Below are 55,348 nucleotides of genomic sequence, written 5' to 3'. Positions count from 1 at the left end.
CGCATCCGGCGGCACGAGGAGATCCCCGAGAGCGAGATGGCCGAGCTGGTGGCGAAGGCCGACCACTGGCGGGACGGCGCGACCGAGCGCGGCTTCTCGATGGCGCTGGGCCGGCTCGGCGACCCGGGCGACGGGCGCTGCGTGATGCTGGAGTGCTTCGACGGGGAGGGCGAGCTGCGGGCGCTGCTGAGCTTCGTCCCGTGGGGCGCGCACGGCCTGTCGCTGGACCTGATGCGGCGCGACCGGGACAGCGAGAACGGCCTGATGGAGTTCATGGTGATCGAACTCCTGCAGCGGGCGAAGGAGGTCGAACTGGAACGGGTGTCGCTGAACTTCGCGATGTTCCGGTCGGTTTTCGAGCGCGGTTCCAAGCTGGGCGCCGGTCCGGTGCTGCGGTTGTGGCGCTCGGTGCTGGGTTTCTTCTCGCGCTGGTGGCAGATCGAGTCCCTCTACCGGGCGAATGCGAAATACCGGCCGATCTGGGAGCCGCGTTATCTGCTCTTCGAGAAGAGCAGCGAGATTCCGCGGATCGGCCTCGCCTCGGCCCGCGCCGAGGGGTTCATCACGGTGCCGAGCATGCCGGCGCTGTTCCGCCGCCGGCACGGCAGCGGCGGCTAGTCACGGCCGAGGAACGGAATCACGACTTCCCCGGGGCCCGATGGGACCTGGGGAGGGGGGTGGTCCCTCCGCCGGGGGGCGGAGCGGGCCCGGACATCAGACTCCGGTATGACTCGTCCGGACTTCTAAGTTGATGCTGTTGATTAATCCGATGCGTAGGGTCGGAGACGAGGCGTAGAAGAACGCGTGAAGGATGTCCGCCCGGATTCGGGCGGATTCGGGACGGGAGAGCGGGTCGTGAAGCAGATCACCCACGCGGGGGGCGTGCGGTCGGGGCTGTGGGCGGTATTCCGCCGGGCCGCGGTCGCCGAGTGGGGGGCGCTGTTCGGCACGGTGAAGGACCGGCTGGTGCGGCGGAAGTTCGCCGCGGTGCCGCTGGCGACCGGGGCGACCGCGCTGGTCCTGCTGTTCTCGATCGTCCAGCACCTGCCGGGCGGGGACCGGCTGGTCTCCGACATCGGGGTGGTCAAGGCGGCCCTGCCGTTGGACGTGTCGCTGCTGCGGACGCCGCTGTCGCTGTACGTGCCGGCCCTGGACCTGCCGGTGTGGGGTGCGCTGGCGCAGGTGTTCCTGGTGTTCGGGATCGCCGAGATCGTGCTGGGGCGGCGGCTGACCCTGGTGGTCGCCTACGCCTGCACCCTGGCGGGCACGCTGTTCGCCCGGGTCGCGGTGGCGCTGGGCCCGCACCACTTCCTGGGCTTCCCGCGCTGGGTGGCGCACGTGCGCGACACCGGTCCCTCGGCGGCGGTGGTGGCGCTGGCCGTGGTGGTGGCGTTCCGCTGCCGGGCCTGGTGGACGGGCGGGGCGGTGGCGCTGGCGATGGTGGCGGAGGCCGTGGTGCTGCCGAACCTGGCGGGTCTCGAGCACCTGGTGGCGCTGAGCACGGCGGTGCTGATCGCGGTCTGGGTCGAGGTGTTCGGGGACTACTGGCCGCGGGTGCTGACGGGCGTCGGCGCGGCGACCTCGGTGGCCGCGCAGGGCCGGGCCAGGGCCGTCACGCCCTGACCCGGCGAATCGTTCAGCCGCGCGGCAGCGGCATCTCGAAGTAGACGACCTTGCCGACCGCCTTCCGGGCGGTGCCCCACTTCTCGGACAGCTTGCTGACCAGGTTCAGGCCCCGGCCGTGCTCGGACAGCGACTCGGCGGGCTCCAGCGACGGCAGGTTGTGGTTGTCGTCGCTGACCTCGACCAGCAGCTTGTCGACCCGGATCAGCTGGAGCTGGACCTCGGCCCTGGCCACCCGGACCGCGTTGGTGACCAGTTCGGAGACCAGCAGCTCGACCGTCTCGGTGAGCGCGGTCAGCCGCCAGGCGGCCAGCTGGTCGCGGACCAGGCGGCGGGCCCGGCCGACCTCCAGCTCGGTGACGCCGAGCTGCCAGGTGGCGACCTCGGTCGGCGGGACGCCGTCGAAGCGGGCCACCAGCAGCGCGATGTCGTCCTGCCGGTCGTCGGAGTGCAGGGTGTTCAGCACCCGGTCGCAGGCCTCGTCGGGGGTCTGCTTGGGGTCGATCAGGTTGCCGCAGAGCGCCGCCAGGCCCTCTCCTATGTCGCCGCCGCGGACCTCGACCAGGCCGTCGGTGCAGAGCACCAGCATCGAGCCGTCCGAGACGTCGATCTTCTTGGTGAGGAAGGGCACCCCGCCGACGCCGATCGGGGCGCCGGAGGGCAGTTCCAGCAGCTCGCCGCGGCCGTCGGGGTGGACCAGGACGGGCGGGACGTGGCCGGCGGAGGCGAGTTCGCAGGTGCGGTTGATCGGGTCGTAGACGGCGTACAGGCAGGTCGCCAGGTGGTCGTCGCCGAGTTTCTGGGCCAGGTTGTCGAGGTGGCGGAGCAGCTGGCCGGGCGGCAGGTCGAGGGCGGCCAGGGTCTGCATGGCGGTGCGGAAGCGGCCCATCGCGGCGGCCGAGTGCAGGCCGTGGCCCATCACGTCGCCGACCACCAGGGCGACCCGGCTGCCGGGCAGCTGGATGGCGTCGAACCAGTCGCCGCCGACCTCGGCCTTGCGGTCGCCGGGCATGTAGCGGTGGGCGATCTGCACGCCGGGGATCTTCGGCGGGCGGGTCGGGATCATCGAGCGCTGCAGGGTGGTGGCGACCTTGGACTCGGCCCGGTGCAGCCGGGCGTTGTCCAGCGAGAGCGCGGCGCGGGCGGCGATCTCCTTCAGGGTGTCGGCGTCGGAGCGGGTGAACGGCGCCCGGTCGGAGAGCCGCAGCAGCTTGAGGATGCCGAGGACGGCGCCGCGGGCGGACAGCGGCAGCACCAGCATCGAGCGGCCCACCACGGCGGGCTCCAGCTCGGGGCCGCCCAGCGAGGCCGCGTAGTCGACCGCGACGTCGGCGGAGATCAGCGGCACCAGCACCGGCCGGTTCTCCTGCAGGGCCAGGCCGGGCGGGGTGGTGCGGGGCATCGCGAGCAGCGAGCCCTCGTCCAGGACGTGGTTCCAGCGCTGCTGGGCGGCGTTGAAGGTGCGGGCGACCCGGCGCAGCATGGTGGCGTCGTCGGGCGCGCCGACCGGGAGCTCGGCGTCCGAGATCAGGCTGTCGAGCAGGTCGACGCAGGCGAAGTCGGCGACCCGGGGGACCAGCACCTCGCACAGTTCGCGGGCGGTGGTGTCCAGGTCGAGGGTGGTGCCGACCTGGTTGCCGACCGAGGCGAGCAGTGCCAGGTCGCCGTCGTCGGGCAGCCCGTGGATCACCTCGACGCCGCCCAGGCCGCCCAGGCCGCCCGGGCGGCTCGCGGGCACGGGGACGGGGGCGGAGGTCGGTTCGGGGGCGGCAGCGGCTGCGGGGTCGATGGCGGGGCCTCCCGGGGTCGGGCCGTGGCCGGCGGCTTCGCGTGGGCCTGGGACGGTGCTGCCGGGCTCCGGCGCACCCTCCGGGGCGGCCGCGGGACCGGCAGCCTGTATCCGTACCCCGAGCGGGCCCCGGGCACCCGTGCCGGGCGGCGGCTCCACCGGGCGGTGGGCGGCCCGCTCGCGCTGCTGGGCGGCGCGCTGCTGCGGGGTCGGGTAGCGGCGGCCGAGGCCGGCGGCGACCCGGGCGGTGCCGGCCGGGCCGGCCGGCGAGGACTGGTAGGGCACCACCGGCAGCCGGGTGGCCGCGTCCACCCCGAGCGCGGGCGCCCCGGCCTCGGCGATCGCGGCCAGCAGCCGGGCCCGGCGCTCCGGCGAGCCGGGCGGGAGCAGCCCGCCGAGCGCCTCGCAGGGCGTGCCGTCGGGCGGCGCCAGGACGGCGGACACCTGCTGCGGGCGGGCCGCGGCGGGGGCGGCGGCGTACGGGACGAGGCGCTCGCCGAGGGCGATCCGCGGGCCGGCGGTGCGCAGCGGGCGGGCGTCGGCGGCGAGCGCGAGCAGCGAGCGGCCGGCCGGTTCGACCAGCGGGTAGGCCCACCAGAGGACGTCCCGCAGCCGCTCCTCGCGGTCGTGCACGGGCATCGCGCCGGCCCACGGGCCGCGCAGGGCGAGGTCGTCGAGGGTGTCGAAGGCGTCGCAGCGGTGGGCGGGGGCGGCGCTGTCCTGGCGGGGTTCGACGGCGGGCAGCAGGCCGTGCGCGGTGCGGCCGAGGGCGACCTCGGCGCGGTGCCCGAACAGCTCCTCGGCGGTGCGGTTCCACAGGGCGATCCGGCCGTCCGGGTCCACCAGCACGGCGGCGACCCGCAGCAGTGCCACCACCCCGGCGGGGTGGCCGCCCGGGCCGTCGGCCCGGTCCGGTGTGGAGTTGGGCTGGTGCGCCATGGATATCGGTCTGCCCCTTTGGCTGCTCGCTGCTCCTCCTGGCCGGTGCGCGCGTCCTTGCGCGCATCCTCAAATGAAGCACGGACATGCCGACCTCAGGTAGGTAATCGGGCAGATTCCTCCGTATCAGTTGCGTGTCGCTCCGGGCACGCCCCGGGCGCGCTCCGCCGTCACCCGGTCGGCCGTGCGCCGGGCCCCGGTAGGGTGGCCCGGGTGAGCGTACCGAGCGTCGAGGTGTGGGCGGACCCGGAGCGGCAGGACCTGGAGGAGCGGGTCGCGGCGGCCGAGTTGGCCTGGCTGACGCTGGACGTCGACGTGGCCACCCTGCGGGTGGAGATCGACAACTTCGCGCTCGCCCACCACCAGCTGCTCGGCCCGCTGTACGCCGAACTCGACGAGCTGGACGCGCTGATCGCCGAGTCGGTGGCGGCGCTCAGCGGCGACCCGGAGGACCTGCGGCGGGCCCGGGAGGCCCGGGAGCGGGTCGAGCCGGCCGCCGAGCGCGGCCCGCGCGAGGGCGAGCCGCAGGCCCGGAGGGTGCGCCCGGACAAGGACGCCCAGCGGATCTACCGGGAGCTGGCCCGCCGGGCCCACCCCGACCTGACCACCGACCCGGCCGAGCAGGGGCGCCGCTCGGCGTTCATCGCCCGGGTCAACGAGGCGTACGCGCTGGCCGACGCCGAGCAGCTGTCCGAGCTGGCCGAGGAGTGGTCGACCTCCCCGGACTCGGCGCCCGCCGCCGACTCCCCCGACCGGCTGGCCTGGCTGCGCCAGCGGCTGGAGTGGCTGACCGGCCGGATCACCGCGCTCGCCGTGGAGCGGGTCCGGCTGGAGCGCACCCCGATGGGCGAGATCCTGCTGCTGCGTCCGGACGAGCCGGAGCGGCTGCTGGAGGACCTCGCCGAGCAGTTGCTGGCCACCGCCGCCGAGCGGCAGGCGAGACTGGCCGCGCTGCTGCCCGACAATGGCCGGAACGAACCGTCCGAAACCCCTCAGGAGACGCCCCAGATGTTCGCTCAGCTGCCCACCGCCGACGCCGCCTCGGTGCCCGCCGACGCCGCCCTGCTCGACGTCCGCGAGCAGGACGAGTGGGACGCCGGGCACGTGGACGGCGCGCTGCACATCCCGATCGGCCAGGTGGTGGCCCGGCTCGACGAGCTGCCCGAGGGCCGGCTGTACGTGATGTGCCGGGTCGGCGGCCGGTCCGCCCAGGTGGTGCAGTACCTGGTGGCCAACGGCCGGGACGCGGTGAACGTGGACGGCGGCATGTTCGCCTGGGAGGCCGCGGGCCGTCCGATGGTCGGTGGCGGCGGGCAGCAGCCGTTCGTCCTGTAGCGGTCAGCTCCGACCCCTGTTCGAACGCGTGGGCGGTGCGGCAGGATGGCCGCCGTGCGCGTCTGGTCGAAATCCGCCCGGGTGGTGCTGGTGACCGCCGGGGTGGGACTCGCGGCCGGTGCCCTGGTGTTCCTCGGCGCGCTCTTCCTGAACGTGGCCCCGGAGAACGCGGTGTCCCGGGAGTACCGGGCCGGGATCGACGCGGTGGTGTACCCCGAGTTCGAGCAGAACTGGAAGCTGTTCGCGCCGGACCCGCTGCAGCGCAACGTCACGGTCGACGCCCGGGTGCAGACCATCGCCGAGGACGGCCGGATCACCACCGGGGACTGGCAGAGCCTGACGGCCCGGGACCTGGCGGCGGTCCGGCACCACCCCGCGCCCAGCCACGTCGACCAGAACCTGCTGCGGCGGGCCTGGGACTTCTACGACTCCACCCACGGGGACGGCGACGCCCCGTCCCCGGCGGGCTCCCGCGGGCGGCTCGCCGAGCAGTACCTGAAGCGGATCGCGCTGCAGCGGATCGGCCCGGGCGGCGAGCGGGTGCTGCAGGTGCAGCTGCGGGTCGGCACCGCGACGGTGGCCCCGCCGCCCTGGAGCACCGAGCAGGTCGACACCGCCGTGCACCTGCGCGAACTGCCCTGGTGGCCGGTGGCCGCCGAGGACCGGCGGAACCTGTGACGATCCGCGCCGCGCTGCCCCGCCTGCTGACCACGCTGGCCCCGTACCAGGCCGCCGTGGTGCGGATCGGCACGGCCGGGACCTGGGGCGCGTTCCTGCTCCGCGAGTGGCCGAACCGGCGGGTGCTGTACGGGGACCGCTCGCCGTGGTCGGCGGAGCTGAACGCCCGGCTGATCGGCGACACCCACGCCTTCACCGCGCTGGCCTGGAGCGACGGCCGCTGGTGGTTCGAGGCGGTGTACCTGCTGGCGCTGCTCGCCGCGGCCGCGACGGCGCTCGGCTGGCGGACCCGGGCCTCCTCGGTGCTGTTCGCGCTGACGGTGCTGTCGCTGCAGAACCGCAACGTGTTCGTCGGCGACGGCGGCGACAACCTGGTCCACCTGATGGCGATCTACCTGGTGTTCACCCGGTGCGGCACGGTCTGGTCGCTGGACGCCCGGCGCCGGGCCCGGCGCCCCGGCAAGGACCCGGCCGAGTGGGGCGAGCCGCGGGCGGTGGCGGACGCGCTGGCCGCGATGCTGCACAACTGCGCGATGCTGGTGATCGCCGGCCAGGTGGTGCTGGTCTACGGCACGGCCGGCTGGTACAAGGTGCAGGGCGCCCGCTGGCAGGACGGCACCGCCGTGCACTACCCGCTGCACCTGGACTACTTCACGCCCTGGCCGGAGCTGTCCGGGCTGCTCGCCGGGAGCCTGCTGCTGACCTTCCTGTTCACCTACGGCACGGTGGTCCTCCAGGTCGGCTTCCCGTTCTCGCTGGCCGCCCGGCGGCTGAAGAACGCGCTGCTGGTGGTGATGGCGGCCGAGCACCTGGGGATCGCGGTGCTGCTCGGGCTGCCGTTCTTCTCGCTGGCGATGCTCTCCGCGGACGCGGTGTTCGTGCCGACGGCCGCGCTGCTCGCGGTGCAGCGCGCCGTGACGGCGGCGGCGGGCCGGGTCCGGCGGGCCGGACCGGCCGAGCGGGCCGAACCGACCGGACCGGCCGGACCGGCCGGACCGGCCGAACAGGTCTGACGGGGCGTCGGGCCCGGCGAGCCGGGCGGCGAAAAGTCGGTACGCTCCCGTTATGTCCTGGTTCACGTCCCTGCGCGACACCGCGAAGGCCGGGCTGACCGTGGACCGCTCGCTCACCAACCCGCGGCGCGCCCTGCGCGGCGCGGTCGCCGCCGCGCTGGTGGTGTTCCCGGCGCTCGGGCTGTTCGGGCCCGCGCAGGCCACCTCGGCCGCGATGGGCGCGTTCATCGCCGGGACGGCGACCTTCCAGCGCTCGTTCCGCCCGCGCGCCTCGCTCGCCCTGGTGGCCGCGGCCGGGCTGGGCCTGTCGACCTTCTTCGGCTACGTCGCGGTCGGCATCCCCGGCGCGTTCCCGGTGCTGCTCGCGCTGTGGGCCTTCGGCGCGGGCCTGGCCTGGGCGATCGGGCCGACCGCCGGGGTGGTCGCCGCCAACACCCTGGCGGTGATGCTGGTGGTGGTGCAGCTGCCGGTGTCGGTGCCCACCGCCGTGGAGCACGGGCTGCTCTGCTCGGTCGGCGGCGCGGTCCAGGCCCTGGTGATCACGGTCTGGCCGATCGACAGCTGGCGGGCCCAGCGCGACGCGCTGGCCGACATCTACGCCGGACTCGGCGACTACGCCCGGCGGCTGCGCCACGACCCGGTGGCGCAGGTCGACCCGGAGCCGTTCATCGTCGGCCGGCAGGCCGCCCGGCTGACCGCCCGGCAGGCCCGCCGCCGCCCGCCCGAGCTGCGCGGCCTGCGCACCATCGCGGAGCGGATCAGGCCCGCGCTGGCCGCGCTCGCCGACCCCCGGGTCGGGGCCGCCGAGGAGGGCCCGGAACGGGACCGGGCCCGCGAGGTGCTGGCCGCCGCCGCCGAGGTGCTGGACGCGCTGGCCCGGGCGATCCGCACCGGCGACCCGGTCCGGCTGCCCAAGGACACCCCCGCGCTGGCACTGGCCCGCCCCGGCGAGGGCGAGGACCTGCTGCGCGGCGGCGCCCGCCGCTCCGCCCGCCGGCTGTCCGGCCTGCTCGGCCGGGCCGCCGACCGCCTCGACCGGCAGGACCGCACCACCGTCCCGACCCGCGGCACCCCGGACGGCGGCGGGCTGCGCCGCCCGCCGCTGGTCAAGGTGGTGCCCGCCGCGCTGGCCACCGTCGGACGCCAGCTGCACCGGCACTCGGCGATCCTGCACCACGCGGTCCGGATGTCCGCGGTGGTGACCTCCGCCTACCTGGCGGCCCGGCTGGTCGGCTTCGAGCACGGCTACTGGGCGCCGATGACCTCGGCGATGGTGATGCGCCCGGACTTCGCGCAGACCTTCAGCCGGGGCGTCGCCCGGGTGGCCGGCACCGCCACCGGCGTGCTGCTGGCCACCGCCGTGGTGCAGCTCTTCGACCCGGGGGACTGGGTGCTGGCCGGGCTCGCCGTCACCTGCATGGGCTTCGCCTACCTGACGCTGCGCACCGGGTACGCGGTGATGACGGTGGCGATCTCCTCGTACGTGGTGTTCCTGCTCGGCCTGCAGCCCGGCGACCCGCTCCGGCTGGCCGTCGACCGGGTGGTGATGACGCTGCTCGGCGGTTTCGTCGCGCTCGCCGCGTACGCGCTGTTCCCGACCTGGCAGACCGCCCGGCTGCCGGAGCGGCTGGCCGAGTGGCTGGCCGCCGCGGGGCGGTACGCGGCGGCGGTGTTCACCGCGTACGGCGACCCGGCGGGCGGGCACGCGGAGAAGGACGTGCGGCCGGCGCTGCTGGACGTCCGGGAGGCGCGCAGCGAGATGCTGGCCGCGCTGGACCGGGCCGAGGTGGAGCCGGTCCGGCACGCCGAGCAGGTGCCGGAGCTGAGCCGCAAGCAGTTCGACCGGGCCCGGTCCGCGGTCGGCATGCTGGACCGCTGCACCGTCCTGCTGGAGGCGCACGTCCCTGGTGGGGACGCCCCGCCGGTGCCGGGGGCGGCGGCGTTCGGCGAGGAGCTGCGGGACGCCACCGCGATCGCCGCCGCCGCGGTCCTGCTCGGCCAGGACGTCGACTTCTCCGCCCTGCGGGACGCCCACCGGCGCTGGGACCGGCAGCTGGCCGCGCTGCCCCGGGACGACGGGATCGACGTGCTCCGGGCCGGGGCCAGGCTCGCCGTGCAGGCCCTGGCCGAGTTGGAGCGGGCCGTCCGGACGCGCCCGCCGGCCGCCGTCGAGGAGCACGTACCGTTGGGTGCGTGAGCGACACCTCGGTGCCCCAGCTGGGCGAGCAGTACGACGACGGACACCTCCCCGACGACCGGGAGATCGGCGTCGGCCCGCACCCCGAGCCCTGGCCCGACGACCCCCGGCTGGACCCGGAGCTGCTGGCCGGCGGGGACCGGCGCAACGTGGTCGACGGGTACCGGTACTGGCGGCACGAGGCGATCGTGGCGGACCTGGACACCCGGCGGCACGGCTTCCACGTCGCGGTGGAGAACTGGCAGCACGACTTCAACATCGGCTCGGTGGTGCGCACCGCCAACGCCTTCCTGGCGGGGGAGGTGCACATCGTCGGCCGGCGCCGCTGGAACCGGCGCGGCGCGATGGTCACCGACCGGTACCAGCACGTCCGGCACCACGGCTCGGTGGCCTCGCTGGCCGGGTACGCGGCCGAGCGGGGGCTGCCGATCATCGGGATCGACAACCTGCCGGGGGCCGTCCCGCTGGAGACCTACCCGCTGCCGGAGCGCTGCGTGCTGCTGTTCGGGCAGGAGGGGCCGGGGCTGACCGAGGAGGCGTGGGCGCACTCGGCGGCGGTCTGCTCGATCGCCCAGTTCGGCTCCACCCGCTCGATCAACGCGGGCGCGGCCGCCGCGATCGCCATGCACGCGTGGGTGCGGGAGCACGCCTCGGGCGCGCTCCCGCAGGGGTGACGGGCCGTCAGGGGTTCCGTCAGGAGAACAGCAGCTTCCAGGTGTCCGGGCCCGGGTAGCCGTCCGCCTCGGCGCCGGACCAGCCCCGGGCGCGCTGGAAGGCGGCGACGTTCAGCCGGTCCGCCTCGCCCCAGTCCCGGCTCGGGCCCTCCCGGTAGGCGGCGCCGAAGCCCTTCGCGACCAGTTGCTGTCCCAGGCGCAGGACCCAGTCGTTGACCCGGCCGGGGCCGAACGCGTCCGCGCCCGGGAAGACCGGGGCCCCGGCGGGCGGGGGCGGGGGCGGCGAGGGGGTGCCGGCGGCGGTCGGGATGTCCTTGCCGAGGCGGCGCACCAGCAGGTCCCAGGTGTCCTTGCCGGGGTAGCCGTCCGCCTCGGCGCCGCGCCAGCCCTGGGCCAGCTGGAACGCCTCGGTGGCGCGCCGGTCGGCCTCGCCCCAGTCGGGGCTCGGGCCCTCCCCGTAGAACCGGGTGCCGCCCCGGTCCACCAGCATCTTCCCCAGCCGGGTCACGTACGGGTTGACCTGGCCGGGGCCGAACTTGTCCGCGCCGGGGAAGGCGTCGGCGTTCTCCGGCGCGGGCATCGGCTGGCTCAACCCCTTGTAGCGGTACGGCAGGTAGCTGCCCGCGTGGCTCCAGTACGCGTACGGGGTGGTGCGCTTCAGGGTGTTCGGGCGGGTCTGCTCCAGCGCCGTGTACTTGGTGCGGGCGGCGTCCGCCCAGCCGCCGAACAGCACCACGTGCGAGCCGCCCTGCGGGTCGGACGCGTTGTTGTAGATCAGCGCGTCGCCGGGCTGCAGGTCGTCCTTGGAGATCCGCTCCGCGAAGTCCGGCAGCGTCCAGGTGGTCTGGCTGCTGCCCAGGCCCCAGGCCATCGAGACGAAGCCCGAGCAGTCCTGGCGGTAGCCGTCCGACCAGTACCGGCCCATGCTGTACGGGACCTTCTGGTCCACCCAGGTCTGGGCCCGGCGCATGATCTCCGCCCGGGTGGTGGCGGGCTGCGCGGCCAGGCCGCGGCGGGCCCCCGATCCGCCGTACAGTCCCGAGACCTCGCCCTGCGGGGAGCCGGGTATCTGCGTTCCGGCGTCGGTGCCCGGCGCGGCCACGGCTATGGACGCCGCCCCGCCGCCGCCCAGCACGCTGCCGACCGCGGCGAGCAGCACCGCCGCCCGCCTGGTCCGGCGGGGCACGACCCGGCCGGAGCGGACGGCCAGCAGCCTGGCCCGGCGGCGGCCGTCGCAGCCGCCGCACGCGCACGTGTCGTCCGGTTCGACCTCGTTGAACTCCATCAGCACGGACGGACCCGCCTCTCCTGTGAACCCCGGTGAACCCGGTTGAGTGGGACTCACGTTCCTAGGAGGAGAGGGCCGGGACCACCTGATCGGGGGTCGGACAGGGCGGTTCGGGTGAACGCGCGCACCGCGGGGTCGGGCGCGTCGCAATCGGCTTCGGGGGGAGGAGGGGTGACGGTGCGTCGGACGGTGCGGTCACTCCCACTGCCAGCGGATGCCGACCTGGCCGGGCTGCTGGTCGGAGGCGAGGACGTGGGCGCTGGCGGAGGCGCCGATCCACAGCGGTTCGCGGTGCCGGTCGACCTCGGTGCCCGGGGTGCGGTCGAAGCGTTCGCACTGGACCGGGACGGCGCCGGGGTCGAAGTGCACCTGCAGGACGTACTCCCGCACGGGGCTGGGGAAGAACCGGCCGTAGTCGGTGGTGGGGCCGGAGTCGGGGATCCGCACCTCGTACTCGAGGACGGTGGAGTCGCCGAGCGCGAGCGGGCGGTCCAGCAGCAGTTCGGCGACCAGCAGCCCGCCGGCGGGGCGGCGGCGGACCCGGCCGAGCCGGGCGTGCCGGACCGAGGTGATCTCGGGGCAGATCTCCACGCCCTCGTCGGCCTTGTGCACCACGACGTGCCGGGTGACGCCGTCCACGGTGGCGCGGACGACCTGGCGCATCCGCAGCAGGTGGCCGCGGCGGTCGGCGTCGACGTAGTAGGAGTCGTGGATCGACTGGCGTTCCAGCTGGCCGGCCGGCGGGGCGTCGAGTTCGGCGAAGACCTCGGCGATGTCGGCCTGGCCGGGCCAGACCTGTTCGACCCGCAGGCCGTCGGGGGCGGGGCCCTGGGAGACCCAGCGGCCGCGCGGGCGGGGCGGGCCGAGCAGGGCGGTGAGGGCGGTGTGGCGCAGGCCGAGCAACTCCTCCAGCAGGTGCACCGCGCGCAGTGAGGTGGCGCGTTCGGGCTGGCTGCGGCCGCGCCGCCAGTAGCTGAGGGTGGTGACGCTGACCCGGACGCCCTGCTTGGCGAGGGCGGCGCGGATCCGGTCCAGGCTGAGGCCGCTGTTCTCGATCGCGGAGTTGAGGGCCTCGGCGAAGCCGCTCGGCGCGGGAGCGGCGACGGGGGCGGCGGTGACGGGGACGGCGGGGACGGCGGTGACGGTGACGGCGGTGACGGTGGTGACGGGGACAGCGGCCGGGGCCGGGACGGGCGCGGGGGTCGGCGCCGTGGCGGGCACCCCGCTCGGCGGCCGTTGCTCGCTGCCGGGGTCGCGCTGTCCGACCAGTCGGAGCCGGCCGGCGTGCTGCGGTTGCTGTGAGCCCATGCGAGACCTTCCCCCACCCGGCGGGTTCGGCGGGTCCACCCCGGCGCCACGGCCCCGGCCTTACGTCGGTGGTCCGCCGCCGAGCGTGTGGGAACCCTATTGAGGGTTGAGAGGCTACGTCATCAATCCGGACATATGACAGTGGTCACGACAAGCATTTCGCAGACGGATCGAACAGGAAACACTCCTGACACACCGGTGCCGGAAGGGCCCGGGCGGGGCCCTTCCGGCGGGGTCCGGTGACGGCTCGTCAGGACACGGAGAGCGCGGTGTCGTCGATCACGAAGCTGGTCTGCAGCGAGGAGTCCTCCACGCCGCTGAACTTCACCGTGACGGTCTGTCCGGCGTACGAGGACAGGTCGACGGTCTTCTGCGCGAAGCCGGTGTTCTTGTCGAGGTTGGAGTACACCGCGACCGAGGTGCCGTTGACCGTGACGGTCAGCTTGTCGTAGGCGGTGCTGCCGGTCTCGGCGGTGTCGACGTGCAGCCAGTAGCTCAGCGTCGCCTTGCAGCCGGCCGGGATCGCCACCGACTGGGACACGGTGTCGGTGTGGCTGGAGCCGTAGCCGTCCATCCACGCCTTCCAGGAACCGCTGTGGGCGGCCTCGGAGGACGAGTTGTCGACGACGCCGGAGGAGGCGGTCCAGGGGCTGGCGGAGCCGGTCTCGAAGCCGGGGTTGCCGAGCAGCTGGGCGGCGGTGCAGCCGCCGGTGGGCGGCGGGGTGGTGCCGCCGCCGCCGAGCAGGGCGGTGGCCAGGCCGTCGGCGATCGGAGTGCCCCAGCCGGTGACCTGGTCGTAGCCGGCCTTGGTGGAGAAGTCCTGGTTGGCGCCGCTGGTGACGTCGTGGAAGGCGCTGCCGTACGAGGACGAGTTGGTGACGGCGTAGATCTTCGGGTTGGCCTCGCCGAGCACCGGCTTGGTGGCGGCCAGCGCCTTCTGGTTGTAGAGGGCGGCGAAGCCGGACCAGAGCGGGGCGGCCGCGGAGGTGCCGCCGTAGACCTGCCAGCCGGGGCTGCTGGTGCCCTGGGTGTAGATCGCGAAGCCGCTGTTCGGGTCGGCGTTGGAGGACACGTCGGGGACGGTGCGCATGGTGCCCGAGACGCCGGTGCCGGTCTGCCAGGTCGGCTTGGCGTACTGGGTGGAGACGCCGCCGCCCGCGGTGGACCAGGCGCTCTCCGAGCTGTACGTGCTGCCGGAGACCTTGAGGTTGGTGCCGCCGACGCCGGTGTTGTACGGGCTGGAGGCGGGGAAGTCCACGGCCTTCACGGTGGAGCCCGAGGTGGAGCGGGTGCAGTCCCGGGAGCCGTCGTCGCCGGAGGCCGAGAAGATCGAGATGCCCTGGGCGGCGGCCTGCTTGAAGGAGTTGTTCACCGCGGTCATCGAGGCGGCGGTGGTGTCCGGCTCGCAGGAGCCCCACGAGATGGAGATGACCGAGACCCGGTTGTCCGCCACGATCTTGGCGGCCATGTCGATCTCGCCCTGGTCGCTGTTCGGGGCCTCGTAGACCAGCTGGGTCGCCTTGGGGGCGACGCCGCGGACGATCTCCGAGTCCAGCTCGACCTCGCCCTGGCCGTCGCCGGGCTTGGAGTCGTAGTTCGCGCCGTCCACCGAGACGGTGCTGACCGTCGGGCCGGACAGGCCGAACTGGCTGTCGTAGGTGGTCAGGTTGGAGGACTTGTAGCCGTCGAACTCCCAGAGCGCGACGGTCGAGCCGGTGCCGTCGGCGCCCAGCTGGTTCAGCCGGTAGGCGCCGTCGTAGGTGGCCGGGCCGAAGCCGGACGGGGTGGCGTGCGGGGTCGAGGCGTTCGGCTTGGCGATCCGGGTGGTGCGCACGGTGTGGTCGTTCAGGCCGCTGACGCCCTCGACCACGCCGGCCAGCGCGGCCGGCACCGAGGCGGCGGCGTCGTTGGCGAAGAACGCCCGGCCGCCCTGCTGCGGGTCGGTGTAGGTCGACTCGTGGGTGCCGAACGCGGCGGCCAGCTGCGCGTTGGTGCCGGTGGCGTTGACCACCTGGCGGTTGGCGCTGACCGAGTCGACCTTCAGGCCCTGGGCGGTGAGGAAGGCCCGGACCTGGTCGACGTCGGCGGAGGTCGGGCCGAAACGCTCGGTGAATTGGGCGGGCGTCAGGTAGTGCCCGTATTCGGCGGTTCCCGGAGTGGCGACCGCCGTGAGGAAACGGTCGAGTTCGGCGGTGTTGCGCAGCTTCAGCGAGACCGCGACGGATATCCGGCGGTCGGCGGGGACGTCGCCCTGCTTCTGCGAGCGCGCCACGGCGGGGGTGACGGTCTGCGGCAGCGCCACCCGGGCGGTGGCGTTCGGGGTCGGCGCCGCCTGAGCGGTGCCGACGCCCAGCGAGACGGCGGTGAGGGGAAGGACAGCGAGAGCTGCGGCAAGGGCGAGCGAGCGGGGTCGCACGGGCTCCTCCGGAAATCTGGGGGCGTTCCGGGTCTTCGGAAAGCGCTCGCCAGAATCTCTCAGAGGACACTCAGGAATAGGCCCATGCCCGAGCAATTGCTTACTAAAAAACAGTCAACTGTGGAATGGGAAACGAATTCAGTGAATGAACTGAATGCCGGTCGTGGCTGAACTGAATGTCAGGGGCGGCCCAGCCACTGGCTGAGCGCGGCCCGCAGCTCGCCCCGGGTCGGGTCGGCGCAGGCCCAGGCCGCGTGGCCGTCCGGGCGGACCAGCAGCACGGTGTCGCGCAGCTTGCCGTGCGGGTCGGCGGGCGCGGCGGTGACCACCCGGTCCGCCCAGGAGTCGGCCACCGACACCTCGTCGTTGCTGATCAGCACCGCCTTGCCGGCCCGCAGCGCCTCGTGCAGCCGGGACGGGCCGCCGGGCACGTCGACGGCCAGCCGCAGGTCGGGGACCCGGCGGCCGGTCAGCGGGTGCGCGCCCTTCTCGGCGGGGTAGGCGTAGCCGATGCCGGAGACCTGCTTGGCGCCCAACTCGGCCAGCGGGCCCAGGTGTCCGGCGGCCGCGCCGAGCGCCGAGCGCAGCGCCCGGACCGGGGCGTGCCGGCCCTGGGCGAGCCGGACCAGCGCGCCGGAGCTGCGCAGCACGGCCCGGCCGACCGGGTGCCGCTCGGTCTGGTAGGTGTCCAGCAGGGCGTCGGGGGCCCAGCCGCGGACCGCCGCGACCAGCTTCCAGCTGAGGTTGGCGGCGTCCTGGATGCCGGTGTTCAAGCCCAGGCCGCCGGCCGGGGAGTGGCAGTGCGCGGCGTCGCCGGCCAGGAAGACCCGGCCGGAGCGGTAGCTCGCCGCCTGCCGTTCGTCGCTGTGGAACCGGGAGGTCCAGCGGACCTCGGCGAACTCCAGGTCACGGCCCGTCACCTCGCGCAGCAACTTCTCCAGATCGGCCGTCACCACCGGCTCGGTGTCCGGGAGCTGGTCCTCGCGGTCCCAGCCGATCACCCGGAACCAGCCGTCGCCGAACGGGGCGAGGAAGGCGAACCCGGCGTCGCCGACGGCCGCGGTGAACGACTCGTCCGGGTCGCCGGTGAGCCGGACGTCGGCGAGCATCACCGAGCGCAGCACCGCCTCGCCGGGGAACGGGACGCCCAGCAGGTCGCGGACGGCGGAGTGCACGCCGTCCGCGCCGACCGCGTAGCGGGCCCGGTGCCGCTGCTCGCCGTCGGCGGTGCGGGCGGTCAGCGTGACGCCGGTGGCGTCCTGCCGCAGGCCCGTCAGCTCGGCGCCGCGGCGCAGGTCCGCACCGGACTTGACGGCCCGTTCGCGCAGTACCCGCTCGGTGTTGGACTGCGGGGTGATCAGCACGAACGGGAACCGGCTGGGCAGGCCGGCCAGGTCGACCCGGAGCCGGCCGAACACCTGGAGCGAGGGCGTGGGGCGGCCGGTGGCGATCAGTTCGTCGGCCAGCCCGCGGGCGTCCAGCAGTTCGAGGGTGCGGGCGTGCACGCCGAACGCCCTGGTCAGGTTGGACTCCTCGGCGCGCTTCTCCAGCACCGTCACCCGCAGGCCGGCCGCGGCCAGGTCGCCCGCCAGCAGCAGGCCGGTCGGCCCGGCACCGACCACCACCACGTCGGCGGTGAACTCCGTCTCGGACATCGGTCTCTCCCGTTCGTCTTGCAACTGTCGGCCGCGGGGCCGCGGAGTCCTCGGCGCACGGGTTCTCAGCGCGCTCTCAGACTGCCATCATCGCTGGCCCATCAGGGGCTGTGAACCTCCTTCCCATGACACAGCCAGCGATGCACCCGACGCTCCGGGCCGTTCCGGCGGTGGGCGGCCGGGACACGGCCGACACCGCGGTCCGCACCCGGCTCGTGGAGATCGTCGTACCCGTGTACAACGAGCAGCACTCGCTGGAGCGCTGCGTCCGCGAGCTGCACGCCCACCTGTCCGCGACCTTCCCGTACGACTACCTGATCACGGTGGCCGACAACGCCTCGGTCGACGGCACCTGGGAGGTCGCCACCGCGCTGGCCGCCGAACTCGGGCCGGTGCGCGCCGTGCACCTGGACCTGAAGGGCCGCGGCCGGGCGCTGCGCGAGGTCTGGGGCAGCAGCGAGGCCGACGTGGTGGCGTACATGGACGTCGACCTGTCGACCGGCCTGGAGGCCTTCCTGCCCCTGGTCGCGCCGCTGTTGTCCGGGCACAGCGACCTGGCCATCGGCAGCCGCCTGCACCGGGGTTCGGCCGTGGTCCGGGGGCCCAAGCGGGAGTTCGTCTCGCGGACCTACAACCTCCTGCTGCGGGCCACCATGGCCGCCGGGTTCTCGGACGCCCAGTGCGGGTTCAAGGCCGGGCGGACCGAGGTGGTGCGGCGGCTGCTGGCGGAGGTCGAGGACAACGCCTGGTTCTTCGACACCGAACTGCTGCTGCTGGCCGAGGCGTCCGGGCTGCGCATCCACGAGGTGCCGGTGGACTGGGTGGACGACCCGGACAGCCGGGTCGACATCGTCCGCACCGCGGTCGACGACCTGAAGGGCATGGCCCGGATCGCCCGGCGGACCCTGGCGGGCCGGGGGACGGTCGAACTCCCGGACCGGCGGCCGGTCCCGCCGCCGCCCGGGCTCGGCCGGCAGGTGGCCGGCTTCGCGGCGGTCGGCGCGCTGTCCACGCTGGCCTACCTGCTGCTGTACCTGGCGCTGCGTCAGGCGGTGCCCGTGCTGGCCGCGAACGCGCTGGCGCTGGCCGTCACGGCGGTCGGCAACACGGCCGCGAACCGGCGCTTCACCTTCGGGGTGACGGGCCGTCGGCACGCGCTGCGGCACCAGCTGGAGGGCGGGCTGGCCTTCCTGACCGGCCTGCTGCTGACCACCGGCGCGGTGGCGGTGCTGCACGCGGCCTCCCCCGGGGCCGGGCGCGGCGTCGAACTGGCCGTGCTGGTGGCGGCGAACGCGGCCGCGACGCTGGTGCGCTTCGTGCTGCTGCGGGTGTGGGTGTTCCACCCGCGGCGCTCCTGAGACCCCCTGTCCTCTCCCCCCCCGGGACAGGGGAGCGGGCCCGGACGCCGTTGTGGGAACGGTGTCCGGGCCCGCTCGTGCGCGCCCGCGGGGGCGGCGGGCTACTTGCGGATCTCGACGGTGCGGAACCGGTTGGCGACGAACGCGGCGTCGCAGTACGCCGAGTTGGCGGCCGGGTTGGCGCCGGTGCCGTGCAGGTCGGAGTAGGCGGCGGTCTGGTTGACGTACACCCCGCCGGTCAGGTTGAGCGAGAGCGAGACACCGGCCTCCAGGCAGGCCCCGACCAGGGCGTCCTCGACCGCCTGGTCGGTGGTGTACGCGCCGGCCGTCATCGCGCCGTGCTCGACCGTGGTGCGGCGCAGCAGCTCGACGGCGGCGGCGGTGGACTCCACGGCGACCGCGAAGGCGACCGGGCCGAAGCACTCGGTGAGGAAGCGGGCCCGGTCGTCCGGCTTGTCGGCGTCGGCCTTCAGCAGGGCGGGCGTGCGGATCGTCGCGCCGGGGAACTCGGCGGAGACCACCACCCGCGGGGCCAGGGCGGGTTCGCCCAGTTCGCCGCCGGCCGCGGCGGCCGAGCGCTGCAGCACGCCCGGGTTGACCACGGCGCCGAGGATCGCGGCGGCCCGGGCGTCGTCGCCGAGCAGGCCCTCGATCGCGGCGGCGAGGTCGGCCACCACCTGGTCGTAGGAGCGCTCGCCGTCCTCGGTGCGGATGCCGGTGCGCGGGATCAGCAGGTTCTGCGGGGTGGTGCACATCTGGCCGCTGTACAGGCTGAGCGCGAACGCCAGGTTGTTCAGCATGCCGCGGTAGTCGTCGGTGGAGTCCAGCACGACGGTGTTGACGCCGGCCTTCTCGGTGTACACCTGCGCCTGCCGGGCGTTGTCCTCCAGCCAGTCGCCGAACGCGGTCGAGCCGGTGTAGTCGATCAGCTTCACCTCGGGGCGGACGGCCAGCACCTTGGCGACCGCGGCGCCCTCGTGCTCGGCGGCCAGGCAGACCAGGTTCGGGTCGAAGCCGGCCTCGGCGAGCACCTCGCGGGCGATCCGCACGGTCAGCGCCAGCGGCAGCACGGCCCGCGGGTGCGGCTTGACCAGCACGCCGTTGCCGGTCGCCAGCGAGGCGAACAGGCCCGGGTAGCCGTTCCAGGTCGGGAAGGTGTTGCAGCCGACCAGCAGCGCGCTGCCGCGCGGCACCACGACGAACTCCTTGGTCATGGTGAGCGGGTCGCGCTTGCCCTGCGGCTTGGTCCACTGCGCGGAGCGCGGCAGCCGGGTCTGCTCGGCGTACGCGTACGCCACCGCCTCCAGGCCGCGGTCCTGCGCGTGCGGGCCGCCGGCCTGGAACGCCATGCCGTACGCCTGGCCGGTGGTGTGCGTCACCGCCTGCGCGAACTCGTGCGAGCGGGCGTTGATCCGGGCCAGGATCTCCAGGCAGACCGCGGCGCGCTCGGCCGGGGCGGCCTTCGCCCAGCCGGGCCGGGCGGCCTCCAGCGCGGCCAGCAGCGCCGCGGGCTCGGCGTGCGGGTAGGACACGCCCAGCTCGATGCCCCACGGGGAGGTCTCGCCGGTCACCGGCTCGCCGCCGGCCGGGTGCCCCGGCAGCTCGAACTCGCGGCCCAGCAGCGCCTCGAAGGCGGCCTTCCCGTCGGCGGCGGCGTTCTCCCCGTACGCCTTGGCGAACTCGGGGTACGGGGACCAGTAGTCCCGCTCGGCGATCGCGGTCAGCGCGCGATCGAGGGTGTCCTGGTGGCGGGCGATCAGTTCGGCGACGGTCGTCGCGGCGGCCATGGTGCGCTCCTCACGGGGGCAGAGGCGGGACACGCCTCAGGGTAACCGAACGATCGGTCGGTGCAAGGCCCTCCGCTGTTCCCGTTCCGGCCCCCGGGCCCATACTGGGCGGCTGTCGGGGTCCGCTCGCGCGGACCGCACGGGGAACGACAAGGGGGAGTGATCGGCATGTCCATCGAACTGCCCGACGAACTCGTCTGGGTGATGAACCTGATCGGCCTGAACTGGCCGGACGTGGACGAGGACGAGCTGCGCGAGTGGGCCTCGCACGTGCGGGAGTTCGCCGTCGGGCTGCAGGACGCCCACGACGGCACCCACGGCATGGTGCAGAGCCTCGCGGAGGGCTACCAGGGCGCCTCCTACGAGGCGCTGGTGTCCCGCTGGGGCCAGATGTCCCAGCAGCACACGACGGTCCTGCTGGACTGCTGCGAGGTGCTGGCCGTCGGCCTGGAGGTGGCGGCCGCGGGCATCGTGGTCGCCAAGGGCGCGGTGATCGCCGAACTGGTCGCCATGGTCGCCGAGTTCGCCGCCGAACAGGCCGCCGCGGTGGCCACCCTCGGCCTGGCCGAGGCCGCCAACGTGCTGATCGTCGAGGCCGGCAAGCGGGTGGTCAACGCGATCCTCGACCAGATCGAGCAGGAGATCGTCGGCCAGCTCGTCTCGATGGCCGTCGAGCCGTTCCAGGCCGCCATCGAGGAGGCCGTCTCCGGCCTGGTGTTCCAGGGCGTCGAAGCGGCCCTCGGAGGTGCCGCGTGAGCGGGGGTTTCAACGCCGAGCCGGAGCGGCTCGCGGCGGCCGCCGAGAAGGCGCACCGGCACGCGGAGCAGATCGAGTCGCACACCCGCAACCTGGACGGCCGCACCCGCGGGCGCAGTCTCGGCAAGGGCAAGTTCGGCGCCCTGGTGGAGCGCTCGGTCCGCCCGGTGATCGACTCGATGATCAAGGACATGGGCAAGGCGATGGCCAAGGGCCACCGCTCGCTCGGCCAGGGCCTGGAGATCACCCGCAAGAACATCATGGACGCCGACCAGGGCGTCCGGGACGCGATGCGGAGCAAGAGCGACTCGCTCAACAAGCACAACGTCCACCTGAAGCCCGGGCAGTCCGTGCCCGACCGCAAGGGTCTGCGGCAGCTCTACCACCGCCGGATCGACGAGCGGGTCGGCGAGCTCCAGTTGCAGGGCCACGGCGTCGGCCGCCACCTGAAGGTGACGGACCAGCAGCTGAAGGACCGGCTGGGGACGCCCTTCCAGGAGTCCTACAAGGAGGTCCTGCCGCGGGAGCTCGACGCGAACGGCTACCCGAAGAAGCGGGTCAGGGTCACCAGGACCCGCTGGTCGCGTGACCGGTACGGCTACCCCAACGGACAGGACAAGATCGACCCGTTGCGCGGACCGGATGCCCGCACCAAGTACCAGCCGCCTGACCTCTTCCACGACGTGGAGAAGAAGGACGAGCACGGCAATCCGGCGAACCACACCTGTGATCGTTTCTCGACGGCCTTCACTGATCCGGAGTCCTTTGTGTACGCGGAGCAGCACGCCCGCGGCAGGCTCGATCCGAACAAGCGGGAACGTCAGGTCATCGAGTTCCACCCGCACGAGGCGTGGGGGCCGGGAGGGCACACCGGGCGTTTCAAGGGATACTTTGTCGACCCCGACAATCCGATGTCGAACGGGCAGGTCAACTACCACGACGTGGATTTCAGAGGGGCGCGGATCAAAGCCGTCTACGATTACGACAGCAGCAAGGGCGGATTCGTTCTGCACACGATGTTTCCGGAGCCGAACATGGGTCGTAACCTCCACGGCCACTCTCCCAGGGGGCGGCATTGAACAAGTGGACGTTCTGGGACCTCCCGGGCTGGCACGAGGACGAGCGGCTGCGGTCGTTCTACAAGCACGCGTTCAGTCCGTTCGCGTACTACGAGATGGACCGCTACAAGGGCGGGGCGACCGAGGGCAGCGCGTACTCGGAGCGGTTGCGGGTGAGCCTGGAGCACCTGCTGGAGCACCGGCCGGCCACGATCGACAACTGGTTGGCGTTGTCGGGGACCCAGTACTACTCGGAGGACGAGCTGTACGGGTACCTCGCCGAGGTGTACGCATACTTCTTCGAGGGTGTGGAGCACCAGCCGATGCCGCCCGACCCGAACCGGAAGCCGCCGTCCGACGACCCGAGGTTCTGGACGGACTGGGTCGTGACCGAGGTGGAGTACCTCGACGACGACGAGGAGGACGAGAAGTGATCCGTCCGGCCTCGTCGACCGTCCTTTCCCTTCGCACCCTGGAGCCGAGCGACCGTGCCACTGCGTGATGAACTCCCGCCCCGTACCGGGCCGTGGGCGACCCGGTTCGATTCCGAGGAGGCGCTGGTGCGCGCCGACGACGTGCTGCGGGCGGCGGCGCTGCGCGACCACGACCTGGTGCCGATCGCCGGGTTCGAGGAGCTGTACGGGCCGGACATGCTGGTGCGGGCCGCGCAGGCGACCGCGATCGGGATCGATCCGGTGCGGCCGTACCTGCCGGACGGCGAGATCAACTACGTGTACGGGGACTTCTACACCGACGCGCTGGCGTACGGGGTGTACCGGCCGGCCGACGGGGTGGGCGCGCGGGGGCCGGCCGCTCCCGAGGAGTTGTGGAACACCACGCTGTACCCGTACCCGGGCGGCGAGTTGGACCCGACCACGGTGCCGCTGGCCGAGCTGGGGCTGGACGTGCCGGGGGTGGACCGCAGGTTCGTGCACTTCTGCGCGGGCGCGCTCGGCGTGGAGGCGGTGGACGACCTGGCGGAGCTGCGCGAGGCGTTCGACGGGGCGTGGCCGGACTACCGGGAGGTGCTCCGGGCGGGCCTGCGGCACCTGGTGGCGGAGCGGCCGCTCCAGGTCGAGCAGTGGTACGACCTGACGTACGTGCGCTTCCCGGACCAGCGGGAGCTGACCGCGTACCTGGCCCAGGTGTACGCCTACCTGTTCGACGGCTTCCCGGCGATGCCGCTGGCCCCGAACTGATCCCGGGCCCGAACGGCGAAGGCCCGGCCCCCCGCGCGGGGGGGCCGGGCCTTCGTGCTGCGGGCGGTCTACGGCACGCCGAGTTCGAAGAGGGCGTACCCGGCGTACCAGCCGGAGGTGACGGCGAAGGTGCCGAGGACGACCGCCAGCGAGGAGCGGGAGAGCCGCTGCAGGCCGGCCGCGATCGGGAGGAAGAGCGGGAAGCAGGGCAGCAGGTAGCGCGAGGTGTTGCCGAAGATCTGCTGGCTGCCGAGCACCATCACCAGCGTGATGCCGGTGTAGACCAGCAGGAACACCGGCGGCCGCAGCCGGATCAGCAGGAAGATCAGAACGGGGAGGCAGCACACCAGGAAGAGCGCGATCAGGTCCTCGGTGAGGAAGGCGAAGACGTAGTCGTTGTGCCCGAACAGGAGGCCGGTGACGACCTTCCGGGTGTGCGCGCCCCAGTCGAAGAAGTGCAGCCAGGCGCCGCGCTGCAGGTCGAAGTAGGCGGTGGGGCTGCCCATCCGCCAGTTCGCCCAGGCCAGGTACCCGATGAAGCCGAGCGGCGCCAGCACCATCGCGCTCAGCGGCCGCAGGATGCCGTCCTGGCGCTTCCACAGCGCGATCAGCGCGGCCACGCCGACCGCGGCGGCCAGCGCGGCGGCGGTCGGCCGGTTCAGGCCGGCGACGAAGGTGGTGGCGCCGGCGGCCGGCCAGTTGCGGGTCAGGACGAAGTAGCAGGCCCAGGAGGCGAGGGCGACGAACAGCGAGTCGGAGTACACCGCCCACTCGATGCCGGAGCCGGGGAACACGGCCCACACCGCGGCGGCGACGATGCCGGCCCGGCGGCCGAGCAGCAGCTTGGTCACCGCGTAGATGCCCGCGGCGGCGACGAAGGAGGTCACCACCGAGACGAGTATCCCGGCGCCGAAGGTGCCCAGGCCGGTGACGGTGGACACCATCTTGATCAGGCCCGGGTACAGCGGGAAGAACGCGACCGAGTTCTGCTCGATCGCCCACGGGCCGCCGTTGGTCCGCACGAGCTGCGGGTGGTAGCCGTTCTGCGCGACCTGCTGGTACCACCAGCCGTCCCAGCTGCCCAGCACGTCCCAGACGTGCTTGCCGCCGCCGAACCGCGGGTGCTTGGTGGCGTAGTCGCCCGAGGCGGAGAGCAGCCACATGAACGAGGCGAACGCGATCAGCCGGGCAGCGCCGAAGGCCGCCAGCGCGGGCCCGTACTCGCGGAGCACCGCACGGAACCACGCCCGCGCGTCCCGCGCCGGGCCCGCCTCGGCGGGGGACTCCGGGCGCTCGGCCACGTCGGGCTCGGAGCGTGCTGCCATGGCCATCAGGTCCTGTCTGCGTCTCGGCCCCGCCGGGCCGCCCGGATGCTCCGGGCGAGCCTACGGTACGCGGCAGTGGTCCGGACCAGACAGCGGGCAGGGTGTTCTCCGCCCACCCCCCGGGGCGGTCCGCCGCCGCCCCGGGGATACTCGACCCATGGCCGATCACTCCCCGCGCGCCTCGTACACCGTCGAGTCGCTGCTCGCCGTCACCGTGCGGGTCTTCAACGACCGCGGCTACGACGGCACCTCGATGGAGGACCTGTCCAGGGCCGCCGGGATCTCGAAGTCCTCGATCTACCACCACGTGCGCGGCAAGGAGGAGTTGCTGCGGCTCGCGGTCGGCCGGGCGCTGGACGCGCTGTTCGGCATCCTGGCCGAGCCGGCGGCCGTCGAGGGCCGCCCGGTGGACCGGCTGGAGCACGTGGTGCGCCGCACCGCCGAGGTGCTGCTGGGCGAACTGCCGTACGTGACACTGCTGTTGCGGGTGCGCGGGAACACCGCGACCGAGCAGTGGGCGCTGGAGCGGCGGCGCGACTTCGACCACCGGGTCGCCGAACTGCTGCAGGAGGCCGTCGCCGCCGGGCAGTTGCGCGCGGACCTGGAGCCCCGGCTGGCCACCCGGCTGCTGTTCGGCATGATCAACTCGCTGGCGGAGTGGTACCGCCCGGGCCAGCGCGGCGCCGAGGCGCTGCCGGACGCGGTGGTCCGGCTCGCCTTCGACGGCCTGCGGGCCCGGTGAGCGTCCACCACCCGGGAGAACTGGCCGCGCTGCGCGAGCTGCTGGCCGAGTGGGCCGCCCGGCGGGAGGGCCAGGTGGTGGTCGTCGCCGAGGACCGCGGGCTCGACCACGGGCAGCTGTGCTGGGGCGTGCTGGCGCACGGGGCGACCCCGCTGGTGGGTCCGACCTGCCGGTGCCGCAGTCGCGGGTGGCACAGCATCCCGCACAGCGACCGGATGATGCACGAGCGCCTGGGGGTGCGCGTCCCGGTGGCGGACGCGGAGGGCTGGGTGGCCCACACGCTCGGGCAGGAGCTGGTGTACGGCTCGTTCCGGTCGGTCGAGTCGGCCCGGGTGCTGGCCGCCCCGCTGGTCGAGCTGCTCGGCCCGGACGCGGACTGGCGGGCCAACGGCTACGCCGCGCACCCGCCGCCGAGCGGCAACCGCCACTGGAGCTCGGTCACCCCGTACACCTTCGACGCCGCGCTGGTCGGGATCGGCGCCGGGTGGACGGTGGTGCTGGTCTCCACCGGCGAGGACTGAGCGGCTACGACCCGTCCGGCGGGATCAGGTCGGTCTCCTCGAACACCAGCATGGTCCGGGTGCTGAGCACCTGCGGGATCGACTGGATGCTGCCCAGCACCAGTTCGCGCAGCTCCCGGTTGTCGGCGGTGTGCACCAGCATCAGTACGTCGTAGTCGCCGCCGACCAGCGCGATGTGCGCGACCCCGGGCAGCTGCAGCAGCTGCTCGCGGACGGCCCGCCAGGAGTTCTGCACGATCCGCAGGGTGACGTACGCGGACGCGCCCTGCCCGGCCTTCTCGTGGTCCACCCGGGCGGTGAAGCCGCGGATCACGCCGTCCTCGACCATTCTGGAGATCCGGGCGTACGCGTTCGCCCGGGACACGTGCACCCGCTCGGCCACCGAGCGGATCGAGGCTCGGCCGTCCTGTCGCAGCAGCCGCAGGATCGCGCGGTCGACGCGGTCGAGTCTGGACACCTGTTCAGCCGACATGGCCCCCCATCCCTGGTGATTGGACGTGCTGGCCCCAGCAGACCGCCCTTTCGGCCGACTGTCCACCGTCTTGACGCGGATATGGCCAAGATGACCAGTCGACCGAACAATCGGTAGGGAGCCCCCACCACCCCGGAGGTGCCCGAGATGACCGTTCTCGACCACAGGCCCGACCGGGCCCCCGTCCCCGGCTGGCTGCCCGGCGCCACCGCGCCGCGCACCGACCCCGCCCCGCTGCTGCCGGACCCCGAGCCGCACCGCGTGCTCGGCACCCCCGCCGCCGACGCGGCCGACCCGGAGCTGCTGCGCGAGCTGTACCGCCGGCTGGTCGCCGGGCGCCGCTACAACCAGCAGGCCACCACCCTGACCAAGCAGGGCCGGCTCGCCGTCTACCCGGCCTCCACCGGCCAGGAGGCCTGCCAGGTGGCCGCCGCGCTCGCGCTGCGCCCCGACGACTGGCTGTTCCCCTCCTACCGGGACACCCTCGCGGTGGTCGCCCGCGGCGTCGACCCGCTGGAGGCGCTCACCCTGCTCCGCGGCAACGCGCACACCGGCTACGACCCGCGCGCCACCCGCACCGCCCCGCTCTGCACCCCGCTGGGCACCCAGGTCCCGCACGCGGTCGGCCTGGCGCACGCCGCCCGGCTGGTCGGCGACGACACGGTGGCGCTCGCCCTGCTCGGCGACGGCGGCAGCAGCGAGGGCGACTTCCACGAGGGCCTGAACTTCGCCGCCGTGCTGAACGCCCCCGTGGTGTTCCTGGTGCAGAACAACGGCTACGCGATCTCCGTCCCGCTGACCCGGCAGTCCGCCGCGCCGACCCTGGCGCACAAGGCGGTCGGCTACGGCATGCCCGGCCGACTGGTCGACGGCAACGACGCGCTCGCCGTGCACGCGGTGCTCACCGAGGCCGTCGAGCGGGCCCGCTCCGGCGGCGGCCCGACCCTGGTGGAGGCGCTCACCTACCGCGTCGAGGCGCACACCAACGCCGACGACGCCACCCGCTACCGGCACGCCGAGGAGGTCGCGGCCTGGCAGGCGCACGACCCGATCCGGCTGCTGGAGGACGCCCTGCGCGGGCGCGGCCTGCTGGACGAGGCCCTGGTCGCCGACGCGGCCGAGCAGGCCGAGCAGCTGGCCGCCCGGATGCGCGCCGAGTTCCACGCCGACCCCGAACTGGACCCGATGTCGCTGTTCGCGCACGTCTACGCCGAACCCACCCAGCAGTTGCGCGAGCAGGCCGCGCAGCTGGCCGCCGAGCTCGCCGCGGAGGCCGAGGTGCACGGCCGATGACCACCGCCACCCGCGAGCAGTCCGGCCTGCGCACCGGCACCATGGCGCAGGCCCTGAACGGCGCGCTGCGCGACGCGATGCACGCCGACAAGACCGTGCACGTGCTCGGCGAGGACGTCGGCGCGCTCGGCGGCGTCTTCCGGATCACCGACGGCCTGACCGCCGAGTTCGGCCCGGAGCGCTGCCTGGACACCCCGCTGGCCGAGGCGGGCATCCTCGGCACCGCCGTCGGCATGGCCATGTACGGGCTGCGCCCGGTGGTGGAGATGCAGTTCGACGCCTTCGCCTACCCGGCGCTGGAGCAGCTGTTCTCGCACGTCGCCAAGATGCGCAACCGCACCGCCGGCAAGCTCCCGATGCCGATCACGATCCGCATCCCGTACGGCGGCGGCATCGGCGGCGTCGAGCACCACAGCGACGCCTCCGAGGCGTACTACGCGCACACCCCCGGGCTGCACGTGGTCACGCCCGCGACCGTGCAGGACGCGTACGGGCTGCTGCGGGCGTCGATCGCCTCGGACGACCCGGTGGTGTTCCTGGAGCCCAAGCGGCTCTACTGGGGCAAGGCCGAGTGGGACCCGGCGGCGGCCGTCGAGCCGATCGGGAAGGCGGTGCTGCGCCGCCCCGGCAACTCGGCGGTGCTGATCACCTACGGGCCCTCGCTGCCGGTCTGCCTGGAGGCCGCCGAGGCCGCCAGGGCCGAGGGCCGGGACCTGGCGGTGCTGGACCTGCGCTCGCTGGTGCCGTTCGACGAGGCCACCGCCTGCGAGGTGGTCCGCTCGCTGGGCCGGGCCGTGGTGGTGCACGAGGCGGCCGGCTTCGGCGGCGCCGGGGCGGAGCTCGCCGCCCGGCTGACCGAGAAGTGCTTCCACCACCTGGCCGCGCCGGTGCTGCGGGTCACCGGCTTCGACATCCCGTACCCGCCGCCGATGCTGGAGCACCACCACCTGCCCGGGGTGGACCGGATCCTGGACGCCGTCGCGCGGCTGCAGTGGGAGGAGTGATGGCGGTGGCGGTGGTCCGCGAGTTCACGCTGCCCGACCTCGGTGAGGGACTCACCGGGGCCGAGGTGGTGCGCTGGATGGTCGAGGTCGGCGAGGTGATCGCCGTGGACCAGCCGGTGGTCGAGGTGGAGACCGCGAAGGCCGTGGTGGAGGTGCCCTGCCCGTACGGCGGGGTGGTCACCGCGCGGTTCGGCGAGGTCGGGCAGGAGGTGCCGGTGGGCGCCCCGCTGGTGACCGTCGCGGTGGCGGCGGCACCCGGCGCCGCGGCCCCGGCGGCCGAGCCGGAGCGGCCGCTGGTCGGCTACGGGGTCGCGGAGTCCCGCCGGGCCGGGCGCCGCCGGGTGCTGCCGGGCGGCGCGCCCGCGGCCGCGCCGGTGGCCCAGGCGCCCGCCGCGCCCGCCGTACCTGTCGCTCCCGTCGCTCCCGTCGTTCCCGTCGTTCCCGCCGGGCCGGTTCCGGCGGCCCCGGCGGTGCTCGCGGTGATCTCGCCGCTGGTGCGCCGGCTGGCCCGCGAGCACGGGGTGGACCTGGCCGGGGTGCCCGGCAGCGGGCCGGACGGGCTGATCACCCGGCGGGACGTGGAGCGGGCGATCGCGGCCGCCGCCGCGCCCGGACCGGTGGCTGTTCCACGTGGAACCGAGCCGGACGGCGAGCTGGTCCCGCTGCGCGGCCTGCGCCGCACCGTCGCCGAGAAGCTGACCCGCAGTCACCGGGAGATCCCGGCCGCGACCTGCTGGGTGGACGCCGACGCCACCGAACTGATGGCGCTGCGGGCGCAGTTGAACGCGGTGCCGGGGCCGAAGGTGAGCGTGCTGGCGCTGCTGGCGCGGATCTGCCTGGCCGGTCTGGAGCGCTTCCCGGAGCTCAACTCCAGCGTGGAGGGCGAGGCGGTCCGCCGGCACTCCGCGGTGCACCTGGGCTTCGCGGCGCAGGGGCAGCGCGGCCTGGTGGTGCCGGTGGTGCGGGACGCCCGGCGGCTGAGCACCGAGCGGCTGTCGGAGGAGCTGGCCCGGCTCACCGAGGCGGCCCGGGTCGGAACCCTCGGACCGGCCGAACTGACCGGCGGCACCTTCACGTTGAACAACTACGGGGTGTTCGGGGTGGACGGCTCCACGCCGATCCTCAACCACCCGGAGGCGGCGATGCTCGGGGTCGGCCGGATCGCCCCCAAGCCGTGGGTGCACGAGGGGGAGCTGGCGGTCCGCCGGGTCACCCAGCTGTCCTTCACCTTCGACCACCGGGTCTGCGACGGCGGGACGGCGGGCGGCTTCCTGCGCTTCGTCGCGGACTGCGTGGAGCGTCCGGGAACGCTGCTGCGCGGGCTGTAGCGGGCCCGCCGCGGGTGCTGCGGCAGGTGCTGTCGCGGGTGCTGCGGCGGGGAGGGTAGCGGGTCGGCGGTCCGGATGTCCGGGGTTCCCCGGATTTGTCGGATGAGCTGTGCGGCCGGTGTCACTGTGCTGAGGGCGTCAGCAGACAGTTCGACCGGAAGCGAAACGATTCTCTTGAGTACTCGTCAGCTCGCACTGGAGAGCCGGCCGCTGCGGGTCCGGCTCGGCCGGGGCAGCGCGGCCGTGGCCGCGCTGCCCGGCGCGGCGGCCGCGCCCGCCCCCGTCCCCACCCCGTCCGAACCGGCCGAGCCGGCGGACGAACCCCCGACCGCCGTGGAGCAGCGGGGCCCGGCCGGTCCGGCGGAGGAGCCCTCCGCCGGACCGGGACCGGCCGCCGACGGCCCCGTCCTGACGCCGGTGCCGCTCACCCCGGTGCCCGCCGTCCCGGCGAAGCCCGCCCGGCCGCCGCTGGTGCCGCCGCTGCCCGCGTTCGAGCCGGTCGGGGCGTCGGTGCTGCCCGCGCTGCCCGCGCTGCCCGCCTTCGAACCGCTGTTCCGGGACGCCCCGGCGCTCAACTGGGTCGGCCCGGACGACCGGTGGACCCGGGCCTGGGGTCTGCCCCCGGCCGGCCGGGCGGTGGCCGAGCTGGAGCCGGCCGGCCCGGCGGACGACCGGCCGGCCGCCCCGCCGCGGCCGCCGAACGCCGAGGAACTGGTGCTGATCCGGGCCGCGCTGGCGGCCGTCCAGCCCGTCGCGGACCGGGCGATGGCGCACTTCCACGCGCTGATGTTCCTGCGCCACCCCGAGCTGCGGGCGATGTTCCCGGCCGCCATGGACGACCAGCGCGAGCGGCTGTTCCGGGCGCTGCGGCGCTGCGCCGGGTACGGCGAGGACGCGGCGGCGCTGCGCGAGTACCTCGTCCCGCTGGGCCGTCGGCACCGCAAGTACGGGGCGCAGTCCCGGCACTACGCCTCGATGGAGGAGTGCCTGGTGGCGGCGCTGGGCCGGTACGCGGGCAGCGGCTGGGACGAGCGCACCGAGGCGGCCTGGCGGCGGCTGCTGGCGCTGGGCGCGCACCTGATGGTGGAGGGCGCGACGGAGCAGGCCCGCACCGTCCCGCCGTGGTGGCAGGCCGAGGTGGTGGAGCACCGGCGGGCCACCCCGGACGTCGCGGTGCTGACGCTCCGTCCGGACCAGTCCTACCCGTTCCGGGCCGGGCAGTGGGCGGCGCTGGAGACGCCGTGGTGGCCGCGGGTGTGGCGGCCGTACTCGCTCGGTTCGGCGCCCCGGCCGGACGGGCTGCTGACGCTGCACGTGAAGGCGGTGCAGGCGGGCTGGGTGAGCAACGCGCTGGTGCACCGGGCCCGGCCGGGCGACGTGCTCCGGCTGGGCGCGGCCGAGGGCGCCATGACGGTCGACCACGCGGCGGGGGAGAACCTGCTCTGCCTGGGCGGCGGCACCGGGATCGGCCCGATCGCGGCCCTGGTGGAGGAGGTCGCCGAGCACGGCGCGGCCGGCCGCCGGGTCGAGGTGTTCTACGGGGCGCGGCGGGCCGCGGACCTCTACCGGCTGGCCGAGCTGCGCGAACTGGCCGCCCGGCACCCGTGGCTGACGGTTCGTCCGGTGCTCTCCGCGGAGGGCGTGGCGAGCGGCGGCGAACTGCTCGGGGAGCTGCCCGAGGTGGTGGCCCGGTACGCGCCCTGGCACGGCTTCACGGCCTTCCTGAGCGGCCCGGTGGCGATGGTGCGCGGCGGGGTGGCCGCGCTGCGCCGCTGCGGGGTGCCGGAGGGGCGGCTGCGGCACGACCTGCCGCCGGAGCGGGTGCGCTGACGGCGGGTCAGCCGAGGTCCTCGGCGAGCAGGGCGCGGACGCCCTCGATGTTGGCGGCGAGATAGGCGCGCAGGCTGGGAGGGACGACGTTGACCGAGGTGACGCCCTCGCGGGTGAACGGCACCCGGACGATCTCGTACTCGCCGTTGGGCTGCTCCACCTCGGGCCCGTGCCGCCGGGACGGGTCGATCGAGGCGAGCCGGCAGGCGAAGAAGTGCTGCACCTTGACGCCGTGCGGGTGCGCGGGGGTGCCGTCCTCGTGGTGGGAGTGCGCGACGGTGTCGACGAAGGCGGGCACCACGTCGGTGACCTTGCCGCCGAGCTCCTCGTCGACCTCGCGGTGCAGGGCGGCGACCACCGAGCCGTCGGTCGGCTCGACGCCGCCGCCGGGGGTGATCCAGTACGGGTGCGGCGAGCCGGGGCGGACCCGGCGGATCAGCACCAGCGAGGCGGGGCCGTGCGGGTCGTCCGGGTCGGTCTCCAGCAGGATCGCGCGGGCAGTGCGTTTGACGATGGGACGGACCTGGCCCGACATGGCTGCCACCTCCGGGGCGCGAGCGTTGTGCGGGAGTCTCCCGCGCGGCGGCGGCGGCGAAACTCGCACGCGCGGACGATTCGGAGGCACCTGTTCCGCCGACCGGGTGGAGCGCCATGCCCGGGGGGTCCGGACGGGAACGACGGGCGCGGCGGCCGTCGATCTTGGATTGGCCGGATCTGTCGGTTCGCTGCCTGCGAATCCGCGAATCCTGCCCGGAAGGTGGCTGGAAAGCGAAGGTGATTTGCCCGATGTGTGCGGCATTGTGATTGCAGGGATGTCCGTCCTGTGCTGCAATGTCCGCCTGCCGGGCCGGTTCGGAGCACCCTCCTCCGGACACCCCTCCGGGCCCGGGGGACGGGGATGAGCATGCACCGGACCGGTGAAGCGGTCGGCGGCGGGAGCACCGCGGCCACCGGCGGCATACGCGCGCCGCGCGCACCCACCCTGATCTCCTCGGTGCAGCGCGCCCTGCGCCTGCTGGAGGCGGTCGGCGGCCACGTCCACGGCGCCACCGCCAAGCAGCTCGCCCGCGGCGCCGCGCTCCCCCTCGGCACCACCTATCACCTGCTGCGCACCCTCACCCACGAGGGCTACCTGCGCCGGGACGGCGGCCGGTTCTACTACGGCGCCGCGATCGACGGGATCGGCCGGGCCGGGCTGCGGCAGTCCGAGCGCGTCGACCTGCGGACCCGGATGGCGGACCTGCGCGACGAACTCGGCGCCGCCGTCTACCACGCGGTCTACGAGGACGGCGAGGTCCGGGTGGTCGACGTGGTCTCCGGGGCCGCGCAGCCGCCGGTCGAGGAGTGGGCCGACTTCCGGGCCACCGCCCACGCGCACGCCGTCGGGCTCTGCCTGCTCTCCCAGCTCGGCCAGGAGGAGCAGCTCGACCACCTCTCCCGCCACCGCCCGACCGGCCTCACCCCGTCCACCTCGGCGGACGTCCGCACGGTGCTGCGCCGGCTCGACCGGGTCCGGCCGACCATGCCGGTGCTGGAGCGGCAGGAGTACGCGCTCGGGACGGTCTGCGCGGCGGTGCCGATCACGGTCGGCCCGGTGGTCGCCACCCTGGCGATCTCGCTGCCGACCGAGCGCGCCGACCGGCTCGGCCCGGCCGCGGCCCGGCTGCGCTCCCTGGTGGGGGCGATGTTCCCGGCGTTCGTCCGGTGACCGGGGGCCTGGGCCGTCCGGCAGCGGCCGTTCACCATTTGAAAAAGCACGCCTTGCCCGCATTACCGCCGAATCGGGACCATGGGTCCGAAGTCCGCCCCAGCGGAACGGGAACCCGCGGAACCGCAGCCCGACCGTCCGAACCGAGAGCGAACCGACCAGCGAAACCGCGCCCGACCCCACCGCGCGCCGGGCGGGCAGAACGAGAGGTACCGGCCATGCACAACACGGTCCAGGCCCGAACCACCATGCACCTGGTGGTGTCGAGCGAACTCTCCTTCCGGATCGTGGTCGACCTGGACTACGACGGCGCCGACCCCTTCGCGATCCGGTTCACCTTCCACCTGCCCGGCGACGAGCCGGTGGCCTGGGTCTTCGCCCGCGAGCTGCTGGTGGACGGGCTCAGCCGGCCCAGCGGCGAGGGCGACGTGCGGATCGAGCCGATCGGCGACGACCTCACCGAGGCCGCCCTGCGGCTGCGCTCCCCCGAGGGCGACGCCCTGATGCACGCGACCGTCCCGCCGCTGCTCGCCTTCCTGGCCCGCACCGACCGGCTGGTCCCGATGGGCCAGGAACGCGCGGGCGACGACCTCGACCAGGAGCTGGCCGGCATCCTCTCCGCCACCGGGCACGGCAACGCGGGCTGACCCCGGCGTCCGGGGCCGGCCCGCGGGCCGCCGCACGGCGGGGATCAGTCGTCGCCGAGGGCCAGGTTGAGGCCCCAGGACACCACGCTGATGATCAGCGCGCCGAGCAGCGCCGACCCGAAGCCCTCGACGTGGAAGTCCAGGCTCAGCTTGTCCGAGGCCCAGGAGGTCAGCCAGAGCATCAGGGCGTTGATCACGAAGGTGAACAGACCCAGCGTCAGGATGAACAGCGGCAGCGAGAGCAGCTTCACCAGCGGCTTGATCAGGAAGTTGACCACGCCGAACACCAGCGCCACCGCGACCACGGTGAGGGCCTTGTGCTGCCAGTCGTCGCCCGAGAGCGTGATCCCGGTGACGATCCAGGCGGCGATCCAGATCGCCACCGCGTTGATGAGCGTTTTGATCACGAAATTCTTCATGCGCGGATGGTGACAGGCCGGGGCGCCCGCGGGGAAGCTCCCCGGTCGGCCCGGCGGCGCGGTGCTGTTGAATGGGGCCGGACCGGGAGAGGAGCCGTGCCCCCGATGAAGCTGTTCCGGCTGGACGAACTCGACGCCGAACGCGCCGCGAGCGACGGCGCGTACCTGCGCTTCCTGAAGCAGCCGACGATGTCCGCCGGCCTGTACGCGCTCTCCCCCGGCGACACCGACCCGCAGACCCCGCACGCCCAGGACGAGATCTACCTGGTCGTCAGCGGCCGGGCCGAGCTGACGGTCGGCCGGGAGACCGCGACCGTCGGCCGCGGCAGCGTGGTGTTCGTCCCCGCCGGGACCGAGCACCGCTTCCACCACGTCACCGAGGAGCTCCGGGTGCTCGTGGTCTTCTCCCCGCCGGAGGACTGACCGTGCCCGGACCCAGCGCCCCCGTGCTCCCCGTGCCCCCCGCACCCGCCGACGCCCGTCCAGGAGGGACGACTCCCGTGAAGCTGACCGACGAACTGTGGGCGGCCGCCGAGCCCGTGTACCGGCAGATCCTCGACCACCCCTTCCTGACCGGACTCGCCGACGGCACCCTGCCGCGGGCCGCGTTCCGCCACTTCGTCGTCCAGGACTCCCACTACCTGCGCGACTACGCCCGGGCACTGGCCGTCTGCGCCGCCAAGGCCCCCACCGACGACCAGGTGCTGGCCTTCGCCAACGACGCGGTCGGCGCGATCGCCGCCGAGCGGCAGATGCACGCCGAGTTCATGTCCGCGCTCGGCGGCCCCGGCGGCGTCGACGCCGAACCGGTGCTGCCCACCACCCGGGCCTACACCAGCTACCTGCTGGCCACCGTGTACGGCGGCTCCTTCGCCGAGGCGCTCGGCGCCGTGCTGCCCTGCTACTGGATCTACGCCCGGGTCGGCGAGGAACTGGCCCGGCACTCCTCCCCCGAACCGCTCTACGCCAAGTGGATCGCCGCCTACGGCGGGGAGGAGTTCCAGCAGGTCGTCCGCCGGGTCCTCGCCCTCACCGACCGGCTCGGCGAGGAGCTCTCGCCCACCGAACGCGCCCGCGTGCTCGACCACTTCACCACCACCTCGCGCTACGAGTGGATGTTCTGGGACGCCGCCTGGCGGGGCGAGACCTGGCCGGTCTGAGGGTTCTCCCCCGGCGGCGGCTCGGGGTCGATCTCCGGGTTCTCTCCGGGCCGGGAAGCCTCGTTCCGCCCTTCCGGCCCGCCTAGGATCGAAGTGTCGAGATCGAGGGAGCGGAACGCAGCCGGAACCACCGGCGCCGAGCCCGAGGGGAGAAGGTACGGACATGGCCGAGTTCTGGAAGTCGCTGCCCTCGTGGGTGCGCAACATCGTCGTCCCGATCGTCCTGATCGTGATCGCCTGGAAGATCTTCTGGACGATCGTGGGCGCGGTGCTCGGTGCCATCGGCTTCGCCGTCAACATCCTGGTCCTGGTCGGCATCGCCGCGGCCGTGGTGATCCTGATCAAGAAGGCCGCCAAGAGCTAGCCCCGGGGGACGGGGCAGGGGTGACGGGGGTGCTGCGCTCGGCGCGGCGGGGGCCGTCCGCTCAGGGGGACGGACGGCCCGGCCGTACGAGGTAGTCGTCGAGGTCCCGGCCCGGGGTGAAGCCCCGGAGCCGGGACTTCGTCGTGTCCAGCACCACCGGCCGGGCCAACTGGTCCAGCGCGTACCGGGTCACGCCCTCCCGCCGCCCCACCGCCAGCGCCGCCACCGGGCCCGGCAGGTGGAGCAGCCGGGCCGACCGGCCGTGCGCGGCCAGCACCCCGCGCAGCGCCGCGTCGCGCCGGTACGGCCGGGCGTCCGCCACGTTGTACGCGCCCGCGGGCCACTCGACGGCCGCCAGGCAGGCCGCCGCCAGGTTCTCCACCGCGGTCAGGCTCAGCTCCACGTCCCCGCCCGGCAGCGCCAGCACGCCCCGGCGGACCGAGCCCAGCAGCCGCGGCACCAGGTGCGGGTCGCCGGCCCCGTACACCGCGCGCGGGCGCAGCACGACGGCGCCCGCCGCCAGGGCGAGCCGGTCCGCGACCGCCTTCGTCCGCCCGTAGGCGTTCAAGTGCCCGCCCTCGGTGGGGTGTTCCTCGGTGACCAGGGACCGGTCCGGCCGGGGGTCGTACACGCTGGCGCTGCTCACGAACACGAAGGGCCGGCCGGCCGCCGCCCCGAGGAGCCGCTCGGTCGCGCCGACGTTCACCGCCCACTGCCCCGCCTCGCCGGCCGAACCCGGCGGCAGGTCGCCGACGGCTGCCGCGCAGTGCACCACCGCGTCCACTCCCCGCAGATCCGGGACCTCCGGGGCGGCGGCGTCCCACGGCACGTGCTCGCCGTGCCGGGCCGGGCGCCGGCCGAGCGCGAGGACGCGGTGGCCCCGGGCGGCGGCGAGCCCGGCCACGTACGAACCGCAGAAGCCGGTGGCACCGGTCAGGGCGAGGGTCAGCGGGGGCACGGAGAAGGTCCTTTCGCAGCAGGAGGAATCAGGGGCCCGGGGACGCGAAGCTCAGTGGGCCCCCGGTGGGGCTTCCCGGAGGGTGAGGAGGCAGGTGCGGTAGGAGGGGAGGGCGCTGCGGGGGTTCGGGGTGGTGCGGAGGAGGTGGGGGTGGTGGGGGGCCAGGGTGCTGAGGAGGGTGGCGAGTTGGGCGCGGGCGAGGGTCGCGCCGGGGCAGGTGTGGGGGCCGAGGCCGAAGGGGGCCCGGGTGGCGAGGGGGTGGTCGGGGGTGTCGCGGTGGGACTGGGCGGCGTGCCGGGCGACCAGGAGGAGGCGGTCGCCGGGGCGCAGGCGGTGGCCGAGGACGGTGGCTTCGGCGGCGGCCGCCCGGGGGAGCACCGGTGAGGCGGCGGTGAGGCGGAGCAGTTCGGCGGCGAGCGCGTCGGGGTCCTGCCGGGCCCGGTCCCACCAGTCGGCGCGGGCGCACCAGGCGACGGCGCGGGGCAGTGCGGCGAGGGTGGTGTTGACGGCGGCGACGGCGAGCATTGCGTCCCGCGGGTCCGGCAGCAGGCGGCCGAGGTGTTCCGCGGTGGCGCGGGCGCGGCGCCGCGCGCCCGGTCGGGGGAGTCCGGGCAGGTGGGCGCGGGCGGTGGCGGCGGCGGCCCGTTCGGTGGCGGCGGCGAGGTCCAGCGGGTCGGCGGTGCTGCCGGTGAGGGCGGCGGCGGTGGTGCCGGCGAGCAGCCGGACGACCGGGACCAGGTCGACGGGCCCGTTCGCGGAGGAGAGCCCGCTGTTGATCAACTGCCGCCAGCCGGGCCGGAGTTCGGCGATCCCCTCGCTGCCCAGCAGGTGGCCCAGGGCCCGCCGGGAGGCCCGGTGCTCGGCCCCGTTCTGGTCGAACAGCAGGCCCCCGCCGGTGAGCCGGGCCGCGGTGCCGCCGGTGGTGTGCTCGGCGGTGCGGTCGAGCGGGACCTTGGTGAGGATCTGCCGGTACGCGTCGGGGTGGTGGACCAGGACGGTCCGGCCCAGCCGGAGCAGCGGGCGGTGCCGGGTGGCGGCGAGCAGCGCGAACAGCACCGGGTGGCTGCGCAGGTAGACGGACCGGTCGGTGCGGCGCGGGTCGGTCCGACGGGGCGTCAAGGGGTGCTCCCGGCGGGGTCGGCGGCGAGGCGGTCGGCGCACCGGCGGGCGGCGGCGGCGCGGTCGGGCTTGCGGGAGCGCCCGGCCAGCGGGACGGGGCCGAACAGCACGGCGTCCGGCCGGGCCGAGCCCATCCGGGCCAGCGGTGCGCGCAGGTCGGCGCGCAGCCGCCGGTGGTCCGCCCCGGCCCGGGGCTGGACCAGGGCGACCAGCAGCTCGTCGCCGTCCGGGGCCGGTACGCCCACCAGGACGGCGAGTTCGACCTCCGGCAGGTTCAGGGACGGCTCGTACAGGCCCGGGTAGATGTTCTCGGCGCGGCGCAGCACCATGTCCTTGAGCCGGCCCGCCAGCACGATCCGCCCGGCCGGGTCGAGGGTGGCGCGGTCGCCGGTGCGCACCCACGGGTCGGGGTCCTCGCCGAGGTAGCGGTCGCGGGCGGACGGGCCGGCGAGCAGCAGTTCGCCGTCCGCCCCGAGCCGGGTCCGGACGCCGGGCAGCGGTGCGCCGAGCAGGTCGCCGGGGCCTTCGTGGGCGCTCTTCTCGCGCTCCTCGACGGCCGCCGCCGGGAACAGCTCGGTCAGCGCGTACACCCCCCACGCCTCGGTCGCGCCCGCCTGCTTGGCCCGCCGGAGCAGGGCGGCGTCGGCCGGGGCGGAGCCGGTCCAGACCCGGCCGGTGAGCCTGGTCAGCGGCCGGAGCCGGGGCGGCGTCAGGTAGGTCTCGTCCGGGGCGAGCCGGTCGATCTGCCGTTGCAGCGCGGCGGTCCGGCGGGCGGGCAGGGCGACGGTGGCGCCCGCCGCGAGGGCCGGGACCAGCACGAAGGTCGTCCCGCCCAGCACCGTCCGGCCCGGGCCGGGCCGCACCAGCGCGTCCACGGCGCGCATGCCGGCGGCCAGCGAGGACCGGGTGTGCACGACGCCGCGCGGGGCGGAGGTCGTCCCCGAGGTGAACACGACCACCGCGTCCCCGTCGCCCTCGTAGGGCTTCGGCGGCGGCCCGGGGTGCCCGCCGAGGCCCGGGGCGCAGCCCGGCAGGCGGCGGCCGACGGTCGCCACCGGCCCGAGCAGGTGCAGCGGCGGCAGTTCCAGGTGCGCGCGGCGGGCCAGCGGGCGGGCCCAGCCGGCCGCGGCCTGCACGACGGCGTCGGCGAGGACCAGGGCGGGCGGCGCGAGGGCGAGCCGGGCCCGCAGGACGTCCGGCCCCGCGGACGGGTCCAGCACGGCGGCCCGCAGGCCCAGGCGGTGGGCGGCCAGCAGCACGGCGAGAGCCCGGGGGCCGGGCCGGACCGCGACCCCGAGGGTGTCGCCGGGGCGCAGGCCGTGGCGGTGGTGCAGGGCGGCGGCGTACTGGTCGGCGAGGGCGGCCAGCTCACCGCAACGGGCTTGCGCCCCGGTGCTCCCCAGCAGCGCCGGGCGCGGGCCGCCCTCCCGCAGCGTTCGATCGAGCCGGTCCAGCACGAGCAGGTTCCTTTCGCAGCGGGGTATTCGGGGAGCCCCGTCAGGGGCCCGGGGAACGGCGGGGCCGAGAGGCGGTGCGCCGGAACACGGTGGGGCGCCACGGGGCTTTCGCAAAAGACCTCAGGCCCGAAACGGGGTGGCGCCTCGCGGCCCGTCGGTCACCCGCCCCTCGGCTCCGCCGTTCCCCGGGCCCCTGGAGCTTGGGCCCCGGCGCTCTCCGCAGGAGTCAGCGGATGTCGACGTCGCGGTGGCCCGCGCCGCGTTCGAGGTACCAGCGGGCGGTGCCGCGGAGGCCGTAGGCGCGGATGCGGCGGGTGGAGTTCTGGACGACCATGTCGCGGCGGTGGACGATGGCGGTGGTGCGGCGGCGGACCCGGTTGATGAAGGTGCGGTCGGTCGGGGAGGGGCGGCGGGGCATGCCGCCGCTGGCGAGGTAGAGGTCGGCGGTGACGGCCATGTTGTTGCCGGCGTGCATCCGGTAGGGCGTCAGGTAGCCGTGGCGGCGGCGGTGCGCGGGGCGGATGCGGCCGAAGAACGCGCCGAGGGCGACCAGGACGAGGAAGACGCCGCGGCCGACGGGGCCGTGCTCGTCGTGGCGGGCGGTGACCCGGCCGCAGACCAGGCCGTCGGAGGCGAGCAGGCCGGCCCGGGCGGCGGCGGTCCAGCCGGGTTCGGGGAGGCAGTCGGCGTCGGTGCGGGCGAGCAGGCGGGCGCCGTGGTCGATGGCGTGCCGGAAGCCGGTGTCGATGGCGCTGCCGACGCCCTTCTCGGGTTCGACCAGCAGGTGGACCGGGAACGGGGCGTGCTCGGCGAAGGCGCGGACCCGGTCGCCGGTGGCGTCGGTGGAGCCGTTGTCGACGACCAGGAGGGTGAAGTCGCGGTCGTGCTGGCGGGCCAGGGCGTGCAGGGCGCCGTCGATCCGGGCGGCCTCCTGGTAGGCGGGGACGACCACCCAGAGCGCGGTCACGACTTCTCCCAGACCATGGTGATCAGGCTGACGCCGCCGCCCAGGCCGACCATCAGGACCTTGTCGCCGGGGTTCAACTCGGGCATGATCCGGTCGAGTTGGACGCCTATCGTGGCGGAGGCCAGGTTGCCCAGTTCGGGGACGGTGACCACCAGTTTCTCGGCGGGGACGCCGGTCAGCTCCACGAAGCGCTCCAGGTAGGGCAGGGTCACCTGGTGGACCAGGACGCGCGCGTAGGCGTCCCAGCCGAAGCCGGTGCGGGCGGCGACCCGGGTGAGGATGTCGGAGCCGATCTTCTCGAAGACGCCGCGCAACTCCTTGCCGCCGCCCCGGAAGTAGCTCCACTCGTCGCCGCGCGGGTGGCGGGAGCCGCCGCCGGGGATGCCGCCGACCTCCCAGTGCTCGGAGGCGGTCTCGGTCTCGATGTCGAGGATGCCGCCGCGTTCGACCCGCTCGACGACCACGGCGGCGCCGCCGTCGCCGAAGGTGTAGCCGGCGAAGCCGTCCCGGAACTCGGCGAGGCCGGAGGGGTCGCGGCGCATCGCCCGGCTCGGGGTCTCGCCGGTGACGACCAGGGCCCGGTGGGCCCGGCCGGCCAGGATCATCGCGCGGGCGGTGTCGATGCCGTTGAGGAAGCTGTTGCAGGCGTTGGAGACGTCCAACGCGTGGGCCCGGGAGCCGAGTTCGGCCTGGACGAGGTGGGCGGTGGCGGGTTCGCAGACGTCCCGGGAGGCGGAGGCGAAGACCAGCAGGTCGAGGTCGGCGGGCTCCAGGCCGCGGGCGGCCAGCGCCCGGCGGCCGGCGGCCAGGGCGAGCGCGGACGGGTGTTCGTCGGGTCCGGCGAAGCGGCGGGTGCGGATGCCGGTGGCCTTCTCGAACATGCCGTCCGGCAGCGGCAGCCGGGAGCCCGCCGCGACCTCCCGCTGGAGCTGGGCGGAGGTGACGGTCTGTCGGGGCAGGGCGGAGCCGACGGCGGTGATACCGATGCGGGGCAGGCTGTCCATGTCTCGATGCTGGCGCGGATGCGGCCGTTCGGGCGTGAGTACGAGTACTCAGCGGGGGCGGGGGATACGGAGATCCGCCCGGCGGAAGGGTGTCCCCTCCACCGGGCGGATCGGTCGGCGCTCCTGACGGGGCGTCGGCGGGCGGTGCGGCCGCCCGGGCGGCCGGTTACTCGGAGTCGGTGCTCTGGACCGGGATGACCTGGGTGGCCGGGACCGGGGCCTTGGCGGGCTCGGCCGGGGCGTCCGGGGTCATCGAGTTGAGCAGCTGGCGGGCCAGGCCGAGGCCGGTGCCGCCCATGGTGAGGGCCTTGGCGAACATCTCGGACATGCCCTCGGCGCCGTTCAGCAGCACCATGTGCTCGACGTTGCCGAACGCGTCGGCGCCGGCCCGGACGATGGCGGGCCAGTTCTCGGCGAGCTGCTGGGCGACCACCGCCTCCTGGTTCTCGGCCAGCGCCGCGGCGCGGGCCTTGATGCCCTCGGCCTCGGCGAGGCCCTGGGCCCGGGTCGCCTCGGCCTCGGCCAAGCCCTTGGCGCGGGCGGCCTCCGCCTCGGCGAGGCCCTTGGCGGCCTCGGCGGCGGCCTGTGCCTCACCGGTGGCCCGGGTGGCCTCGGCGGCGGCCAGGCCGCGGGCCTTGGTGGCCTCGGCCTCGGCGGCCGCGGCGACCTTGACCCGGTTGGCCTCGGCGGCGGTCTTCAGCTCGGTCTCCCGGGACAGCGCCTCGGCGGCGGAGATCCGGGCGTCGCGGTCGGCCTCGGCCTTGGTGCGGGTCTCGTAGGCGCGGGCGTCGGCGGGCTTGCGGACGTCGACCTGGAGCTGCTGCTCCTTGCGGCGCGCCTCCAGCTCGGCGACCTTGGTCTCCTGGACCACGACCTCCTGCCGGGCGGCGGCCTGGGCGAGCGGTCCGGCCTGCATGGCGCGGGCCGCGGCGGTGTCCATCTCGGCCTGGTAGCCGGCCTGCTGGATGCCCGAGTTGCGGGTCGCCTCGGCCTTGCGGGCGAACGCCTCCTGCTCGGCCTCGGTGGCCCGGCGGTCGGCCTCGGCGGCCGCGATCCGGGCGTCCCGCTGGACGGCGGCGGCGTGCGGCGCGGCCAGGTTGGTGATGTAGCCGGTCGGGTCCAGGATCTCCTGGATCTGCAGCGAGTCGATGATCAGGCCGAGCTTCTCCATCTCGATGCCCGAGGCGGAGCGGGTCTCCCCGGTGAGGCGCTCGCGGTCGCGGATCATGTCCTCGACGGTCAGCCCGCCGACGATGGAGCGCAGGTGTCCGGCGAATACGTTGTGCACCCGCTGGCCCATCATCTTCTGCTGGTCCAGGAAGCGGCGGGCGGCGTTGGCGATGGACGCGTTGTCGTCGCCCACCTTGAAGATCACCACGCCCTTGACGTGCACCGGGATGCCCTGCGACGTCACGCACTCGACGTCCAGCGCGGCCTCGTTGAGGTCCAGCGACAGCCGGCGCACCGCCTGGACGCCGGGGATCACCAGGGTGCCCCGGCCGGTGACGACCCGGAAGCCGAGCCCCTCACCGTGCTTGGAACCGGAGATGACCAGGGCCTCGTTGGGCTCGGCCACCCGCCACATGAGTTTGAACAGCACGATCAGTGCGACGAGGCCAGCGACGGCTCCGCCGACAATGCCGATCAGCATCGGCAATCTCCCCCTTCAGGGCACACCGGTTCCGTGGCTGCGCTTCGGTCGTGCAGGATGGCGCGGAATCCGGTGGCAGCCCGCATTCTGCGCTTGTCCTGATCGCGGTGGAAGAGGGAACGCCGGTGTCGACCGTCACTGTCTCGAAACAGTTCGACGGCTGCCGTCGTGCGTGTACTGACGGAGGCTCAGAGCGGCGCGACGTAGACCGTGCGCGGTGGCTGGTACTCGACCACGACCACCATCGAACCGGGCTCCAGCCGCTCGCCCGGGACGGCGAGGTACGCCAGGAACGCCTCGGTGCCCTGCCGCTCCGGGACGTGCACCATCACCTCGCCGACCAACCCGGCGCCGATCCGCCCCGTCACCCGCCCCGTCAGCCCGATCATCCCGGCCATTCTCCCACGTCGGCCGGGTGGCGAACAGGTCGGCGGAGCGCGGCAGTTGCACGTCCGGCGCACGGAAGGGCGGGGGATGCGCCCTGGACCGCGCGCGCCCGGTGCCCTACGGTGAACGGCGAACGCGGGCGGCGAACTGCCCCCGCGCGGAACGGGAGCTCGGAGCACCGGGCTGAGAGGGCGCTGACGGTACGCGAACCGCGGACCAGCTGCTGCGCCGACCGCAGGAACCTGACCGGGTAATGCCGGCGTAGGGAGTGGAAGGTCGCATGACCGCATTTTCCGAAGAGACGTCTGCCCACCAGTCGGCCACCACCGGCTACCCCACCCCGGCCTGGCGCAAGGCGTACCGCCGCGGCAGCCGCCCCGACCTGCTGGTCCCCCACCGCGAGGTGCGGCTGACCAGCGGCGGGACCGTCCCGCTGTACGACACCTCCGGCCCGTACACCGACCCCGACGTCCCCACCGACGTGCGCCGCGGGCTGCCCGCGCTGCGCGACCCGTGGATCAGGCAGCGCGGCGACGTCGAGGAGTACGAGGGCCACGAGGCCCGCCCCGAGGACGACGGGATCAAGCACACCGCGCCGCGCGGCGGCGACCTGCGCAACCTGGACGCGGTCTTCCCCGGCCGGGCCCGCCGCCCGCTGCGCGCCCGGGACGGCGTCGCCGTCACCCAGCTCGGCTACGCCAAGCGCGGCCTGATCACCCCCGAGATGGAGTTCGTCGCGCTCCGCGAGGGCCTGGAGCCGGAGTTCGTCCGCGAGCGGGTGGCGAGCGGCCGGGCGGTCATCCCGGTCAACGTGAACCACCCCGAGGTCGAACCGGCGATCATCGGCACCGACTTCCTGGTGAAGATCAACGCCAACATCGGCAACTCCGCGGTCACCTCCTCGATCGAGGAGGAGGTGGAGAAGATGACCTGGGCCACCCGCTGGGGCGCCGACACCGTCATGGACCTCTCCACCGGCCGCAACATCCACACCACCCGCGAGTGGATCCTGCGCAACTCCCCCGTCCCGATCGGCACCGTGCCGCTCTACCAGGCGCTGGAGAAGGTCGACGGCCGGGCCGAGGAGCTGAGCTGGGAGGTCTACCGGGACACCGTGGTCGAGCAGTGCGAGCAGGGCGTCGACTACATGACGGTGCACGCCGGCGTGCTGCTGCGGTACGTGCCGCTCACCGCCCGGCGCAAGACCGGCATCGTCTCGCGCGGCGGCTCCATCATGGCCGCCTGGTGCCTGGCGCACCATCAGGAGAACTTCCTCTACACGCACTTCGAGGAACTCTGCGACCTGCTGCGCGCCTACGACGTCACCTTCTCGCTCGGTGACGGCCTGCGGCCCGGCTCGATCGCCGACGCCAACGACGAGGCGCAGTTCGCCGAGCTCACCACGCTGGGCGAACTGGGCCGGATCGCCCGGGCCAAGGACGTCCAGGTGATGATCGAGGGCCCCGGGCACGTCCCGATGCACAAGATCCGCGAGAACATGGACCTGCAGAAGGAGATCTGCGACGAGGCCCCGTTCTACACCCTCGGCCCGCTGACCACCGACGTCGCGCCCGGCTACGACCACATCACCTCGGGCATCGGCGCCGCGATGATCGCCTGGTGGGGCACCGCGATGCTCTGCTACGTCACCCCGAAGGAACACCTCGGCCTGCCGAACCGGGACGACGTGAAGACCGGCGTCATCACCTACAAGATCGCCGCCCATGCCGCCGACCTCGCCAAGGGCCACCCCGGCGCGCAGGCCTGGGACGACGCGCTCTCCGACGCCCGCTTCGAGTTCCGCTGGGAGGACCAGTTCAACCTGGCCCTCGACCCGGAGACCGCCCGCGACTTCCACGACGAGACCCTCCCCGCGGAGCCCGCCAAGACCGCGCACTTCTGCTCCATGTGCGGTCCCAAGTTCTGCTCGATGAAGATCTCCCAGCAGATCCGCGACGAGCACGGCGGCGAGGCCGAGCAGGCCGCGCTGGCCGGCATGGCCGAGAAGTCCGCCGAGTTCGCCGCCCAGGGCAACCGCGTCTACCTCCCGCTGGCCGACTGACCCCGGCCCCACCGACCGCGCCGCACCGGGAGACGGAGGGGGTCTCCCGGCGCGGCGCTCCGGTCTGTGCAGGTGCAGGTACCGGTCAGTCCTGGGGGCGGGTGCGGCGGAGCTTCGCGAAGAGGACCGCGCAGGAACCCAGCAGCACCAGCGCACCGCCCGCGCCCAGCAGGGCGCCGGACTCGTCGGCCCCGGTGCTGGCCAGGGTGCCGGTGACCGGGGAGGTGAGCGCGGCGGCGGCGACCCGGGTGCCGGGGGTGCCGGTCGGGGCCGTGGCGGGGGTGCTCCCGGTGGTCGGGGTACCGGTCGGGGCCGTGGTCGGGGCGCCCGGGCCGGGCCGGGGCGCGGAGGTGCTCGGGGCGGGGGTGGGCAGCGGGGTGCCGTCCACGGCCAGCAGGCTCTTCGAGTCGATGTCGACCGGGCCCTGGTCGGTGTCCGGGAGGAGGCTGAGCCACTCGGAGTAGTAGTGGCCCTGCGCGGCGGGGTCGGTGAGCGAGATCCGCACCTCGTACTGGTGGCTCGCGCCCTTGGCGAGACCGCCCGCCACCGCCGGCAGCTTCCAGGTGTTGTTCGTTCCGGCGACGGTGACCCACTTGTCGTCCTGCAGCACGTCCAGCTCGAAGGGGAACGTGTTCTGACCGGACGCGTTGTCGAAACGGAGGGTCGGGGTGATCGCCGAGGTGATGTCCCCACCGTTGTTGGTCAGGTTGAGGGCGGTCCGGAACGGCTGCTTGTACGAGACGGTGCCCGAGTAGTCGGCGAAGGTCTGGAGGAGGGCACCGGTGGGGGCGTCGACCGGCAAGGTCATCGGGGCGCTGTTGGTGCTGTCGTCCTGGTCGTTCAGCAGCTCCACCTTCACGGCGGTCTCGTTCACCGGGAGCGCGGCCTTCAGCTTCACGGAGACCGCCCAGCTGTAGGTGGTGCGGGCCGGCACGGTGAAGGGCACCGACGCCATCCGGTTCTCGGGCACCACGACGCCGGAGAACTCGTTGTCGTTGCCCCAGTGCGCGATGCCGTAGGTGGCCGGCGCGGAGATCGCCTTCGCGCTGAAGTCTATCCAGCTCCAGGAGCGCGGGTTGGAGCCCGTCGGCTTGACGGCCACCTCCGGGTGGAACGGCTGGGCCTCGTCGGAGTTGTTGGTGACGGTCATCGTCAGCTCCGCGCCGTTGCCGCCGCGGACCAGCGGGCCCTGCCCCGCGTTCGGCACCAGGGTGGCCACCAGCGGCTTGGCACCGCCCGGCGCGGGGGTGCCGGTGCCGGGGGTGTCGGCGAAGGCGGTCGCCGGGGCGAGCACGGCGGTGCCGGTGGCGGCCACCAGGGTGGCGAGGACGAGGAAGCGGGAACGGCGGGCGGGCGGCTGAGCGGACATGGGTGTTTCCCCCCTGGGAAGACGAAGACCTGGTGACGGACCACTGCCGAGATCGGTCCGCCTCTTCGTTGCGGGGCCCAGCAGCTGCGATGTGAAGATCTTCCCAGGGGAATCGTTCGCCTACCTCCACAGGAGCGTCACCACCCTGTAACAGCCCGCTGGGACAGGAGGGTTCGGGTGCCGACGGCACCTGCCCGGTAAGGCGTCCGAGAACCGGTATGGGGTATCCGGCGGCCTCAGGGGTTGGCCGGGCGGAGGCCGGCCGGGAGGGCGGCGGTGGCGAGTTGGGCGGCCACGGTCCGGGCCTGGTCCTGGGTGAAGGCGCCGGTGACGACGGCCTCGCCGCCGGTGATGGACTGCATGACGTAGGGGTGGGTGATGACGGTGCCGTCGAGGAGGACGGCGAGCTGGTTGCCGGGGGGCTGTTCGGAGGCGATCCGGCCGGTGAGGTCGGCGAAGGCGGTGCCGCCGGCCGGGGTGAAGCGGACGGTGATCTGCCAGCCGCCGCCCTGCGGGTCGGCGGCGGCGGAACTGTCGGCGATGTCGGCGTTCTTGAGGGCGACCGGGCCGAGGGCGAACTTGTGCCGGGTGCCGTCGGCGGGTTCGGTGCCGCCGCAGGCGACGGTTCCGGCGGCCGGGTCGGCCGTGGTCGGGCTCGCGGCGGTCGGGGTGGCGGTGGCGGACGGGCTCGCGGCGCAGTGCAGGGCGTCGAACCCGGCGCGCAGGGCGGGCGGGACGGTGCTCCCGGTGGACTCGGGCGCGGCGCCGTCCACCAGGTCGGCGAGGACGGGGCGGATCTCCAGGACGGGCCGCTGGGTGAGCGCGGTGAGTTCGGCCTTGCCGGGGGGCGGGCCGGCGACGGAGAGCGAGAGCGTGCCGGAGCCGGTGCTGACCTGCGGGTCGGGCAGGCCGAGCAGCTCGGCCCGGCGGCGGAGCTGCTCGGCGGCCCGGGTGAGCGCGTCACCGCTCAGCTGCCCGTCCGTGCTGAAGGCCGTCACCGTCCGCGGGACGGCGGCCTTCTCGGCCGGTCCGCCGGACTCGCAGGCCGCGGCGCCGACCGCGCAGGCGAGCAGCAGGGCGGTGGTGCCGGCGATCCGCGTCGAGGTCCGCATCGATGGCTTCATGACGCCATTCTGGCAGCCGGACCGACGCCCTGCGGGTGGTCAAGCAATGTTCAACTCGGAGGAAAGGAGAAAGAGTTGATGATCCATCAGGCCGGATAGGCGAAGCGCTGGACGGCCGGGGCGGAGACCACCTGGACGGTGTCGGTGCCGGGGAGGCGGAGGTGGGCGAAGCCGCCTTCGAGGGTGAAGGAGACGTCCTCGGCCCGGTCGACGGGGGTGCCGGTGGCGTCCAGCACGGTGTAGCCGGGGCGGAGTTCGACGGTGCCGCGGCGGGGCTGCGGGGTCATGCGGGGACCTCCGGGAAGTCGAGGGTGGGCCGGGCCAGGTGGTTGAACCAGTTGGAGAGCGTGTTGAGCGCGACGTGGGCGGTGATCTCGGCGAGTTCGGCGTCGGTGACGCCGGCCGCCCGGGCGGTGGCCAGCTCCTCGTCCGAGACCCGGCCGCGGGTGTGCAGGATGCGGTCGGCCAGGCGCAGCACCGCGTCGGCGTGCGGGTCGGTGTCGTCGAAGCCCTTGCGGGTCTGCGCGAGCTGCTCGTCGGTGAGGTGGAGCAGGCGGCGGCCGCGCAGGGTGTGGGCGCTGACGCAGTAGGTGCACTCGTTGTGCTGGGCGGTCAGCAGGGCGAGCTGCTCGCGCAGCTTCGGGCCGAGCGCGCCGTTGCCCAGGTGCTCGTGCAGGGCGAGGTAACCGCCCAGCGCGGCGGGCGAGTTGGCGAGGGTGGCGTAGAGGTTCGGGACGCGGCCGAGGCGGGCGCGGGTGCGCTCCAGCAGTCCGTCCGGGTCCTCGGTGAGCAGCGGCAGGCGTGGCACGACCCCTCCAGATGGTACCGATCGGTTCCGTTCTGACAGCAGAGACGGTACCGATCGGTACCGTAATTCGTCAACCACCGGCTACGCTGGGAGACATGGCCACCCACGCACGCGCCCGCCTGCTCGACACCGCCGAGGAGCTCTTCTACGCCGAGGGCATCCGCGCCGTCGGCGTCGAGCGCATCCTCGCCGAGTCCGGCGTCGGCCGGGCCTCCTTCTACCGGCACTTCACCGGCAAGGACGAACTGGTCGTCGCCGTCCTCACCCGCCGCGACCGCGCCTGGCGCGACTGGCTCGCCGCCGGCGTCGCCGAGCGCGGCGGCCGGCCGCTGGACGTCTTCGACGCCCTCGCCGAACGCTTCGCCCGCGCCGACTTCCGCGGCTGCGCCTTCATCAACACCATGGTCGAGACCGCCGACCCCGACAGCCCCGCGCACCGGGTCGCCGCCGCCCACAAGCGGCAGGTGGTCGCGTACGTGGCCGGCCTGCTCGCCGCCCAGGGCCGCCCCGCGGAGGAGGCCGCCGCGCTCGCCCGCCGCCTGGTCCTGCTGATGGACGGCGCGATCGTCACCGCCCTGCGCGAGGGCACCCCGGACGCCGCCGCCGAGGCCCGGGCCGTGGCCGCCGCACTGCTGGCGGCCGGAGCGGGAACAGGCGGCGCGGCGCTGGAGGAATCGTGCGCGGCGCCCGCCGATCGGGGGTGATCCGTGCGCCCCGGCCGGACCCGCCGGGGCCCGGGCGAGGATGCGGGAGAACCGTCCGCTCCCCGTCCACCCAGGAGGCGCACCCATGTCGGCCGACGTTCACCCCGGACTCGACACCCTGCGCGGCAGCGCCGCCGCGCTCCGGCCCGAACTGGTCGCGCTCCGCCGCGCCCTGCACCGCGAACCCGAGATCGGCCTCGACCTCCCCCGCACCCGGGAGAAGGTGCTCGCCGCCCTCGACGGCCTCCCGCTGGAGATCACCCTCGGCAAGCGCCTGTCCTCCGTCACCGCCGTGCTGCGCGGCGCCCGCCCCGGCCCCGCCGTGCTGCTGCGCGCCGACCTCGACGCCCTCCCCGTGCAGGAGAACACCGGCCTGCCGTACGCCTCCGAGGTCCCCGGCGCGATGCACGCCTGCGGGCACGACCTGCACACCGCCGCCCTGGTCGGCGCGGCCCGGCTGCTCGCCGAACGGCGCGAACAGCTCGCCGGCAGCGTGGTGTTCATGTTCCAGCCCGGCGAGGAGGGCGGCGGCGGGGCGGCCCTGATGGTCGAGGACGGCGTGCTGGACGCCGCCGGGGAACGGGTCGCCGCCGCGTACGCCCTGCACGTCGGGGCCTCGCTGCTGCCCGCCGGGTACGTCGCGGGCCGGCCCGGCCCGATCATGGCGGCCTCCGACACCCTGCGCGTGGTGGTCCGGGGCCGCGGCGGCCACGGCTCCAGCCCGCACCTCGGCCTCGACCCCGTCCCCGCCGCGTGCGAGGCCGTCCTCGCCCTGCAGACCATGGTCACCCGGCGCTTCGACGCCTTCGACCCGGTCGTCCTGACCGTCGGGACGTTCCACGCCGGGACGGTCGAGAACGTCATCCCGGACGAGGCGGTGTTCGCGGCGACCGTCCGCTCCTTCTCGCCCGCGGCCCGCGAACGCGTCCTCACCGAGGCCGTCCGGGTGGTCCGCGGCATCGGCGAGGCGCACGGCTGCGAGGTCGACGCGGTGGTCGAGCACGGCTACCCCGTCACGGTCAACGACCCCGCCGAGGCCGGGTACGTGGAGCGGACGGTGCGTCAACTCCTCGGCGAGGAACGGTACGTCGAGATGCCGAGGCCGCTGGCGGGCTCGGAGGACTTCGGGGTGCTGGCGGGGTACGTGCCGGCCGCGTACGTCATGTTCGGCGCGTGTCCCGCGGACGCCGACCCGTTCACCGCGCCGTACAACCACTCGGCGGAGGCCCGCTTCGACGACGGCGTCCTGGCGGACGCGGCCGCCCTGCTCGCGGCCCTCGCCCTGGGCACCCGGGACGGCAGGTAGGGGCCCGGGGGACTCCAGGCACACGCTGGTCAATCAGGGGCCCGGGAAACTTCTCGGCAGGCGGGACGGGAGAAAACAGGGGCCCGGGGAACGGCGGGGCCGAGGGGCTGATCGCCGGGACACAGTGGGGCGCTACGGGGCGTCGGCCGAGGACCTTCGGCCCGAAACGGGGTGGCGCTTCGCGGCCCGTCGGTCACCAGCCACTCGGCCCCGCCGTTCCCCGGGCCCCTGGAGCTTCGCTCCTCGGGCCCGGGGCGGAGCTTCGTTTCCATCGGGCCCGGGGCGGAGCTTCGCTCCCGCGAGAGCCCGGCGGCCGCGAGCTACGGCTCGATGGGGACGTAGGCGGTGCGGCGGCCGTCCGGGGTGAGGAGGTGGCCGACGAGTTTGAGGGTGCGGAGGGTGATGTGGCGGTTGTGGACGCGGATCGCGGGGTGGTGGTGGGCGAGGTCCTGTTCGATCCGGCGGAGGTCGGGGAGCTGCGGGGTGACCAGGTAGAGGGCGAGGTTGGCGGGGCCGACGGTGACGGCGCACATCCGGGTCTGCGGGAGGGCGGTGAGGCGGCGGGCGGTGTCGGGGAGGGCGGCGGGCGGGACGTCGAGCCAGAGCATCGCGCCGACGGGGTGGCCGGTGACCAGGGGTGAGGCGTCGCAGCGGAGCACCGCGCGGCCGGAGTCGCGGAGTTCGGCGAGGCGGCGGCGGACGGTGCTGGCGGGCAGGCCGGTGCGGGCGGCGAGCGCGGCGTAGGGCATCCGGCCGTCCGCGCCGAGGGCCTGGATGAGGGCGAGGTCCTCCTCGACCCGGTGGCCGCCGGACCCGGGGCGGCCGCCGTCCGGGGGCGGGGCGGCGATGGCGCGGCGCTGTTCGGCGTCGAGGGCGCCGTTGGAGAAGCTGCTGCCCTCGACCAGGGTGCGTTCGACCAGGGCGGTGCGGGTGCGCAGCACGCCGGGGACGGTGCCGAGCCGGTCGAGCAGGTAGCCGGTGAGCGAGGCGTGGTCGTAGGCGGCGACGGTGAGCAGCAGGTCGGCGTCGCCGGTGACGAGTTCGATGCTGGCGGTCTGCGGGTGCCGGGCGATCTCGGCGGCGACCCGGCCGATCCGGTCGGCGGGGCAGTCGACCTGGACCAGGGCGGTGAGGCCGCGGCCGATCCGGTCGGCGTTGGGGTAGCAGGTGACCCAGGCGTTGCCGTCGGCGGTGAGCCGGGACCAGCGGCGGGACAGGGTGGCGGGGTCGACGCCGAGCGGGGCGGCCAGCCGGGACCACGGGGCCCGCGGGTCGACGCGGAGGGCGTCGACCAGGGCCAGGTCCAACTCGTCGATCATGGCTGATCCTTGCGCGGGGTCGGCCGCAGGAACGGATTCGTGCGCGGGCGCTGCCGGGGTCTCCAGGTTAGCCATCCTGTCGGCCACCCCCACCCCTGCGCACCCCCGTGGAACCGCCGATGACGACGACGACCGACCCCGCCGACCCCACCGTCCCTGCCGACCGGGCCGTCCGGGCCGCCGCCGCGGCCGTGCCGCTGCTCGCCCTGGTCGAGTTCGCCTCGGGCGTGCTGCAGGGCGGGTTCCCGATCCTGCTGCCGCGGTTGGGCGAGCACCTGGACCTGCGGGCCGCCGACCTGAGTCTGGCGCTGGGGGCGGAGTTCCTGGTGTCGGGCGTCGCGGTGCCGCTGACCTCGCGGCTGGGCGACCTGTACGGGCACCGCAGGCTGCTGCGGGCGACCGTGCTGCTGACGCTGCTGGGCTTCGTGGTGACGGCGCTGGCCCCGGACCTGCCGGTGCTGCTGGCGGGCCGGGCGCTGTCGGGGTTCCTGGCGTGCTGGCTGCCGCTGGAGTTCGCGATCCTGCGGGACCGGCTGGGCGAGGAGCGCGGCGGCCGGGCGGTGGGCCCGCTGGTGGGCGCGCTGACGGTGGGGTCGACGCTGGGCGCGCTGGCGGTCGGCGGCCTGGGCGCGGACCCGGCGGCGACCCGCCCGCTGCTGTGGGCGCTGGCGGTACTGCCGGTGCTGGCGCTGCCGGTGGTGTGGTGGCTGGTGCCGGAGTCGGTGGTGCGGGCGGCCGGCCGGATCGACTGGGCGGGCGCGGCGCTGCTCTCGCTGGGCCTGACGCTGCTGCTGGCGGGCCTGGGCGCGAGCGGGGTGCTGCCGGGCGCGGTGACGGGGCCGTCGATGGCGGCGGGCGTGCTGCTGCTGGCGCTGTTCGTCCGGCAGCAGCTGCGGTCGGACGCCCCGGTGGTGGACGTCCGGCTGCTGGCCCGCCGGGCCACCGCGCCGGTGTTCGGGCTGAGCTTCCTGCTGGGCTGCGCGCTGTACGGGGCGCAGGGCCCGACGCTGGCGTTCCAGGCGGCGAAGCCCGCGGAGACGGGGTACGGGCTGGGCGCGGTGCCGCTGGTGCTGGGCCTGCTGGTGCTGCCGCAGACGGCGGCGGCGACGCTGGGCGCCCTGACGGCGCACCGGTTGACGCTCCGTCAGGACGTGTCGCGGGTGCTGGGCCTCGGGTTCGCGCTGTGCGCCACCGGCTACGGGGTGATCGCGCTGGGGCACGCGGCGGCCTGGCAGTTCGTGCTGGGCGGGGCGCTGGCGGGGTACGGGGCGGGGCTGGGGCTGAGCCTGCTGCCGGCGCTGCTGATGCGGCGGCTCCCGGCCGACCGGACGGGCGTCGGCACGGGGGTGTACAACACGCTGAAGTCGCTGGCGGGCGCGGCGGCGGGCGTGCTGGCGGCGGCGGTGCTGGACCACCTGGTGCTGCGGGCGGGCGTGCCCTCGGAGGGCGCGTACACGCTGGTGTGGGCGGGCTGTGCGGCGGCGTGCGCGCTGGGCGTGCCGGTGGCGCTGGCGCTGCGGCAGCGGCGGGCCTGACGGTCCGCCGCGACGGCCGGTGGGCCGACGGCCGGTCAGACCTCGTCCGGGCCGGTGAAGTCGGGGCTGTCGTGGCCGGGCGGGGTGAAGCCGGGGGGCCGTCGGCGGCCGTCGGCGTCGGTGATGCCTTCGGGGCCCGGGCTGTCGAAGTCCGGGGAGGCGTAGTCGGGGCTGTCGTGGTCGGGGCTGCTGAAGCCGGGGCGGCGGGGGGTGCGTCCTTCGGCGGGGCTGGTGAAGTCGGGCGCGGTGTAGCCGGGGTTGCGGTCGGTGGTGCGGGGGCGGCCCTGCGGGTCGGTGAGGCGTTCGGGGCCCGGGCTGGTGAAGCCGGGGCCGTCGGGGCGGGGGCGGCCGTCGGTGTCGGTGAGCCCTTCGGGCCCGGGGCTGGTGAAGTCGGGGGAGGAGTAGCCGGGGCCGCTGAACTCGGCGGGCCGGGGCCGGCGACCCTCGGCGTCGGTGAGGCCCTCGGCGCCGGGGCTGCTGAAGCCGGGGCTGGCGTACGCGGCCCGGCTGTAGCCGGGGCGGTGCAGTTCGGGCGGGGCGGTCCGGGCGCGCAGGACGGGGGCGGCCGGGGGTTCGGCGCCGAGGTTGGCGTGCAGCCAGGGCAGCAGGGCGCGGTCGCGCAGGGCGTCCTGCCAGGCGGCGCGGGCCTCGGCGAGGTCGGCGTGCTGCTGCGGGTCGGCGTGGTCGGGCGCGGCGGCGTCGCGCAGCGCGGTGAGGACGAGTCCGGCGCCGCCGATCAGCAGCGCGGCGGCGGCGACGGCCAGGGCGAGGACGCCGGCGGTGACGGTGGAGCGGCCGAGCGCGAGGTCGGGGGCGGCGGCCCGGAGCAGCCAGCCGACCAGCAGCAGGATCAGGCCGGCGGTGCCGGCCAGCACGGGGGTGAGCACGGTGAGGACGGGGAAGACGCCGGGCCCGGCGGGCGGGACGCCGTCGGGGCGTTCGGCGAGCGCGGTGCGCAGCGCGAGGTAGTGCGCGTACTCGGGGGAGGCCGGGGCGGCGACGCGGTCGGCGTCGGCGAGCGCCCTGGTGTGCAGCTGTTCGGCGGTGAGGTGCGCGCCGGGCGCGGCGAGGGCCTGCCGGACGGTGGGCTCGCGCAGGGCTTCGTCGAGGAGGCGCGCGAAGGCGGCGCGGTCCTCGGCGAGCAGGCGCGGGGGGTTGCTCATGGGTACCCCGTTCCGCGAGGTCGACGGAGAGTCGGTGGGCCTCGATCGTAGGGGTGCGCGGGAGCGTGCGGACAGGCTCTTTCCGGAACTTCAGTACCGTCAGTGGCCGTGCGCCGCCGTGCAGTTGTTCCGTGCGCGGGCGTGCGCGGCGGGTGTCAGTTCAGTGGCAGCCGGGCGACCAGCAGGCGGCCGTCCATGGTCACGCCGCCGTCCATGGCGATGGCCAGCTCGTCGGCGTAGATGTAGGGGCCGGGGACGTGCGGCGGGGCGCCGTCCTCGGGCTGGTCGCCGGTGAGGTACGGGATCGGGCTGTGGCCGTGTACCACCCGGTAGCCGCCGTAGACGCCGAGCAGCTCCTGCGCGGACATGGTGCCGGCCTGGCCGCGGAAGGCGAACCGCTTGGTGAACTTGCGGAAGGCGTCCCACCACTCGTCGATGCCCTCGTCGGCGAGCAGGGCGTGCACGGCGTCGTTGACGTCGGCGACGGTCTCGCCGTACTCGAGGTACGCGGTGGTGTCGGAGTGCAGCA

The 55,348-nt window shown here is 74.7% G+C and carries 51 protein-coding genes and 1 riboswitch (2 of these 52 cut by a window edge); of the genes, 27 read left to right on the top strand and 24 right to left on the bottom strand.

Features of this window, described 5'->3' with window-relative positions:
* Both ACIQBJ_RS09960 and ACIQBJ_RS09955 read left to right on the top strand, forming a co-directional pair.
* Positions 1–618, top strand: partial view of a phosphatidylglycerol lysyltransferase domain-containing protein gene (locus ACIQBJ_RS09960; RefSeq protein WP_400706553.1) — the final stretch only. The gene continues 1,173 nt to the left of window position 1, outside the view; 618 of the gene's 1,791 nt are visible here — the last part of the coding sequence; its start codon lies off the left edge, out of view; its stop codon occupies positions 616–618.
* Between the two features lie 237 nt (positions 619–855).
* On the top strand, positions 856–1,623 hold the full coding sequence (locus ACIQBJ_RS09955; protein WP_400706550.1) for a hypothetical protein: 768 nt from the start codon (positions 856–858) through the stop codon (positions 1,621–1,623).
* A gap of 13 nt (positions 1,624–1,636) precedes the next feature.
* Here ACIQBJ_RS09955 and ACIQBJ_RS09950 read toward each other — a convergent pair whose 3' ends face one another.
* Positions 1,637–4,351 carry a SpoIIE family protein phosphatase gene (locus tag ACIQBJ_RS09950; protein ID WP_400706547.1) on the bottom strand — a complete coding sequence of 905 codons (2,715 nt, stop codon included), beginning with the start codon at positions 4,349–4,351 and terminating at the stop codon, positions 1,637–1,639.
* Positions 4,352–4,564: 213 nt separating this feature from the next.
* Here ACIQBJ_RS09950 and ACIQBJ_RS09945 point away from each other — a divergent pair, with 213 nt between their 5' ends.
* From ACIQBJ_RS09945 to ACIQBJ_RS09925, 5 genes are read left to right on the top strand one after another with little or no spacing between them, the layout of a single operon-like run.
* Positions 4,565–5,686, top strand: coding sequence for a rhodanese-like domain-containing protein (locus ACIQBJ_RS09945; RefSeq protein WP_400706544.1), 1,122 nt, complete (start codon positions 4,565–4,567; stop codon positions 5,684–5,686).
* A gap of 45 nt (positions 5,687–5,731) precedes the next feature.
* Positions 5,732–6,364: a DUF5819 family protein gene (locus ACIQBJ_RS09940; protein ID WP_400706541.1), complete on the top strand. Its 633-nt coding sequence runs from the start codon at positions 5,732–5,734 to the stop codon at positions 6,362–6,364.
* A complete protein-coding gene (locus tag ACIQBJ_RS09935; RefSeq protein ID WP_400706538.1) occupies positions 6,361–7,377 on the top strand; it encodes an HTTM domain-containing protein in 1,017 nt (338 codons plus the stop codon). The genes ACIQBJ_RS09940 and ACIQBJ_RS09935 overlap by 4 nt, the downstream gene beginning before the upstream one ends.
* A gap of 52 nt (positions 7,378–7,429) precedes the next feature.
* Complete coding sequence (locus ACIQBJ_RS09930; RefSeq protein ID WP_400706535.1) at positions 7,430–9,574, top strand: FUSC family protein; 2,145 nt, start codon at positions 7,430–7,432, stop codon at positions 9,572–9,574.
* The gene (locus ACIQBJ_RS09925; RefSeq protein WP_400706532.1) at positions 9,571–10,248 is read left to right on the top strand and encodes a TrmH family RNA methyltransferase; all 678 of its coding nucleotides are present in this window, start codon (positions 9,571–9,573) and stop codon (positions 10,246–10,248) included. The genes ACIQBJ_RS09930 and ACIQBJ_RS09925 overlap by 4 nt, the downstream gene beginning before the upstream one ends.
* Positions 10,249–10,267: 19 nt before the next feature.
* Here the strand turns inward: ACIQBJ_RS09925 and ACIQBJ_RS09920 are convergent, their stop codons facing one another.
* The 4 genes from ACIQBJ_RS09920 to ACIQBJ_RS09905 all read right to left on the bottom strand — a co-directional run bounded on the left by ACIQBJ_RS09920 (position 10,268) and on the right by ACIQBJ_RS09905 (position 16,915).
* A complete protein-coding gene (locus ACIQBJ_RS09920) occupies positions 10,268–11,533 on the bottom strand; it encodes a peptidoglycan-binding protein (protein WP_400708115.1) in 1,266 nt (421 codons plus the stop codon).
* 198 nt (positions 11,534–11,731) lie between these two features.
* Complete coding sequence (locus ACIQBJ_RS09915; protein ID WP_400706529.1) at positions 11,732–12,844, bottom strand: hypothetical protein; 1,113 nt, start codon at positions 12,842–12,844, stop codon at positions 11,732–11,734.
* Between the two features lie 250 nt (positions 12,845–13,094).
* Positions 13,095–15,260, bottom strand: coding sequence for a protease pro-enzyme activation domain-containing protein (locus tag ACIQBJ_RS09910; protein WP_400706526.1), 2,166 nt, complete (start codon positions 15,258–15,260; stop codon positions 13,095–13,097).
* 179 nt (positions 15,261–15,439) lie between these two features.
* Complete coding sequence (locus ACIQBJ_RS09905) at positions 15,440–16,915, bottom strand: FAD-dependent monooxygenase (RefSeq protein ID WP_400706523.1); 1,476 nt, start codon at positions 16,913–16,915, stop codon at positions 15,440–15,442.
* A gap of 125 nt (positions 16,916–17,040) precedes the next feature.
* Between ACIQBJ_RS09905 and ACIQBJ_RS09900 the strand changes: the two genes are divergently transcribed.
* The gene (locus ACIQBJ_RS09900) at positions 17,041–18,273 is read left to right on the top strand and encodes a glycosyltransferase (RefSeq protein WP_400706520.1); all 1,233 of its coding nucleotides are present in this window, start codon (positions 17,041–17,043) and stop codon (positions 18,271–18,273) included.
* Between the two features lie 101 nt (positions 18,274–18,374).
* On the opposite strand, the gene paaN is transcribed toward ACIQBJ_RS09900, so the two are convergent.
* Positions 18,375–20,060, bottom strand: coding sequence for a phenylacetic acid degradation protein PaaN (paaN, locus tag ACIQBJ_RS09895; protein WP_400706517.1), 1,686 nt, complete (start codon positions 20,058–20,060; stop codon positions 18,375–18,377).
* Positions 20,061–20,228: 168 nt separating this feature from the next.
* Between paaN and ACIQBJ_RS09890 the strand changes: the two genes are divergently transcribed.
* Genes ACIQBJ_RS09890 through ACIQBJ_RS09875 form a run of 4 tightly spaced genes read left to right on the top strand, consistent with a single transcriptional unit; the run spans position 20,229 to position 23,073 of the window.
* The gene (locus tag ACIQBJ_RS09890) at positions 20,229–20,816 is read left to right on the top strand and encodes a hypothetical protein (RefSeq protein WP_400706514.1); all 588 of its coding nucleotides are present in this window, start codon (positions 20,229–20,231) and stop codon (positions 20,814–20,816) included.
* Positions 20,813–21,895: a hypothetical protein gene (locus tag ACIQBJ_RS09885; protein WP_400706511.1), complete on the top strand. Its 1,083-nt coding sequence runs from the start codon at positions 20,813–20,815 to the stop codon at positions 21,893–21,895. Before ACIQBJ_RS09890 ends, ACIQBJ_RS09885 begins: the two co-directional genes overlap by 4 nt.
* On the top strand, positions 21,892–22,308 hold the full coding sequence (locus tag ACIQBJ_RS09880; protein ID WP_400706508.1) for a hypothetical protein: 417 nt from the start codon (positions 21,892–21,894) through the stop codon (positions 22,306–22,308). The genes ACIQBJ_RS09885 and ACIQBJ_RS09880 overlap by 4 nt, the downstream gene beginning before the upstream one ends.
* Positions 22,309–22,362: 54 nt before the next feature.
* Positions 22,363–23,073 carry a hypothetical protein gene (locus ACIQBJ_RS09875; protein ID WP_400706506.1) on the top strand — a complete coding sequence of 237 codons (711 nt, stop codon included), beginning with the start codon at positions 22,363–22,365 and terminating at the stop codon, positions 23,071–23,073.
* Positions 23,074–23,141: 68 nt separating this feature from the next.
* Here ACIQBJ_RS09875 and ACIQBJ_RS09870 read toward each other — a convergent pair whose 3' ends face one another.
* Positions 23,142–24,404, bottom strand: a complete 1,263-nt coding sequence (locus tag ACIQBJ_RS09870) for a hypothetical protein (RefSeq protein WP_400706503.1) — start codon at positions 24,402–24,404, stop codon at positions 23,142–23,144.
* Positions 24,405–24,555: 151 nt separating this feature from the next.
* Here ACIQBJ_RS09870 and ACIQBJ_RS09865 point away from each other — a divergent pair, with 151 nt between their 5' ends.
* Together ACIQBJ_RS09865 and ACIQBJ_RS09860 are read left to right on the top strand one after the other, a co-directional pair.
* Entirely contained in the window at positions 24,556–25,140 is a 585-nt protein-coding gene (locus tag ACIQBJ_RS09865; RefSeq protein WP_400706500.1) for a TetR/AcrR family transcriptional regulator, read from the top strand.
* A complete protein-coding gene (locus tag ACIQBJ_RS09860; protein WP_400706497.1) occupies positions 25,137–25,661 on the top strand; it encodes a hypothetical protein in 525 nt (174 codons plus the stop codon). The genes ACIQBJ_RS09865 and ACIQBJ_RS09860 overlap by 4 nt, the downstream gene beginning before the upstream one ends.
* Positions 25,662–25,665: 4 nt before the next feature.
* On the opposite strand, the gene ACIQBJ_RS09855 is transcribed toward ACIQBJ_RS09860, so the two are convergent.
* Positions 25,666–26,133: an Lrp/AsnC family transcriptional regulator gene (locus ACIQBJ_RS09855; protein WP_400706494.1), complete on the bottom strand. Its 468-nt coding sequence runs from the start codon at positions 26,131–26,133 to the stop codon at positions 25,666–25,668.
* Positions 26,134–26,280: 147 nt separating this feature from the next.
* On the opposite strand from ACIQBJ_RS09855, the gene pdhA reads away from it, so the two are divergent.
* The 4 genes from pdhA (at position 26,281) to ACIQBJ_RS09835 (ending at position 31,588) form a co-directional block, all read left to right on the top strand.
* Positions 26,281–27,426, top strand: a complete 1,146-nt coding sequence (gene pdhA, locus ACIQBJ_RS09850; protein ID WP_400706491.1) for a pyruvate dehydrogenase (acetyl-transferring) E1 component subunit alpha — start codon at positions 26,281–26,283, stop codon at positions 27,424–27,426.
* Positions 27,423–28,430: an alpha-ketoacid dehydrogenase subunit beta gene (locus tag ACIQBJ_RS09845; RefSeq protein ID WP_400706488.1), complete on the top strand. Its 1,008-nt coding sequence runs from the start codon at positions 27,423–27,425 to the stop codon at positions 28,428–28,430. Before pdhA ends, ACIQBJ_RS09845 begins: the two co-directional genes overlap by 4 nt.
* Before the next feature lie 5 nt (positions 28,431–28,435).
* Positions 28,436–29,758 carry a dihydrolipoamide acetyltransferase family protein gene (locus ACIQBJ_RS09840; protein WP_400708113.1) on the top strand — a complete coding sequence of 441 codons (1,323 nt, stop codon included), beginning with the start codon at positions 28,436–28,438 and terminating at the stop codon, positions 29,756–29,758.
* A 174-nt stretch (positions 29,759–29,932) separates the two neighbouring features.
* Positions 29,933–31,588, top strand: a complete 1,656-nt coding sequence (locus tag ACIQBJ_RS09835) for a globin domain-containing protein (RefSeq protein ID WP_400706485.1) — start codon at positions 29,933–29,935, stop codon at positions 31,586–31,588.
* Between the two features lie 7 nt (positions 31,589–31,595).
* Here ACIQBJ_RS09835 and ACIQBJ_RS09830 read toward each other — a convergent pair whose 3' ends face one another.
* Positions 31,596–32,123: an NUDIX domain-containing protein gene (locus tag ACIQBJ_RS09830; protein ID WP_400706482.1), complete on the bottom strand. Its 528-nt coding sequence runs from the start codon at positions 32,121–32,123 to the stop codon at positions 31,596–31,598.
* Positions 32,124–32,486: 363 nt separating this feature from the next.
* Here ACIQBJ_RS09830 and ACIQBJ_RS09825 point away from each other — a divergent pair, with 363 nt between their 5' ends.
* Both ACIQBJ_RS09825 and ACIQBJ_RS09820 read left to right on the top strand, forming a co-directional pair.
* The gene (locus ACIQBJ_RS09825; RefSeq protein WP_400706479.1) at positions 32,487–33,296 is read left to right on the top strand and encodes an IclR family transcriptional regulator; all 810 of its coding nucleotides are present in this window, start codon (positions 32,487–32,489) and stop codon (positions 33,294–33,296) included.
* Between the two features lie 218 nt (positions 33,297–33,514).
* Positions 33,515–33,943 carry an SsgA family sporulation/cell division regulator gene (locus tag ACIQBJ_RS09820; protein ID WP_400706476.1) on the top strand — a complete coding sequence of 143 codons (429 nt, stop codon included), beginning with the start codon at positions 33,515–33,517 and terminating at the stop codon, positions 33,941–33,943.
* A 44-nt stretch (positions 33,944–33,987) separates the two neighbouring features.
* Here the strand turns inward: ACIQBJ_RS09820 and ACIQBJ_RS09815 are convergent, their stop codons facing one another.
* The gene (locus ACIQBJ_RS09815) at positions 33,988–34,362 is read right to left on the bottom strand and encodes a phage holin family protein (protein ID WP_400706473.1); all 375 of its coding nucleotides are present in this window, start codon (positions 34,360–34,362) and stop codon (positions 33,988–33,990) included.
* Between the two features lie 105 nt (positions 34,363–34,467).
* On the opposite strand from ACIQBJ_RS09815, the gene ACIQBJ_RS09810 reads away from it, so the two are divergent.
* The 3 genes from ACIQBJ_RS09810 to ACIQBJ_RS09800 all read left to right on the top strand — a co-directional run bounded on the left by ACIQBJ_RS09810 (position 34,468) and on the right by ACIQBJ_RS09800 (position 35,886).
* A complete protein-coding gene (locus ACIQBJ_RS09810; RefSeq protein WP_400706470.1) occupies positions 34,468–34,785 on the top strand; it encodes a cupin domain-containing protein in 318 nt (105 codons plus the stop codon).
* A 77-nt stretch (positions 34,786–34,862) separates the two neighbouring features.
* Positions 34,863–35,522: a thiaminase II gene (gene tenA, locus ACIQBJ_RS09805; protein ID WP_400706467.1), complete on the top strand. Its 660-nt coding sequence runs from the start codon at positions 34,863–34,865 to the stop codon at positions 35,520–35,522.
* A 163-nt stretch (positions 35,523–35,685) separates the two neighbouring features.
* A complete protein-coding gene (locus tag ACIQBJ_RS09800) occupies positions 35,686–35,886 on the top strand; it encodes a hypothetical protein (RefSeq protein WP_400706464.1) in 201 nt (66 codons plus the stop codon).
* 61 nt (positions 35,887–35,947) lie between these two features.
* Here ACIQBJ_RS09800 and ACIQBJ_RS09795 read toward each other — a convergent pair whose 3' ends face one another.
* The 7 genes from ACIQBJ_RS09795 to ACIQBJ_RS09765 all read right to left on the bottom strand — a co-directional run bounded on the left by ACIQBJ_RS09795 (position 35,948) and on the right by ACIQBJ_RS09765 (position 43,431).
* Positions 35,948–36,844 (bottom strand): NAD-dependent epimerase/dehydratase family protein, encoded by an 897-nt coding sequence (locus ACIQBJ_RS09795; protein ID WP_400706461.1) that lies wholly within the window; start codon positions 36,842–36,844, stop codon positions 35,948–35,950.
* Between the two features lie 51 nt (positions 36,845–36,895).
* Entirely contained in the window at positions 36,896–37,963 is a 1,068-nt protein-coding gene (locus tag ACIQBJ_RS09790) for a cytochrome P450 (RefSeq protein WP_400706458.1), read from the bottom strand.
* Complete coding sequence (locus ACIQBJ_RS09785) at positions 37,960–39,420, bottom strand: class I adenylate-forming enzyme family protein (protein WP_400706455.1); 1,461 nt, start codon at positions 39,418–39,420, stop codon at positions 37,960–37,962. The genes ACIQBJ_RS09790 and ACIQBJ_RS09785 overlap by 4 nt, the downstream gene beginning before the upstream one ends.
* Positions 39,421–39,646: 226 nt before the next feature.
* The gene (locus ACIQBJ_RS09780) at positions 39,647–40,387 is read right to left on the bottom strand and encodes a glycosyltransferase (RefSeq protein ID WP_400706452.1); all 741 of its coding nucleotides are present in this window, start codon (positions 40,385–40,387) and stop codon (positions 39,647–39,649) included.
* Positions 40,384–41,391 carry a 3-oxoacyl-ACP synthase III family protein gene (locus tag ACIQBJ_RS09775; RefSeq protein ID WP_400706449.1) on the bottom strand — a complete coding sequence of 336 codons (1,008 nt, stop codon included), beginning with the start codon at positions 41,389–41,391 and terminating at the stop codon, positions 40,384–40,386. The genes ACIQBJ_RS09780 and ACIQBJ_RS09775 overlap by 4 nt, the downstream gene beginning before the upstream one ends.
* A 166-nt stretch (positions 41,392–41,557) precedes the next feature.
* A complete protein-coding gene (locus ACIQBJ_RS09770; protein ID WP_400706446.1) occupies positions 41,558–43,042 on the bottom strand; it encodes a flotillin family protein in 1,485 nt (494 codons plus the stop codon).
* Positions 43,043–43,230: 188 nt separating this feature from the next.
* Entirely contained in the window at positions 43,231–43,431 is a 201-nt protein-coding gene (locus ACIQBJ_RS09765; RefSeq protein WP_400706444.1) for a hypothetical protein, read from the bottom strand.
* A gap of 160 nt (positions 43,432–43,591) precedes the next feature.
* Positions 43,592–43,697, top strand: a riboswitch (TPP riboswitch).
* A gap of 12 nt (positions 43,698–43,709) precedes the next feature.
* Here ACIQBJ_RS09765 and thiC point away from each other — a divergent pair.
* Positions 43,710–45,491, top strand: coding sequence for a phosphomethylpyrimidine synthase ThiC (thiC, locus tag ACIQBJ_RS09760; protein WP_400706441.1), 1,782 nt, complete (start codon positions 43,710–43,712; stop codon positions 45,489–45,491).
* Between the two features lie 85 nt (positions 45,492–45,576).
* Here the strand turns inward: thiC and ACIQBJ_RS09755 are convergent, their stop codons facing one another.
* The 4 genes from ACIQBJ_RS09755 to ACIQBJ_RS09740 all read right to left on the bottom strand — a co-directional run bounded on the left by ACIQBJ_RS09755 (position 45,577) and on the right by ACIQBJ_RS09740 (position 48,792).
* Positions 45,577–46,860 (bottom strand): hypothetical protein, encoded by a 1,284-nt coding sequence (locus ACIQBJ_RS09755; protein ID WP_400706438.1) that lies wholly within the window; start codon positions 46,858–46,860, stop codon positions 45,577–45,579.
* Between the two features lie 236 nt (positions 46,861–47,096).
* Positions 47,097–47,984, bottom strand: coding sequence for a SecDF P1 head subdomain-containing protein (locus tag ACIQBJ_RS09750; RefSeq protein ID WP_400706435.1), 888 nt, complete (start codon positions 47,982–47,984; stop codon positions 47,097–47,099).
* A gap of 86 nt (positions 47,985–48,070) precedes the next feature.
* Positions 48,071–48,271 (bottom strand): hypothetical protein, encoded by a 201-nt coding sequence (locus ACIQBJ_RS09745; RefSeq protein ID WP_400706432.1) that lies wholly within the window; start codon positions 48,269–48,271, stop codon positions 48,071–48,073.
* On the bottom strand, positions 48,268–48,792 hold the full coding sequence (locus ACIQBJ_RS09740; RefSeq protein WP_400706429.1) for a carboxymuconolactone decarboxylase family protein: 525 nt from the start codon (positions 48,790–48,792) through the stop codon (positions 48,268–48,270). The genes ACIQBJ_RS09745 and ACIQBJ_RS09740 overlap by 4 nt, the downstream gene beginning before the upstream one ends.
* A gap of 95 nt (positions 48,793–48,887) precedes the next feature.
* Here ACIQBJ_RS09740 and ACIQBJ_RS09735 point away from each other — a divergent pair, with 95 nt between their 5' ends.
* Both ACIQBJ_RS09735 and ACIQBJ_RS09730 read left to right on the top strand, forming a co-directional pair.
* A complete protein-coding gene (locus ACIQBJ_RS09735) occupies positions 48,888–49,496 on the top strand; it encodes a TetR/AcrR family transcriptional regulator (RefSeq protein WP_400706426.1) in 609 nt (202 codons plus the stop codon).
* Between the two features lie 85 nt (positions 49,497–49,581).
* Complete coding sequence (locus tag ACIQBJ_RS09730; RefSeq protein ID WP_400706423.1) at positions 49,582–50,802, top strand: M20 family metallopeptidase; 1,221 nt, start codon at positions 49,582–49,584, stop codon at positions 50,800–50,802.
* 320 nt (positions 50,803–51,122) lie between these two features.
* On the opposite strand, the gene ACIQBJ_RS09725 is transcribed toward ACIQBJ_RS09730, so the two are convergent.
* Positions 51,123–52,121 carry an Lrp/AsnC family transcriptional regulator gene (locus ACIQBJ_RS09725; RefSeq protein WP_400706420.1) on the bottom strand — a complete coding sequence of 333 codons (999 nt, stop codon included), beginning with the start codon at positions 52,119–52,121 and terminating at the stop codon, positions 51,123–51,125.
* A 119-nt stretch (positions 52,122–52,240) separates the two neighbouring features.
* Between ACIQBJ_RS09725 and ACIQBJ_RS09720 the strand changes: the two genes are divergently transcribed.
* Entirely contained in the window at positions 52,241–53,656 is a 1,416-nt protein-coding gene (locus ACIQBJ_RS09720; RefSeq protein ID WP_400706417.1) for an MFS transporter, read from the top strand.
* Positions 53,657–53,691: 35 nt separating this feature from the next.
* Here the strand turns inward: ACIQBJ_RS09720 and ACIQBJ_RS09715 are convergent, their stop codons facing one another.
* Positions 53,692–54,819 carry a hypothetical protein gene (locus ACIQBJ_RS09715; RefSeq protein WP_400706415.1) on the bottom strand — a complete coding sequence of 376 codons (1,128 nt, stop codon included), beginning with the start codon at positions 54,817–54,819 and terminating at the stop codon, positions 53,692–53,694.
* 155 nt (positions 54,820–54,974) lie between these two features.
* Positions 54,975–55,348: the final stretch of a metallophosphoesterase gene (locus tag ACIQBJ_RS09710; protein ID WP_400706412.1), read on the bottom strand. It continues 769 nt past the right edge of the window; 374 of the gene's 1,143 nt are visible here — the last part of the coding sequence; its start codon lies off the right edge, out of view — the gene reads right to left on this strand; its stop codon occupies positions 54,975–54,977.

Source organism: Kitasatospora sp. NPDC088391, assembly GCF_044753345.1.
Classification (GTDB): Bacteria; Actinomycetota; Actinomycetes; order Streptomycetales; family Streptomycetaceae; genus Kitasatospora.
This window is presented reverse-complemented; position numbering and strand designations above follow the sequence as displayed.

Excerpts from the sequence above, each read along its gene's own strand:
- ACIQBJ_RS09950 (WP_400706547.1), bottom strand. The coding sequence starts at position 4,351 with ATGGCGCACCAGCCCAACTCCACACCGGACCGGGCCGACGGCCCGGGC.
- ACIQBJ_RS09940 (WP_400706541.1), top strand. The coding sequence starts at position 5,732 with ATGGCCGCCGTGCGCGTCTGGTCGAAATCCGCCCGGGTGGTGCTGGTG.
- ACIQBJ_RS09930 (WP_400706535.1), top strand. The coding sequence starts at position 7,430 with ATGTCCTGGTTCACGTCCCTGCGCGACACCGCGAAGGCCGGGCTGACC.
- ACIQBJ_RS09920 (WP_400708115.1), bottom strand. The coding sequence starts at position 11,533 with ATGGAGTTCAACGAGGTCGAACCGGACGACACGTGCGCGTGCGGCGGC.
- ACIQBJ_RS09915 (WP_400706529.1), bottom strand. The coding sequence starts at position 12,844 with ATGGGCTCACAGCAACCGCAGCACGCCGGCCGGCTCCGACTGGTCGGA.
- ACIQBJ_RS09905 (WP_400706523.1), bottom strand. The coding sequence starts at position 16,915 with ATGTCCGAGACGGAGTTCACCGCCGACGTGGTGGTGGTCGGTGCCGGG.
- ACIQBJ_RS09900 (WP_400706520.1), top strand. The coding sequence starts at position 17,041 with ATGACACAGCCAGCGATGCACCCGACGCTCCGGGCCGTTCCGGCGGTG.
- paaN (WP_400706517.1), bottom strand. The coding sequence starts at position 20,060 with ATGGCCGCCGCGACGACCGTCGCCGAACTGATCGCCCGCCACCAGGAC.
- ACIQBJ_RS09890 (WP_400706514.1), top strand. The coding sequence starts at position 20,229 with ATGTCCATCGAACTGCCCGACGAACTCGTCTGGGTGATGAACCTGATC.
- ACIQBJ_RS09870 (WP_400706503.1), bottom strand. The coding sequence starts at position 24,404 with ATGGCCATGGCAGCACGCTCCGAGCCCGACGTGGCCGAGCGCCCGGAG.
- ACIQBJ_RS09865 (WP_400706500.1), top strand. The coding sequence starts at position 24,556 with ATGGCCGATCACTCCCCGCGCGCCTCGTACACCGTCGAGTCGCTGCTC.
- ACIQBJ_RS09855 (WP_400706494.1), bottom strand. The coding sequence starts at position 26,133 with ATGTCGGCTGAACAGGTGTCCAGACTCGACCGCGTCGACCGCGCGATC.
- pdhA (WP_400706491.1), top strand. The coding sequence starts at position 26,281 with ATGACCGTTCTCGACCACAGGCCCGACCGGGCCCCCGTCCCCGGCTGG.
- ACIQBJ_RS09845 (WP_400706488.1), top strand. The coding sequence starts at position 27,423 with ATGACCACCGCCACCCGCGAGCAGTCCGGCCTGCGCACCGGCACCATG.
- ACIQBJ_RS09830 (WP_400706482.1), bottom strand. The coding sequence starts at position 32,123 with ATGTCGGGCCAGGTCCGTCCCATCGTCAAACGCACTGCCCGCGCGATC.
- ACIQBJ_RS09825 (WP_400706479.1), top strand. The coding sequence starts at position 32,487 with ATGAGCATGCACCGGACCGGTGAAGCGGTCGGCGGCGGGAGCACCGCG.
- ACIQBJ_RS09820 (WP_400706476.1), top strand. The coding sequence starts at position 33,515 with ATGCACAACACGGTCCAGGCCCGAACCACCATGCACCTGGTGGTGTCG.
- ACIQBJ_RS09815 (WP_400706473.1), bottom strand. The coding sequence starts at position 34,362 with ATGAAGAATTTCGTGATCAAAACGCTCATCAACGCGGTGGCGATCTGG.
- ACIQBJ_RS09810 (WP_400706470.1), top strand. The coding sequence starts at position 34,468 with ATGAAGCTGTTCCGGCTGGACGAACTCGACGCCGAACGCGCCGCGAGC.
- ACIQBJ_RS09800 (WP_400706464.1), top strand. The coding sequence starts at position 35,686 with ATGGCCGAGTTCTGGAAGTCGCTGCCCTCGTGGGTGCGCAACATCGTC.
- ACIQBJ_RS09775 (WP_400706449.1), bottom strand. The coding sequence starts at position 41,391 with ATGGACAGCCTGCCCCGCATCGGTATCACCGCCGTCGGCTCCGCCCTG.
- ACIQBJ_RS09770 (WP_400706446.1), bottom strand. The coding sequence starts at position 43,042 with ATGCTGATCGGCATTGTCGGCGGAGCCGTCGCTGGCCTCGTCGCACTG.
- ACIQBJ_RS09765 (WP_400706444.1), bottom strand. The coding sequence starts at position 43,431 with ATGATCGGGCTGACGGGGCGGGTGACGGGGCGGATCGGCGCCGGGTTG.
- thiC (WP_400706441.1), top strand. The coding sequence starts at position 43,710 with ATGACCGCATTTTCCGAAGAGACGTCTGCCCACCAGTCGGCCACCACC.
- ACIQBJ_RS09755 (WP_400706438.1), bottom strand. The coding sequence starts at position 46,860 with ATGTCCGCTCAGCCGCCCGCCCGCCGTTCCCGCTTCCTCGTCCTCGCC.
- ACIQBJ_RS09750 (WP_400706435.1), bottom strand. The coding sequence starts at position 47,984 with ATGAAGCCATCGATGCGGACCTCGACGCGGATCGCCGGCACCACCGCC.
- ACIQBJ_RS09745 (WP_400706432.1), bottom strand. The coding sequence starts at position 48,271 with ATGACCCCGCAGCCCCGCCGCGGCACCGTCGAACTCCGCCCCGGCTAC.
- ACIQBJ_RS09735 (WP_400706426.1), top strand. The coding sequence starts at position 48,888 with ATGGCCACCCACGCACGCGCCCGCCTGCTCGACACCGCCGAGGAGCTC.
- ACIQBJ_RS09730 (WP_400706423.1), top strand. The coding sequence starts at position 49,582 with ATGTCGGCCGACGTTCACCCCGGACTCGACACCCTGCGCGGCAGCGCC.
- ACIQBJ_RS09725 (WP_400706420.1), bottom strand. The coding sequence starts at position 52,121 with ATGATCGACGAGTTGGACCTGGCCCTGGTCGACGCCCTCCGCGTCGAC.
- ACIQBJ_RS09720 (WP_400706417.1), top strand. The coding sequence starts at position 52,241 with ATGACGACGACGACCGACCCCGCCGACCCCACCGTCCCTGCCGACCGG.
- ACIQBJ_RS09715 (WP_400706415.1), bottom strand. The coding sequence starts at position 54,819 with ATGAGCAACCCCCCGCGCCTGCTCGCCGAGGACCGCGCCGCCTTCGCG.